Here is a 49,199-nt window from a genome sequence, read left to right as displayed (position 1 = left end):
CATATTATTACATCAAGACTAATAATATGATCTAATTTAGTTAATTATTTCTTACTATATACAAACAGAAAAAAGCGTTACACATACAAAAACCAGATAAACTCTATAGTTATGCAGATTTTCAAGACGACTTAAGAAATGCAGTCGATAACTGTACCCTTGTAAAAATAAATACAGACGGCTACATGGTTGATCCAAAAACACATAAAAACATTATGCGTTTTATGGCAAGACCCGGCGGAGCCGAAATAAACGGCAATAGAATGCACGGTGGCGACTTAACCGGCCAATATGTTGTCGACGGACCAGCAGCCGATACAATTTCGTATTCGTATAACTTCCATAAGTTTACGCCAAAACAGATGCACGAAATGGATCCATATAATTCAATCGGCCTTACGCAAGGCATTACTACATATGTTTAACGGTTTAGCGCAGCAATAATAAAAACTACTTCTTTCTTATAATTTTTAGCAAACGATATTAATTATCCGAAACAAAAAAGAGCAACGTAAGTTGCTCTTTCTCCTATCTAATCTTCCATTTCCTTGTTTAAACTAGGATGGGCGGTATTGTTCATTACTATGAGCCTGTGTATCCCTCATAGCGGCTTCTAGTATCTTCATTCTTAACTACTTTACATTTTAATTCAGTAGTATTTTAAGTACGTAAGTAATAACACCAAAAACCAGTTTTATATCCATCTTTATCGAAGAAATTACTAGTTATTCCCTTGGTATAAATCGTATAACTCATATTTTCACCTATTTAGTCTACATTGTTTCTAATAATTCAATTATACTCCGTGTTCACGCTGTGCACACAAAAAAACGGGCTTAAAGCCCGTCATATCAACCTTTATTCTACGCTCTGAGTTCATTCACTCTAAAACGTGTGTAGATTATGTGCATTGTTTTTCTTTATACAAAAAAATTAACCTTAACTTATCTTCGTAAAACGTTGATAAATCAAGGTTAATCAATAAAAATGAATCTTTATAATGCTGACTAAAGGATTCGAACCTTCGACCTCATCATTACTAGTGACGTGCTCTGCCAACTGAGCTAAGTCAGCGTTTCTCACAACGTTAACTAGTATAGCAGATGATGTTGGAAAAAGCAAAACTTTTTTACAATAAAATTAATTACTTAATTAAAGATATATTTATTATTTTTTTACTAATATCATGATATTCTAATATGAAATCATTTAGGAGTTAAAACCATGAAATATTTACACCGCACTAATTTAAATACTTCTTCTTCCTCATCTTCCACTTCCAGTGGAACATGAGTGATTTTGTGTGGCCAAATATTTCCAAAAAAGCCTAGATTCGCTTAATCACTTTTATAGCAGAGTGATTTTTGTGAATCTGGGCTTTTTTTCTTTTAGAAAGGATTATCAAGATGAAACAACAAAACCATCTTAAGCGTTCATTAGGCTTCTTTTCAGCTATTTCAATTGTTATTGGGACAATCATTGGATCAGGTATCTTTTTCAAACAAGCCTCAGTTCTTCAAAGTGCTCATAATTCAACCTTAGCTATTAGTGCTTGGATCTTTGGTGGTGTTATTACACTAGCAGCTGGTTTAACAATTGCTGAAATTGGAGCTCAAATGCCATATACTGGCGGATTATATGTTTACATCGAGAAGTTATATGGTCGAATTCTTGGTTTTCTAGCCGGATGGATGCAAGTTATCGTCTATGGCCCTGCAATTATTGCAGCCGTAGGTGGTTTTACCGGTATTCTTATCGCCAATTTCTTTAATCGAGATGATTCCTGGCGCATTCCTCTATCAATCGGGTGTATGCTTTTTATCACTATTATTAATTTTTTAGACAATAAGGTAGGAGCAGCATTTTCTGTTATTACTACAATTGGAAAAATGATTCCGATTGCTGCAATTATTATTTTTGGTATCTTTTGGGGTCAAAATAACGCCCTCGGTCAGACTATCGCTGACGTTAAACAAAGTAATGGCGGATTTGGAGTTGCTGTGTTAGCTACCTTGTTCGCTTACGACGGCTGGATTTTAATTGCGAACTTAGGTGGTGAAATGAAAAATCCTCAAAAAGTCCTATTTAACTCCAAAAGGAAAATTTCCTATTGTTGCTACTATTTTTATCACCGTATTAGCAACTTTAATGCTAGTATCGTTCGATCCTGATCGCTTATCAGACTTATGTGTCTTTACGATATATTGCTTTTATATTTTGGCCTTTTTCGGCATTTTTAAATTAAGACGAGAAAATTCTAATCGTCCTTTTAGTACTCCACTCTATCCTTTAGTACCAATCGTTGCAATTTTAGGTGGATTATTTATCGTTGTCAGTGAACTATTTAATGATCCTGCTGGTGTAGTTCTATTTTTAGGAATAGTAGCTGTTGGCCTACCTATTTTTTACTATCTTAAGCGTAAGGAAAAATAAACAGAAATAAGGCGATAGAAATAAATGAAAATCATGATTAGCATAAAAAAAGACGCTAGATAAACTAGCGACTTTTTTGTTCTTATAGTGCTGACTAGAAGCGCACGGGTTCTAATCATTGATTCCTTTAATATCAACGCTCATAATATTCACTTATTTAATTCATGTTCCATTTGTTGGAACACAAAACTAATTTAACCAAAGTTGAGTCATTTGCTTATTAATACTAGGATCTACTCCAACATAGGTATTCATAAACATTTGTAAAGAGTGACCCATTTTTTCAGCTGCCCAAGTAAATGACATACCTGGTACATTAGCCAAATGAGTACAAATTGAATGCCTAAATGAGTACAAACTCATTCTTTTATCTTCTGCCTTAATGTTTAAGCGGTCACAAATGCTTTTTAGCATATCATTAATACTTCTTTGATTAATTGGCTTATCATTAAACGCGCTTTTATAATCATGAAGATTAATAAAAATTAACCCTGAAGAATTATCCAAATTGTATTCCTTCAAAAAGTTAGATTGTTTTTCTTGATACCGTTTAAGCAAAATAATAACTTCTTGAGGTAACGGTAATACGGTTCTCGAATATCCCTTAGGCCGTGCTTTCAAGCTCCCTGTAAAATCATTCATGTAATCTGACCAACTATTGTTAATTTTTAAAGTCCAAACATCATCTTTATAGATAATATTGTCATACTTTAATGCTTGTAACTCGCCAACTCGCATACCAGTATAACTTTCAATTAGAATTGCTAGCTTACTTCCCCAATTAATAACCGAACTATGCTTCAAATCACTAATAATTAAATTTCTGATTCTTTTTAATTCATCATTAGTAAAGATCCGCCAATCTTTTGAAATTGTAAAATCACTTTGACGAAAGAATACTTTTAATGGACTCTCAGGAACAGGATTTTCTTTAATACTCTTTCCCTCAATTGTATTAAAGAAATTTCTCATATGAATTAGCCTTTTAGCAATAGTAGAAGACCTGCTAACAGTTACGTTATGTTTATTTACATAATCATGAGCGTACTTAGACACTAATTGCGTAGTAATTCCATTAATTTTGGCGTTTCCAAAGTAACTCTTAAAGGAATTAGCTGAATCTTGCCAAGCTTTTAAAGTTACCGGACTAATTGAATTAGCACGTTGATCAACATACTTTTGAAACTCATCAGCAAAGATTGCCTTACCGTTTCCTAAGTTTAATCCCGCTTTATACTCATTCCACATTTGTGATTCAAGCTTTGCTGCATCTGCTTTGTTTTTTGCATATTTAATTGGAAAATTAATTCTTTTTCCAGTTATTTGATCACGTGGTTGAATTCTTACAAGATAAACTTTTTTTGAATCTTTATTTACTTTCTTTATCACTTTTCTACCTCTAAATTTATAAAAAAAGAGGCAAAACAAAGTTCGCCTTCATTTTACCTCTAAGCTTCTATTTTGACCAAATTTTTTCTTGATGATAGCCTGCTTTTGTCAACCAATCTGTGACTTCATCTAAAATATAATATTTCCGTCCACCAGAAATTTGATGATATGGCATACCATTTTTTAAAAACTTGTAAAATAGCGTTGTACTAATATTCAATGCTTCACGTAGTTTCTTACCGTTTAAAATCAATTGATTCATTTCGTATTATCACCTATAATTCAGTTGGAAAAATATTTACAAAAGTCTAAGCATTATCTTGATCGTCTTGCTTAGATTTTTTTGTTTTTAAGCGTTTTTTGATGAAGTGCTTAGTAATATGAAGCGGTTGAATACGTCTTAAAAGTTGCTCGACCGTATCCACTCTCCGATCATCAACGAAAATATACTTGTAGAAATCATCTGGTGAATAAGGTGTTGTAATGATAATTTCCTCAGCATTTAACTTCTTATCATGATAGCGACTTGGCGCAGCCTTGTCGTGTTGATAAGGATCAAGAATTCTAAGTAAGTCTGAATAATTAAAGTCGCGTGGTCTCAAGTCATTTAAAATGATGTAATGTTCACCATTATAGTCTTGAAAATAGTCACGGCTACTACCGAGAATTGCATACTTCTTATTTCTCAAAAGATATTCTGCAAAACGAGTCTTACCTACACCTGCCACACCGTACAGCCATAAGACTTTCATGCTCTTACCTTTGAAATCTTTAAGCCATTTTTCATGCTCTTTTTCTGCCCGTAGTTCAGTAATCTGATCAATTAACTTTTTACGCCTTGCAAGTTGAGAAACTCCAATTAGTTGTTCCAACTCGTCATAAGTTAATTTACCTTCTGCATACTGATCGACCAAAGAAGAAATGTACTTAGGGCTTTTAGTAATCTTAGCTCTGATACTCTTCATTCTCGCTGGAAAATCGAAAGAAGCTACAGCCTCACTTGCCTTGTAAACGTGTTTCCCTTGCTCTCGTGCTTCTTCAGTTTCGTGAAGTAAGTAAGAGTAAGCATTGGCAATTCTGCCTTTCCACACATCTACATATTGAGATTGGTCTTTAAAGAGATTCGCCACAGTACTAACTTTTTGCGGGTTTTCATACTTTAATACCGCATGAATATGAGGCCTGATGATCTTACCATCTTCATCTTTTTTTGGATCTTTATCATGATTAATATAGACCCATTCCAGCGCCCCTGATTTGTTCAAAATATCGCTTAAATCATCTTCTTTTACTTTGAGATGATCTAAGTCTTGCACGTACATGAATTGGCGCGCGCGTGGTTCTTTCTTCATGAAAAATACCTTCTAACTAACAAATAAAATTATATTTATCTAAAAGCTCTTTTAATAAATCTTCTAAATCGTTGTACGATAAATCAACTTTATGTAAAGGTTTAGAAACTGTCTTGTACTTCTCGTAATAATACAAAGGAACACCTAATCGCTTAGCCGCGTAGAAACTATCCTGTTCTTCCACAATTTTTAAGTATCCTGCCTCAGGTTTTACTACAATTAGAGGTAATGGTTTATGCTTATTTTGGTAAGCATAAATTAAATAGTTAATGTGTTCTTGATCGTACAAAGAATCATCAACTGCACTAAATTGGTTGTAATCCGCTGTTTCATAAATCTTTGAAACAACTCTAGTTTTATTTAAATTTTGTTTTTCCATAAGGTTTTCCTCGTTTCTATTACCTTTTTAGGGCTTGTCTTTCTTTCAACTCTTTGTGCACAGTTTGCACAGTTTATGACAACTAGAAAATAACAAGCCCACTAGTTGTCATATATAGTTTTTCATGCAACGCACACATAAATAGCTTGTTTTTTTATGCGGCGCTGTCCCTCTCGCCCTTGGCGGGCGGCGGGCGCGCCGCGTTAAATGAATAGTTAATCATTTTTATTCATCCTTTCCTTCATTTTTGCTGCTACTTTTGCCTTTGAATAATTCGCAGTAGGTCTCGTACAATCCTGTAATATCTCGATCACGATAAACCCTTTCAAGATTTCCCTCGTACCATTTTTTAGCTTCTTCAGTTGAAAGAGGCACAAGATCGGCACCCGCTGCATAAGGTCCGTTACCTTCGACACGTTCAGCATATTTACTTGCTGCATTGCCTTCACCATATAAGAAGAACTTACCTTCAGATGTTCGATAAAGTCCTTCTTTGAAGTAATTAAAGTCATTAACTGGATAATCACTTTCATAATCATCAATTAATTCAGCATTATCTGAGTCGTATAAAATACCGTTATAAAATCTCTTCATAATAAATTTGTCCTTTCGTGAGATAATTTCTTTTCCTGTTTACATATTCATCATACCTTGAGCGATTGAGAACAATCGGGGGCCTTTTGTAGAAATTTTAGGAATTAGTATTTATTGATACATCAAGCTTTTAAGGATTTAAAACATTAGCTTGAAGAAAAAAATACAATTAATGCAGAAAAAAGCACCAGCCTAGAAAAACTGGTGCTTCAAATCTAAACGCGTGTTCCTTCTACAACGTAGTAATTAGGGTCACTATTTTTATAATTAGATAAAGTAAAAACTCCATTATTCATACGATAAATTTTCTTGACAACTTTATCCCAAATTGCATCAAGTTGTGCTTGACCTTCAGGAAATTCAGGAATTCGAACTTTTACTTCAATCTTATTCCAATTCAATTTAACTTTAGATAGCCTGATATAAGAATTAAACCTATAGGCTTCCATATATTCTGCGCTTCCCTTAGCAAGGGTATCAAGCGGTTTTTCCATGAATGCAGTTAATTGCTGCTTCTGCATTAGAGCCTGGATATACCAATGAAATTCGTGAGGTGTTATAGTCATAGAATCTTCTCCTTACTACTTAAATAATAAGTTGGACATAATAAGGGCAGAACTTGATAAGGATGTTCATCGTCAATGACCTGAATCAAACCAGTTCCCCGACCTAATGGAATCACAATTCCTTCGGGATCTAGGTCTGGGAAAAGAAACTGTGTTGTTTTACGATTAATATTGCCCAACTGAACCAATACGTTCATTTGTTCGCGCACTGATGTTGGAATGCTATTATGATCAAAACGTTGACTTACCAATATTAGGTGTACACGAGTTGCACGCCCTAACAATGCAATTTGTGATAAAAGAGCAAAAAACGTATCTTTAATATTTTTATTAATACCTTCCGAAAGCGCCAAAACTTCGTCAATTACCACTGTTACATGTTTGAAAGTAGTACTTGGGTTGTTAAATAATACCTGTTGCCTCTTGTGGATCAATTTTAAACATTCACTTAATACATCATTAATTTGTGCTACAAAGTCAGATTTTGAACGATCTGTAGCAGGATAAATAACCTTAACGCCATTAGCCTTAGCCCATCTGCTGGGTTCATCCATTTTGGGATCAATTACTGTTAGAGTTTTGAGTCCAATTTCACCATGCACATTTTCATCAATATGCTTTAAGGATTCCAAGAGATAGGTTAGGAAATAAGACTTGCCACTACCAGAGGTTCCAGCCAAAGCAATTGAAGTGACACGGTTATAGTCAATACTCAAATTTTTCATAATTTGAATCTTACCGCCATTCTGGGTTGCAAAATCCTCAAGATTAGTAACTATCAAACGTCTTGGAATTCCCACTTGCCATGGAAAATACAGAGCACGTTGAACATGAATATTACGTGTACTAATCGGTACAAAGTATGTTGTATTTTGTTTCAAAAGTGTATAGTTCGGATAAAGTGCAACATTCAAAATCTTAAAAATGTGTTGATACAAGTTATCATCGATTAAGTATCCCGCGGGCATCCGCGGAATAAACTTAATCCCACCTTTGTCTAACTCAATAGAAAAACTGTTAGTATAACTACTCTCGCCTTGCATGTCAGAACCTAGCGCCATATCAATGCTCTGAGTAATATACTTTTTAAGTTCATCAGTATTCATTTTATTTGACTTCTTTCACGTCATCAGCCTTGAAATAAACATCATATCGCATTTGAAAAGCGGTGATGTTGTCAAAAGTCACGACTGACATGTAACGAGGTAAGTTCACTTTCTTAGGGAACTTCACTTGGAAGTATTCTGCACCTTCCTGAGTAAAGCCAGCTTTGTAACTAATGATTTTATCTGTAGGCTTACCATCTTCCCAGACGTATTGAGGTGTTAGTTCAGTACTCAAAGAGTAAATTGGCTTACTCTTATCTAAGTTTTCCCACACAGCCTCAACATTGTAGCTTGTACCATTGCTTTTTCTTTTCATGATTAATTACTTCTTTCTTTTATAATCTAATAAGAAGGTTTTCTTTTCCTCCTTATGCTTAATATTTTGAACCAGATAAAAAAGAAAAAATTTAAAAATATAAAGAAATTTCTTCCTTGATTTGATAGGCTTTTTAAGAACTATCAAGAAAAAATTTGAAATTATGTAGAAAAAAGGGCACCAAGATTTTTCCTGGTGCTCTATTTTCTGCAGTACCATGTAAGTGGATTTTGCAATTTAATGTCATACTCTGAATACCCTTTACGAATTATGAAAGTATCATCATATTTTACTGTATGAAGCTCTCTCAGACAATAATCTTTAATATAAGCAATTTGATTAAAGCTTGAGTATTTTTGCTTAAAGCTATTTTGAAAAATAATTTCCGTTTTGACCTTGTTTAAATCATAAGTTAGCTTCTCCTCAAAAGCTTGATTGAAATGAATTTTAAAAGCCTCAGCAAAATCGTCGTAGCTATCAGCAGCAAATTTCTCGATTTTCTCAACAACTTTTCGAGTAGAGTCATACGTTGTGTTATATAAATTGTTATCAATAATTTGAATAATACAATTCTTAGCATTTTCCAGGCTCTTACCTTCTAGATAGTCGGAACTTTTCTGAATTTGCAATTCTTTTAAAGTTTTATCCTTTTGACTTCCATCACTGATTTTGGCTAATTGTTTACTATAAAGAACCTCATCATGCCTTGTAAATTGAGGTCTACTAATGATGTACTTCTCTAATAAGTTCATTAAAGCATTAATGCTTCCTCGATTTATTAGATAAACCTTTTTACCTCGATTTTCTTGGATATAATCAATATTATTTTCTTTCTTAATAGTCGAAATTATTTTCTTTTCAAGTGCTAATTTTGCCAGTTTATCAACATCTTTTTTACTGTTATGTAAGTGCAATATGTACTTTTTATCAATTAAATCAACTAACTCTTTGATTGAAACATAATCTTCACGATTTTCTATAGTACTTACTTGCATGTCTTTCGCCTCTTTGAAAACGCAAAAAAGGCAGCTAAGCATTTCGCTTAACTGCCTTTTAATTAACTATTTTTAAATTTGGATAGTTCCTTTAGGAACTATCAAGAAATTTTGCAAGATTGTATAAAAAATAAGATATCAATATTTTTCTTGATATCTTAAAAATTATAACAATACCACTCAAGTGGATTTTGTAATTTACGATCATATTCTGAATATCCTTCATACACTATTTGCTTGCCACGAATTTTAACAGTATGTAGTTCCCTCATAAAATAGTCTTTAATGTATCTATCTCTACGAAAGAGAACCATCTTATTATAAAAAATATTTTTACAAGCTATTTCTACCTTCACGTGTTCGAAATCGCGAGTAAATCTATTTTTAAAATCATCATCAAACTGTTGATATTTCATTAGATCAGGTTGTGCTTTCTCAATATCAGAAATTAAATCATATGAAAAAACACTAAGATCACAATCCCATAGTATATCGTCAACATCATCAAATTGTTGCTTATTTAAACGCTCATCACTATTTTTTACTTGGATTAAAATATTGTCTTGATCAGCTTGATCCTTAGCAATCTCTGCTATTTGCTTGCTTTGAAGTTCATGATCACGATCTTTAAGCGCCTGCAAATTCATAATGCTAGATTTTGAATAAAAATAGTTATGTAATGCAAAATCAAGGTTCATAAGACCACGTGAATCAATTAACAACTCTTCTGTGCCATCTTCATTGGTTTGATCCAAATAACTAAAACCATCTTTATTCACTTTGTCTTTAACAGTAGAGGTGATTTTTTCTGTTAGATCTTTCATCATTTTTTTATCATGTTCACTCACTTTTTCCCCCAAGTATTCTCTTAAGTATTCTGGATCAAAAATTTCTTTACTTTCAAAAAACTTATATTTCATATCGAGTTTATTGATTATTTGATCAACCGTAATATAGTAGTTCTTATTCATTTCATAGCGTTTAATAGCCTTTTTTTCATTAGTTTGTTTTTGAGTCATTTTAAGTTTCTCCTTAATTAAAAACAAAAAAGGCAGCTAAGCATTTCGCTTAACTGCCTTATTACCAAATATAATTTTTCCTAGTTGTTAGCCATATACATTACGGCATTTTCAGCTATAAGATACTCAAAAATTTCATCATCATCCAAAGGATATTTGTCCCATTCAACATCGTCATCTAAAGGAATATCAATATATTTTTCTTCATTAGTTTGCTTTTGAGTCATCGTAAAAATCTCCTTAATTAAAAATAAAAAAAGAGGGGGTAGCCAGCATAATGCTTAGCTACCCCCCGATACTGATAGTTTTGTGTAACCGCTTTACTAGCGGGAGAACAAAAAAAGGGACGCTTCTAAATGTAAACTTCGTCCCTTTTTCCTCTTTTTCGCTTGGATGCTACGTTTTCGCAGCTCCCCGATTCCTATGTGGTCTCGCGTTGCTCGATCATTATAATCTCAAATCTCCTTTCAGTCAATAGTTTTTTTTTTTTTTACAAAGAAATTGGGGACAAGAGAAAAAAAGCAATGGAGAAAGAGAAAAAAGAAGTTTTGCAGTGGATGAATGCACTAGAGATATCCAAGAAGATAAAGAAGAAGTTTTGCAGTGGATGAATGCACTAAAGATATCCAAAAAGATTATGATAAAAAGTCTTGCAACGACCAAAAAAAGGTCGCACTAAAGATATCCTTAATAAATAATTATTTTGTTAACTTATGCTTATCTGCCATGAATGTCATCTGCTAACAAAATAATTATTTTTGAATGTCCCTTTTCTTCTGCAAGTTTTGGATTCTTGCCCAAGTATGGATCAAGCTTAGTATCACGGTAAGTGTTACTCTTTGAGTAGTAGCCGTGATCGGTGTCAACACCAGTAAGCTTACCTGCATTTGAGCCCAAGGCATTTTCATGATAAATGCCATTACCCCAAGGAACTAGATAAGACATATCTAGTTTGTTAGGCAACTTACCATGTACTTTAGGTCCACCGCCTTTTCCTCCAGATTTCTTAGAAGGACCAGGCTTTCTTTCAGAAGTACCAAGCGGTGTAGCTTTACCACCTGAGCCACCTTGTTTAGCTCTCTTTTGCATTTCACTACGTGAAACTGCGAGAACTTCTTCAGCGGGTGCAATTACAGGTCCAATGACTCCGCCTAGTAAACCAGCTGTTCCGATTAACATCGAAGCCTTTTCTAATTTACTATAAAGTGAAGTCTTATGGTGCGTCTTGCCACGTACCCGCGGTTTGGTTAATACTTTATTAACCAAATGTATCACTTCTTTCTATAACGTTATAAAAACAAATTTGTCGATTTGTGAAACAGAGTTTCTTCGTTTCACATCTACTATTTTATAGCAATTTTAAGTTTGTGAATAAAAAAGTTGAAGAAGTCTAAACACTGTTCTAAGTAAGAAGTACATATGCTTTAATATTTCACAAAGTAGCTAAATTTCCATCTTATTAATGCACTTTTATATGAAACATGCACTCTAAATTAATCCACGATTTCTTATTTTTTCTTCCCCGATTTTTTGTTAATTTTTAACGCCTAAAGTGTTTTTCTTAGGCACTTAAGCCTACAACGTCCAAAAGGCCTTAAATTATAAAGTAAATTTTTATCCCGGATTTACAAAATACATATTCAATATAACAATTTTACTTTCATCAAGAAGAGAATCTAATCTTTTACGATGGTTTCTCTTTTTTTGTTTATGTCTCACTATTATTTTTTTACAGTAGACGTTACCCATTAAAAAATTTAATAAAATTAACCTTGGTTTATACTGATAAACCAAGGTTAATTATGCTTAATAATCCGGCTTTATTAATTTAAAAACTTTATGTTAATCTTCTAGTTAGAGTTTTTTAATATTACTTTATTTTTTAATTCATTTATAGTAATAGCTAACGTTAGAATTCCCATACACAAAGGATATAAAAAATTAGAAGTAGTAGATTCCCCAAATATCATTGGTCCTACAATATTCTGTAATTGTCCTCCCAAATTTATAGCACTTAAATCCAAAGTCAAATATTGAGATCTACTAAATTCAACCATATAAACAGCTAGAGCTGCAGAACTAAATAACTCAGCTATTATTTGAACAATAACTAACAATATTAGTAATATTAAATAAAACTTTTTTGTATTATTAATGTTAGAAATAACTATTCCAAAAAATGATATCCCTAAACAGAATCCAGAAATAATCCAAAAAATATCATAAACTTTCTTTTGAACGGCAATTTTATTTACAAAACCTTGAAAAAGAGCAATAACAATAGTATTACATACAAACGCAGTAGGTGCCATCCATGTTAAGTTAGTAAAGTTTTTTACAACTAACAAAGGAATATAAACGTTTAGTAAAGTCCTATGAAATGAAAAAATAAAGTTTTCAATAATCAAATTAAATCTTTTTTTATTTATTAAGGAACTTTTAATTGCTTTAAAAGATGTTAATGGTGAACGCTTAATATTAGCTGACGTTACATCAACATCTTTTAAAGCATAGTTATAAATTAAAACAACTAATATAAAAGAAAAAGCATTAATAATCAAAGCTATAAATAAATTTAATTTAAAAAAACTTATTATTCCACTTATACCAGCACCGATACCATATCCCAGATTAGTTGGTAAAGCCATATTTCCCATTAAAATCGAAGCTTTTTCTTTACTCAACGGTGCAACTATTAAACTTCTAGTTAAAGAGGCTGCGGATCGATCAATTATTCCAAACAAAGTCATAAAAATTAAGAAACTAATATTTCCTTTTATCCCTTGCCATAACAACATTCCAAATGCTCTTAATATATAAGATACCGAAAATATTCTTAATTTTCCTAATCGATCAGCAAGGTATGCAACAGGTACGGAAGCAACCATGCCAGATATTGCTGATAAAGTCAGCCCTATTCCTATCAAAGTTGCACTGACATGACTATTATTCAAAAAGAAAATAGTTGAAATACTAACGAACGAACCTGTTCCTAAAGAATCTACGCCAGAAGCTAGTAAGGCAGCTCGCTCAATTAATCTTTCTTTATTTATAGCGATCATTTTATTTTGCCACAAGTTGGACAATCTGAAAGTTTAGGGATTGGAATTTTATAATAATCATTTGAAAAACTGGATGCGCAAAGCAGATATCCACGAGCTAAATCTCCTTTTTCCAAGATAATCTTCAAAACTTCATTAGCACCCATTACACCAGCAATACCAGTTCCTATACCCCAAACTGCTACTGGTCCTCTACGACTTTCAGCTAAATCTGGAAATGCACATTGTAAACACGGATCTACTTTAGCATCAAGCATAGTCAGTACATAACCATAGCCATACTGTGCAGAAACATGTACCATAGGGATATTATTATCTACACAATATTTATTGACCATTAAACGTTGTTCTGGACCATCTCCACCTTCTAAAACAATATCATAATTAGATAATAAAGTATTGATATTTTGAGGTGTAACTTTTTCTTCTGAGTCAATTATTTGAATTTCTGGATTTAAATGCCTCAATCTATTCGCAGCAACTTTAGCTTTATATTTTCCAATATCATCAGTGGTATACAATATTTGTCTATTCAAATTACTTAATTCAATTTTATCAAAATCAATGATCTTAATTTTTCCCACTCCAGCAGCTGCTAAATAATAAAGCAACGGTGATTTAACTCCACCAGCACCTACGCTAACTACACTAGCATTACTTAAGCGTTTTTGACCCTCTTCACCTATTTCTGGCATTTGAATTTGTCGATTATATCTAGAATTTTCAAATATCATTTTCTATTCCTTTCTTAAGCAAAAGAGCCTGGATATTTCCAGACCCCCAAAAAAAGGCTCTTAAATTAACCGTCACAAGTAACCACACCTACTAATGCAACATTATCAGTCGCATTAATTGTTTGGTTAAACTTGGCTAATTTTCCATTTACTAAAACTCTACATAACTTTCTAGGCTCATTTAACGTGGTATTAAAAATATTATGTTTCAAGTCTTCATCTAAAGATACAACTCTTTGAATCATATCTTTTACTTTTGAACCTAAACGTAAATCATAATCAATATGATTTACTCCCAATCTACCTTCAGCAATACCTCTTAATTGAACAGTAATCATTTGACCTTATCTCTTTTCATTAAAATCAGATTCTAATACTAGACAATGATTATTAATACCGTTTATCCTTACAAATCTGTTTTAAGGATCACAGTATGTGACTTTCTTTATCTTCTTACTAATTTTCAGTTTACTTTAAATAGTGTTTAAAAAGTTTTAACGCTATTTAATAAGCCTCAAATTAACCTAAAAGTACTGGTAATTCCCACCAAATCATTTTTGATGCCCCCTTTATCTTTATTTGTATTAATACGCGTGGTGCTAGTTAAATCGTTCTAGGCAATATGCCATATTATAAGCTAAAATGGCTATTTCTAGCCGCTGCTGAAAACCAGCTAAGCTCCTTGCTCGGTTATTTTCAGCGTTATAGTAACTGAGCAAAGAAAAATCGCTTTCAATTGTTCTTCTAATTGCCATCAGTTGATGATCGTTATGCTTTTTAGCGCCTTCCATGTTTCTTCGATATGGTGTCCAAAGCACATAGCCCATACCTTTTAACTCGGTAGCTAAATCTTTTCCTAAGTAGCCTTCATCGCCCAAAAGATAATGGTTAATTGGATGAGCATTAATCATCAATTCTACTGTTTCTTTGGCATCATGCACTGATGCTCTAGTGACTGCGTAGTCAAGCACATAGCCGTCATCACTTACTAGCGCGTGAACCTTGAAGCCGTAATAATAGATTTTTTTAGTGGCTTTATAGCCGATATCAGCTATGCCACGAAAGATCTTGACGCGATAGTTGCGGATGGGCTGACAAACTGGAACTGGGAAGCTGTCAATGATTAAGAATTCTCCAGCTGTTTTTACTTCTTGATTCCAATCTTGACGGATACAGCGCATTAAAGGCATAAGCATTCGTGCCCGACGATTAAAGCGAGAATGAGACAAACCGACAAAGAATTTACAAAATCTTCTTTGAGATTCGATACCAATTTCAGTTTGCCAAATAAGCATCGCTAAGATAGAGCTGTCAGAAATTTTAACCTGATCAACATTTTTACGGTGCTTCAATTCATCAGGAGCACAAAACTTGTACAAGGAACGACAAATTACATTTAGACGAGCAAAGCTAACTTGTAAATGGTGAGAAAAACGATCAAGCTTGAGGTAGTTCAATTAGATCAGACTCTTTTCTATTTAATTTAAGTTACAACTTGAGTCTAATCCGATTGGACTTTTTTATTAACTAAAACGACTTAACTAGCACCACGCGTGTATTAATAATAAATCAATTAATTAAGATCAAATATTCTTAGTATCATATTTGTTACACATTCTTATTACATACACAATCTATTTAAAATTAATAATCTAAAGAGATACAATTTAAATATTCAAATTACTAAAAATATAAAAAGCTCTAATTAATCATGTTCATTCTTACCCAACATAATCAATTAGAGTTTTACACATTTACCAAATTTTTATTTAACAATATTTCAATTAGGCCAATTAATAGTTAGCTTTCCATATCCATAATCATTCATATCTGCCTTGATTTTAGTAACTTTTTCTTTATCATTCTTAAATAATGATTTCATATAAATAGCATTTATTCTATATATCATCAAGTGAACATTTGATGATGTTGCATTCGTAATATAGTCAATTATTTCTTCTATATGATTACTATTTTTTCTCATTGGTATCTTTCTTTCATAACAGGTAGCTAAATAATTTTCAAATATTCTTAAATACCTTTCTAACATTAATTCAGTAATATTCTCATTTTTGACTGTAGCCAATAATCGTCCTATAAAAAAATTTAATTCATCTTGCGACCATAATGGCATCGTATTAGCAAAAAGCCTTAATGATTCTGGTCTTTTTGTCCATTTCTGTCCTTCATTAAATTCTATTTTTATTTTCTTTTTAATCCCGTTATCTATCTCATTTAGTTCATTTCTAAAATAAGCAATAGCTACCAACGTTCGTAATTTTATAATCCTATCTCCAGGAACATTCATAATTTTTTTACAGTTTAGTATTAAAGAATCAATATCTTTAGTACTAAATGCATAATCCATTCTTTCTTGCAACTTATTTATAACCCTTCTATTTTTAGTAATATAGGTATCTTGTATAAGTTGGCAAAAGTCATCAATTTCAATCTGATGTTTAAATAAGATTTGAAATAAACTTTCTGCATTAATCTTATTTTTCCCACTTTCAACTTTAGCATAAAAAGGTCTGCTAATAATCCCTTCACACATTTGTTGTTGTGTTAATCCGAGTTTTAGACGCTCTACACGTAATGCTTTTCCAATTTTCATAGAATTCCTCAGTAATATACTTAATATAAGATTTCTTCAAAAATATATAATAACTAATAATAATATTCTACTTCAAAAAAGATCTAATTTATAAATATTAATATGTGTAACTTACAAGCGAAATCAACAATTATTTTCATTTTGATCATAAAATTGTACTCTGCACACAAAAAAACGGGCTTAAAGCCCGTCATATCAACCTTTGTTTTGCCTCAAAAAATTTTTCTGTCACACAGTCTATTTTCGTGTGCCAAACTGTGTGTCAAATAATCATTTATACAAAAAAATTAACCTTAACTTATCTTCGTAAAACGTTGATAAATCAAGGTTAATCAATCTAAATGAAACTTTATAATGCTGACTAAAGGATTCGAACCTTCGACCTCATCATTACTAGTGACGTGCTCTGCCAACTGAGCTAAGTCAGCTTATTTATATGACAATTATGTATTTAATCATATATTTTATTAATACACAAGAGTTTTTTTGATTTTTTAGTTAAGTTAGTAATATTTTATTTTGTTATTCTGGAAAACGTTTTCAAATGATGTTACTATGTCAGTGTAACTTAATATAATAAGTTACATTAACAAAAATTACTAATATTAATTGAGTATGAATATTGAGGATATACCATGAGCTACATTTATACATTACGTTACGTTTTTGATCCACGTACCAACACACCTGAAAAAGATGAGAAACTCTTAAATTTTGTACAAAAAGCAAAAATTGATGACGTAGCTTTCATTATTAACGGTGAAGAATTAAACCATAGCCACTTAACAAAAGAAGAGACTCAAGTTTGGTTGGATGCCATTATCCCCCTACAAAAGCAACTGGCTAAACTTGGTGTTACGACTAGTTTAAATCCATGGACAACCATTATGCACTCAGACCGTGGATTTAGTGTTAATCCTAAGATTGGCTTTAATACTTTTGTAGATATTAATGGTAATACGGCTAAAGATATGGCTTGTCCTGCAGATCCTACTTGGCGTAAATATTTAGCTCAGAGATATGCACAATATGCCTCAATTCATCCTCGTCGGTTATGGATGGAGGATGACTTTAGACACTATAACCATACTCCTCTAAAATTGATGTGCTTCTGCGACTATCATATGAAACTATACCAAGAAAAACTAGGTAAGGATGAAAGTCGAGAAGAATTTGTCAAAAATATGTTAAAGCCCGGAGAACCTACCATTGAACGAAAAATTTATCTTGATCAAGCTCGCAAGGAAATGATTGAAAACGAGCATTTGATTGAACAAGCAGTTCATAAGGTAAGTCCAGATACTGATATGGGACAAATGACTTCATTTCCAGACTGGCACGCTATTGAAGGCAGAGACTGGGCTAAACTATTTGATGCTCAAGCTGGTCCTGGACACCCACGTGTAGCTCGGCCTCACCTACCAGCTTATAACGAAGTAGCTCCTTTGATTTATGGGCGCAAATTCGAAGAATATAGCCGTACTACTGCTGCGTTTTTAGGCCCACATGCTGAATTATATCCAGAACTAGAAAATTCAATGTGGACTCCGCAAGTAAAATCTAATACCTTTATTGCTTTTCAAATTATTACGACCGCCCTTCTTGGTGCAAAGGGCATTATGCTTAATATCTTTGATATGATGGGCAACGGAATTAATGAAGATTGGGGCTATGGCAAGATGCTTGCAGATATTAAACCATTTGCTTCTGCCTTATCTAACCACCGTCTCAATATGAAAGAATTAAGAGGTATTAAAGTTCTAGTAGATCAGGATTCTGCTTATACTGCTCATACTACTTTGGGCAAAGAGCCAGAGGAATTGCTTCCCCATGAAAAAAACTGGGCTAGTCTTTTAGCCAGTTTTAGCTTTGCAACAACTATTTTGCCTATTCAAGATAATTTTGAAATCGAAGATCAAACAATTGCAATCGCTGGTCAACTGCTGCGCAATCTTACAGATAGTCAAATCACTAAACTAATCACGCAAAATACAGTTCTACTTGATGGTGAAAGTATTCAAGTTTTGCTTGATCGAGATTTAGGTAACTTACTCCATATTCAATCTGCTAAATGGCATGCAGCTAAAAGTGGATATCAATCATTTGAACAAGCAGATGGTGTTACTGTTCAAGGCGTTAAAAATCCACGTATTACCATGCTTCAACACACTGGTAATTATTTACAGCTTGATTATCAACCAAATAGCAATGTCAAAATTTGGAGTTCGGCTTATAATCCTATCGATCAAAAACTTGGAAATTTCATGGCAGTTATTGATGACCATATAATTGTCCTTCCCATGGATCAAGATCCAAAACACGGTTGGGAATCACAATTTTCTTCATATAAACAAGGGTTGATGCAACAAATTATGGCTAGCGTTGAACCTACTGACTACTTAATCGATATGCCTCACGTTAAATTAAACATTCAAGAAAATGGTAAAGTAGTCTGGCTAGCTAATTTCAACTTAGATAGTTATACAGAGATTAAATGGCACATCAGTGAGCCTTTACCATCTACTACGGCTACCTTAATTAGAAAGCATGGTAGTAGCATTGAAAAGGAAGCAGTTAAAATTGATGTGAGAGATAATATTGCTACAATTAAAGCTTCCCTTTCACCTCTTGAAACTATTCAACTGATATTTTAGTAATCAAGAAGAGCATTAGCTCTTCTTTTTTATAGATAAATGTCTTCTGCTTTTATCTTTAAGCCAAAAAGCATTAAAATAAAAATAATACAATCCTTAATGAGAGGACTTTTATCTTGGGTAAAATACTTGATTATGTTCGCTGGCGAGGGGACCTCACACTTGATCGAGAACCATTCAATAGTTTAGATGCTGGACTTTTTGCCGCATTTGCTTATCTTCCTTTTGATTCTAGTGTTAAAGGGCATACTCTCGAAGCAGCTACAAAACGTTTAATACAAAAAAAGACATTAATTCATTCAGATAAAGTAGAAGCTCAATTAATCAACCTTAGTGATCGATATAAAAATATGCGCTTTTTAGACTGGTCTCATCTTTCCCAGAAAAAACCACCAGTCCAGTTCACAGCCATGACAATTGAATTAGATCCTCAGACTATTCTAGTAGCCTATCGAGGAACTGATGGATCCATGGTCGGACTTAATGAAGATGTAGATATGAGTTATCAGCCAGAAATTTTTGGACAAAATGTAGCAGCAGACTATTTAGATAAAATTGCCCAGACTTATCCTGATAAGCAAATTTATACTACTGGTCATTCAAAAGGTGGAAATTTTGCTGCTTATGCTATCTCTGCTGTTTCACTTAAAATTCAAGATCAAATAATAAAAGCATATAGTTTTGACGGTCCTGGCTTTATGAAAGAAACTTATGATCAACTAGAATTTCAAAGAGCTATTCCCAAGATGATCACCTATGTTCCTGAAGGATCAATTTTTGGAATGATGCTTGATCATCCCGAACGTGTCATCGTAGTTAAAAGTAAGATGAAACATTTAATGCAGCAACATAATCTTCTTCATTGGGAAGTTGCCCGAAATAGCTTTGTTCTGGCTCCTTGTCTCAGTAATACCAGCAGAATTATTAGGAGTACATTTATTTCCTGGAATACAAAAATTCCACGTGAAAAACGTGAAGAGCTCTGGCTTGCTTTCTTTACTGCTCTAGAATCCCAAGAAATTACCGATGCTAGCCAACTAACAACTAATAAAATTCGTGGCGCAATCCAATTTAGTCATGCTTATCTTTCATTAGATCCCAAAACTCGCTTAATTGCTAATGAAATAGTATCTGATATTGCCACGACAGCACGTCAATACATTAATCTTCCATTTCTTAACCATACTGAACATCTAGAGCCCCTTGGCAACGATTCAAGTAAAGGTCCAATTGTTGATGATTCATATGATGGAAGTTAAATTTGTTTCATGTGAAACACAAAAAAGGCAACTTCAAATGAAGTTGCCTTTTTACTATATATTTTTATTGATTTTTCAAAGCTTTCTTAGCTAGTTCAAAGTCACCTAAAGTGGCAGAACCATTATCTTCAACTGCTGGACGTACGATTAATTCGTCAACGTTTGGCGTTGCGACATAATTATTATTAAATTCTCTAAAGAATCCACGAACTTGAACCAAGTCTTGATCATTGAGTACTGATCCACCAACAACCATTACATCTGGGCGCATAGTCATGTAAGCATTGAATAATAATTGAGCTACATAGTATGAAACATAGGTAAATACCTTATGGTCTCTAGGTAGTTTTTCACCTGGAATACCAGTTCTTCCTTCTAGAGAAGGTCCAGCTGCCATTCCTTCAACACATTTATTTCCATGAAATGGACATTTCCCAGTATAGTTGTCGCCAGGGTAAGGAGTGACTAGCATGTGGCCCATTTCTGGGTGATTATTTAAACCAATAAATCTACCTGCTTGTACCGCGCCGGCACCAATTCCTGTCCCAATTGTTACATAGAAATAAGTCTTAGCATCATCTTTTCCACGTGCAATATACTCACCATAACAAGAAGCATTCACGTCCGTAGTCATTACCACAGGAATACCTAATTCTTTTTCAAAAGTGCCTTTAACATTGGTTCCTGACCAACCACGCTTAGGTGTATCTAAGATATAACCAAATGTTCTAGAATTTGGATTGATGTCAATTGGACCAAAAGTACCAATTCCCAAAGCAGCTACTGGATGCTCTTTAAAGAATTCAATACTTTTTGCTAAAGTTTCTTTTGCATCTGTTGTTGGAATTCTCTTCTTAGCTACAATTTTGCCAGTTTCTGTATCTTGAACTGCCAAGATAAATTTAGTTCCACCAGCTTCAATACTACCAACATATTTATTTTCTACCATTCAACTTACACCTTCTCATTCACTTATCTTTACTAAAAAGATATACTTTTAACTATTATAGTATAGCTAATTAACGAAACGCTTACAAATCTTTTTTTTAAGCCTCGCTATGTGTATAGTCAAGATTTGAAAAACGGTTATATGGCTTAGAGAACATTAATTTAACTGTTCCACGTGTACCAGAACGGTTTTTCTCAATAATTACTTCTACTTCGCCGTTATCTTCTTCTGCTTCTACTTCGCCCTCATCATCTTCGTCGCGCTCATCACGATAATAATCATCACGATAAAGGAAGGCAACAATATCGGCATCTTGTTCAATAGACCCAGATTCACGAATATCAGATAAAACTGGACGCTTATCTTGACGTTGTTCAACTGAACGAGAAAGTTGTGAGAGGGCAATAACAGGAATATGTAATTCTTTAGCTAATTTCTTTAATTGACGTGAAATTGCGGAAACTTCTTGTTGACGAGATTCACTGCGTGGTCCTTCAATTAGCTGCAAGTAGTCAATTACAATTAAGCCTAAATTTCCTTTTTCTTTAGCTAATCTACGGGCTTTAGCTCGAATCTCACTCATTTTAATTCCTGGCGTATCATCAATGTAGATACTGGTATTATCTAGTGAACCAGCTGCTACAACTAGCTTACGCCACTCTTCATCAGTCAGCTGACCGGTTCTAAGATGCTGTGAATCAATTAGTCCCTCAGAAGCTAGCATTCTTTGAACTAATTGCTCAGCTCCCATTTCAAGAGAGAACATAGCAACGGTTTTGTCAGTTTTTAGTCCAACAAATTGTGCCACATTAAGAGCAAAAGCAGTTTTACCAACCCCAGGACGAGCGGCCAAGATAATTAATTCATCATCGTGAAAACCAGTTGTCATCTTATCTAATTCAGAAAATCCAGATGGTAAACCAGTCACCATATTTCCATCATCAGGAATCGAGTTAATTTCTTCCATAGCCGTGTTTAATACATCATGAATAGATTTGAACCCACCACTTGCATTATCCTGGGAGACCCCCATTATTTGGCTTTCTGCATCATCTAAGATATCAGTTACATCATCAGAGCCTTCAATTGCATTTTGAATAATCCTTTGACTAGTAGAAATTAGATTTCTAAGAATAGCTTTTCGCTTTACAATTTTTGCGTAGTAAGTAACATGGGCTGCTGTCGGAGTTGCCATTGATAGTTCTGTAACGTAGGCAATACCTCCAATATCATCCACTTGATTATTTTTCTTTAACTCATCTTGTAAAGTAACTGGGTCAATTACTTCCTCACGATCTGAGATATTAAGCATTGCCTGAAAAACAATTCTATTTGCATGTTCATAAAAATCATCAGGCTGTAATACATCCGAAGCATCAATAATTGCTTCGGGATCTAAAAAGACGGCCCCTAGGACCGCCTTTTCTGCTTCACTATCATGGGGAATTTGTTGAGAAACAACATTATCCATTATTAGTCTTGCTCCGTAATGTGAACGCGAATTACTGCTTCTACGCCTTTAAATAATTTAACAGGTACATTTGTATACCCTAATGATTTAATTGGTTCTGGAAGCTCTAATTTACGCTTATCAACCTTGATTCCGTATTGCTTTTCAAGTCCTTCAACAATCTTCTTACTTGAAATAGAACCAAATAAGCGAGAATCAGTACCAGCCTTAGACTTAAAGTTAACAATAGTTTTGTCGTCTTCAAGTTTTTTCTTAATATCTTCAGCAGCAGCCTTTTCTGCTTCATAAGCATCTTTTTCAGCTTTTTGAACACGTTTTAAGGTATTTAAGTTAGAACTAGTAGCTTCTTTAGCGTATCCATTTTTAATCAAGAAGTTTTGAGCATAGCCATCAGGTACGTTCTTAACTTCTCCGCGTTTACCTTTACCCTTCATGTCTTTAATAAAAATAACTTTCATAAGTTTCACTCCTATTCATTTTCTTTGAGGTAGTCATTAACTGCTCCCAAGAGCTTAACTTTAGCTTCTTCGATTGTTATCCCCTTGAGCTGAGTTGCGGCATTAGATAAGTGACCGCCTCCGCCTAGTTTCTCCATAATTACTTGAACGTTAACATTACCCATTGAACGAGCTGAGATACCAACTGCATCTTTACTCCGTCTAGTTAATGCAAAACTGGCATCTACATGTTCAAGAGATAAAGCTGTATCGGCTGCTTGAGCAGTAATAATGGGATCATAAAGCTTATTTTCTTCACCCACTAAGAGAGCCATATCTGGTTCAATCATGTCAATCGTAGAAACTAAGTGACTTCTTTGCAAGTAATTATCGATATTTTCTTTCAAAAGTTCAGATACAACTTGCGTATCTGCTCCAATTGACCGTAAATAACTTGCTGCATCAAAAGTTCTAGTTCCAGTTCTCAAGGAGAATTCCTTTGAGTCGACTGTAATACCAGCTAGCATAGCTGATGCTTCTAAATCGGTCAAGACACCTTCTCCACCTTGAGGTTGGTACTCAATCATTTCAGTTACAAGCTCACAAGTCGAAGATGCATACGGCTCAATGTATACCAGCATTGGATTTTCAGGGAATTCTTCCCCGCGGCGGTGGTGATCAATAATAATTAATCGATTCTTCAACCGGTCGTAAAGTTCTGGATCATAAGTAATACTGTACTTAGAGTGATCTGTTAAAACTAGTAAAGACTCATCTGTTGCTTCTTCTAAAGCATCTTTAGGCGAAATAAATACATCTTTATCGATACCGGCAGCTTGTATTTTAGCAATCAAACGTCCCACGTCATAATTAACGTGATCAACATCTAAAACAACACTAGCTTTTACACCATGAATTCGAGCAATTTTTACAATTCCAATTGCAGAGCCAATCGCATCTAAGTCAGGATTTCGATGCCCTTGAACAAAAACATGGTCAACGCCCTTAAATAATTCTACCAAGGCCTGAGAAACCATTCTAGCTCTTACCCGAGTTCGTTTCTCCATTGGATTAGATTTTCCACCATAAAAATGAGCTTCATGACCCGATTGTTTTACAACAACTTGGTCTCCACCACGTCCTAAAGCTAAATCTAAGTTAGATTGAGCTTGATCAGCAATTTCATTTAAGCTTTCTGAGCCAAATGCAATCCCAATAGACAAGGTCAATGGCATATTCTTTCGACTTGATTCAGTTCTAACTTTATCCAAAATAGAGAACTTATCCTCTTCCATCTTGGCCAAATCATGCATATGCGTCAACAAAATAAAGTGATCTTCATCAATACGCTTAAGATATGAATTAAATTGTCCAGCGTAATTGCTGAGGGCATTTTGGACATATGAACTCATATTTGTTAAGTTCTGATCACTCATAGATTGGCTTAATTCATCATAATTATCAATAAATATTAAGCCAATTGCTAATCTCTCCTGTTTATACTTTTCCTCAATATTGGCATAGCGCGTAATATCAAGTAAATATACAACACCCAAGTCATCTTGGACAACCATTTCAAACTTTCGGTCGCCCCATTTAATAATTTTATTTTGATTGCTATTTGACTTAATAGCATCATCAACATATTTAGCTAACTCTTTATCTACTGACGAGATAGAAGAGCCAATAATATCTTTACCATGCAAATACATTTGCAGATAAGGATTAATCCATTGAATTTGTCGATCTTTATCATAAAGCATAATTCCGAGAGGCATTTTAATCATAGCCTCTTGTTCCCCACGCTTTATGCGGTATGAAAGATTAGCAGCATAATTATTAGTATTCCCAGCTAGAACATAAATTCCATATATTACAAAAATAATTGTTAAGATGAACAGCAGCACCATAGCAAGTCCAAAAAGTGGACTAATTAATGTCCCAATAATCGCTCCTAATAAGGATAAAACAAGGACAATAATCAATGATGCTGTTAAACGTGTATCTTTAACAAATTCAGGCAATTCTAATTTGCGTAAAAAGCCTTTCATTGAAATTCCTTCCTGTTTATAGCATTAATATCATCAAAAATAATATACTGCATCATTTTATATTATACATCAAAAAATGCTTGCTTATCATCTAAGCTAAGCAAGCATCAGAGCATGTTATGTCGACGTAAATACCAAAGCAAAATTGCCATTACAATAATCGAACCTATAGTAATTATTACCCAGTCAAATGGATTATGAAAAATAGGCAAATCAACATTCATCCCAAAGAATCCTGTTACAATAGTTGGAATTGTTAAAAGAAGTGACCACACAGTCAAAAACTGCATGGTATTGTTTAAGTTATTATTCAGAATGTTGTTGGACGTCTTAGAGATTTCTTCAGTCACTTCACTATAAATTTTGATCATTTGTGAAGATTGCTGAACTTCAATGATAATATCGTCACACATTTCCTCTTCAGAAGCTTTCATATGAAGTCCTGATTTTTTATTTTTTAGACTTTCAAGCATCATTAGATTAGTTCTAATTGAACTAGATAAATAAACCAAACTTTTTTCAACTTGTGATAATTCTTGTAAGTCTTTATTATGAATTCGCTCACTTAAGTTATTATCTAAAACTAATCGTTGACTGTTTAGCTGGCTAAGTGCCCTTTGAAAGTATTTCGTAACGGCAAAAAGAATAGCAAAAATCAATTCTTTTTCACTATGAATATGCTCATCGGGGCGTTGCCTAAATTCTTCAATCATATAAGTTGTATCAGGAGAATGAACAGTAAAAAGCGTATGATCGACCATTAAAAACTTAATTGGTAAAGTCGTAAAATGATCTGCATCAGCTGTTGGCCAAACTGGAACATCGTAAACCAACAAATCACTGTTAGTAATATAATCATGATCAAAGTGAGGACGTTCGTGAAGGTCGGTAATATAAGAGATAATCTCTGACGTCAAATCAAAATCATCTTTTAATAATCTAATATCATGATCGTCACAGTTATAAATATCGTACCATTTGTAGTCAAAATCAATGTTTCCGGCTAGTTTTTGCTTAATAATCATGACAATCCCTCCATTTACTTCTTTTATAATACCGCAAAAAACAAAATAAAAAGAGTAGCATAAGCTACTCTTTTTATTAATTGTGATCTGTTATTAGTCTTCTGCGACGAATGGCAATAAGCCCATAACACGAGCTCTCTTAATAGCAACAGTCAACTTACGTTGATTCTTTGCGCTAGTGCCAGTGACACGACGTGGTAAGATCTTACCTCTTTCAGAGATAAAACGTTTCAACAAATCAACATCTTTGTAGTCGATGTAGTCAATGTGGTTAGCTGCAATAAAGTCAACCTTACGACGACGACGGCCACCTCTTCTTTGTTGAGCCATATCAAAGATCCTTTCTAATTAAAATTAAAATGGGAGATCATCATCTGAGATGTCAATTGTGCTACCGGAATCTGCAAATGGATCTTGCGGTTTATTGCTTTCTCCACTAGCAGGAGCATTGTTCATGCTTGGTGCACTTGATCCACCAAAATTATTGGTACTTGGAGCATTTCCTCCTTGGGGAGCAAAATTGCCACCATTAGCCTGACGATTCTCACGATCACGACGTGATTCTAGTAAAGAGAAATTATCAACAATGACTTCAGTCACGTATACTCTCTTACCGTCTTTATCATCGTACGTTCTAGTTTGAATCCGACCTTGAATACCAACTAATGAACCCTTTGAAGTAAAGTTAGCAAAATTTTCTGCTGCTTTACGCCAAATTACACAGTTGATGAAATCAGCACCACGTTCACCTTGACTATTGGTATATTGACGGTCAACAGCTAGAGTAAACGTAGCAACTGAGATTCCACTCCCGGTTGTACGTAAATCAGGATCACGTGTTAAACGGCCAACAAGTACAACATTATTAATCATACTTTTGTCCCCTTCCTAATTCACGAAAACAAATTACTTGTCTAATTTTACAGTCATTGAACGTAAAATTTGGTTATCAATACGAGAAAGACGACCAAATTCATCAACTGGTTCAGAGTTTTCTGCAACGAAAGTCATAATGTGATAAGTACCTTCACGGTATTTTTCAATTTCGTATGCGAAACGTCTCTTACCCCAATCTTTAGATTCAAGTTCTTCAGCACCGTTGTCAGTAACAACTTTATCGAAACGATCGATCAATGCTTTCTTTGAATCTTCGTCAATATCAGGCTTGATGATGTAAGTAACTTCGTACTTAGTTTTTGCCATAATAATTGCACCTCCTCTTGGACTAAATGGTTCTTGTTAAAATCAAGAACAAGGAGTAATGAATAATATTACTCACAATACTTGATTCTATCACATAAACAAAAAATTACCAAATATTTTTTCACGTGATCCTGAGTTTCATTACTCAATTATTATTACGCAAAAAATTTGGTAATTTTTTATTTATTAATTTGCTTTTACTGGTTCTTCTTCAGCAGTGCTTTCTTCGTCTTCATTACTAGCTTTAGGAACGGCAGTAATACTTGCTACTTGTGCACCATCGTCAACCTTGATTAAACGTACACCCAATGTAGCTCTTCCAGTTTGAGAAACATCGTCCACATCAAATCGAATCATGACTCCCGCACTGGTAATTAGCATAATATCTTCATCGCCATTAACTACTGTTACACCGGCTAAAGGACCGTTCTTTTCAGTAATGTTTGCAGTCTTAATTCCTTTACCGCCGCGTCCCTTAACTGGGTATTCAGAAGCTGCAGTACGTTTTCCATATCCTTTTTCAGAAATTACTAATACTTCTGAATCAGGTTCTAGAATATCAGATCCAACGACATAATCGTTATCTCTTAAATTGATTCCACGGACACCAGCTGCTGTTCTTCCCATCGAACGAACATCTTTTTCATTAAAGGTAACTGCATAACCTAAATGGGTACCGATAAGAATATTTTGTTTTCCATCGGTAGTTAAAACATTATTCAGTTCATCCCCGTCTCGCAAAGTTAAGGCAATTAACCCACTTCGACGAATATTCTGGAATTCACTGACTTTTGTTCTTTTAACTGTTCCCATCTTAGTAACAAAGAAGAGATAATTATCGTCCGCTCCTTCGGGTACATTGATTACAGCTTGAATTTTTTCACCTTTATCAAGTTCCAGCAGGTTAACTATTGGCAAGCCTTTAGCATTTCTTCCAAATTCTGGAATTTCATAAGCTTTCTTTGAGTAAACCTTCCCTAAGTTAGTGAAGAATAGTAAAAAGTCATGGGTACTTGAGAAGATTAAATGATTGATGAAATCATCATCTTGCACTCCCATTCCCTTTATTCCACGCCCACCACGGTTTTGAACCTTGAATTCATCCGCTGGCATACGCTTAATGTAGCCATTATGAGTTAGAGTTAAAAGAACATCTTTTTGTTCAATTAAATCTTCATCTTCAATTGAAACTGCTTCACCTTCGGCAATCTTAGTACGACGATCATCACCAAAACGCTTTTGAATATCAAGTAACTCGTTATAAATAATCTCATCAATTCGTTCTGGTTTAGCTAAGATATCTTTGTAATCTGCTATTTTTGCTTGCAACTCTTGATATTCAGCTTCAATTTTGTCGCGCTCTAAGCCTGTTAAACGCACCAATCTCATATCTAAAATAGCTTGAGATTGACGATCGTCTAAGCCAAAGTTTTGAATTAATTGTGCCTTAGCAATATCACTATTTTGTGAACCGCGAATAATCTTAATGATCTCATCAATATGATCAAGGGCAATTCTTAATCCAGCTAAAATATGTGCTCTCGCTTCAGCCTTCTTTAATTCAAACTTAGTTCTACGGGTAATAACATCTTCTTGGTGGTGAAGGTAGTACTCAAGCATTTGCTTCAAGGTTAAGAAATGAGGGGCACCATTAACGATGGCCACCATATTCATTCCGAAGTTTGCTTGCATTTGGGTTTCTTTAAATAAATTATTCAAAACCACACTAGCACTTGCATCGCGGCGAATGTCAATGGTAATTCTCATACCAGTCTGATCTGATTCATCCCGTACACCAGTAATACCATCAATTGTCTTTTCACGGGCTAAATCAGCTATCTTTTTAACTAATTCAGCCTTATTTACTAAATAAGGAAGTTCCGTAACTACAATTCGCTCGCGACCATTTTTTTCAGTTTCAATCTCGGTCTTTGCCCGAACAACGATATTTCCTTTTCCGGTTTCATAGGCACGGTAAATACCTCCGCGTCCCATCACAATTCCACCAGTTGGAAAATCTGGACCAGGAATAACTTTTATTAAATCCTTGGTAGTAACATCGGGGTTATCCATCAACATGTGAATGCCGCGAATTACTTCTGCCAAATTATGTGGCGGAATATTTGTTGTCATACCAACAGCAATACCACTAGCACCATTAACAAGTAAATTAGGAATTCGTGCTGGCAATACTACTGGTTCATTTTCTGTATCATCGTAGTTACGTTGCCAATCAATAGTTTCTTTATTGATATCACGAAGCATTTCAACCGCAATTTTGCTCATCTTTGCCTCGGTATAACGCATTGCGGCTGGTTCATCCCCATCGACAGAACCAAAATTTCCGTGTCCATCAACTAACATGTAACGATATGAAAAGTCTTGGGCCATATGGGCCATAGCTAAATAGATTGAAGAGTCACCATGCGGGTGGAATTTACCCATAACTTCCCCAACAATTCTGGCACTCTTCTTATATTGCTTATCGGGTGTAACTCCTAATTCATGCATTCCGTAAAGAATACGACGTTGTACAGGCTTTAGACCATCTCGAACATCAGGTAGGGCACGAGCCACAATAACCGACATAGCATAATCTAAGAATGATGTACGCATGGTATGGGTTAAATCAACATTACGTATTCTGTGATCTTGAGGTTGATTTTCGTTAGCCATCTAAAGCCTCCTAAGCATCTAAATTCTCAACGTATTTTGCGTTCTTTTCAATAAATTCTCGTCTTGGACCTACTTCATTACCCATCAAGAGGTCAAATATCTTGTCAGCATCTTCAGCATATTCAGGACTTACTCGATCTAAACGACGATTTTCTGGGTTCATGGTAGTTTCCCATAATTGCTCTGGATCCATTTCACCTAGTCCCTTATAGCGTTGAACAACTGGCTTAGGACTTGGTTGCAAGGTACCTAAATAATCGTGTAATTCTTCATCAGTATCGAGATATTTCTCTACCTTACCTTGACGAACTTGATATAGAGGCGGACGAGCAATGTAAACATATCCCTTTTCGATCATTGGACGCATATAGTTGTAAAAGAGTGTCAAAAGCAGAGTTCGAATGTGAGCACCATCGACATCGGCATCTGTCATGATGATCAATTTATGGTATCTTGCCTTTGAAACGTCAAAATCAGCACCAAATCCTGTACCTAAAGCGGTAAAGAGGGATCTAATTTCTTGGTTAGCAAGAATTCTATCCATTGAAGCTTTTTCAACGTTCAAGATCTTACCTCTAATTGGCAAAATTGCCTGGGTTAAACGAGAACGTCCTTGCTTTGCAGATCCACCGGCAGAGTTACCCTCAACGATAAATAACTCTGAAATACTTGGGTCATTACTGGTATTGTCAGCTAATTTTCCTGGCAAGTTAGCAATTTCAAGTCCTGACTTCTTCCGTGTAACTTCACGTGCACGCTTAGCAGCAGTTCTAGCTCTTTCAGCAAGTTGTCCTTTTTCAACAATCTTACGGCCAACAGAAGGATTTTCCATTAAGAAACGACTAAACGTTTCTGAAAATGCTCGATCGACTGCAGTTCTAGCATCTGAGTTTCCAAGCTTAGTCTTAGTCTGACCTTCAAACTGAGGATTAGGGTGCTTAACAGATACAACAGCTGTAATTCCTTCACGAATATCTTCACCAGATAAGTTATCATCTTTATCCTTCAAGATTTTAGCCTTATGAGCATAATCGTTAACTACACGAGTTAAAGCAGTCTTAAAGCCGGCTTCGTGCATCCCACCTTCATAGGTGTGAATATTGTTCGCAAAGGTCATTAAAGTGGTTTTATAGCCATTGGTGTATTGCAATGCAACTTCAACATCAATACCTTCATAATTACCTTCAACATAGATTGGTTCATCAAATAACACTTCTTGACCTTTGTTTAAAAAGGCAACGTATTCTTTGATTCCACCTTCAAAGTGGTAAACATCCGTTTCAGCACTTTCTTTACGCTTATCGGTAAAGGTTAATTTTAAGCCCTTGTTTAAGAAAGCAAGTTCACGAATTCTGTTCTTTAAAATTTTATCGTCGAAAGTTGTAGTTTCGGTAAAAATATCTGGGTCAGGATAGAAATGAACGATTGTTCCATGTTCTTCAAGAGGAACGGTACCCACTTGCTTCATTTCTCCTACTACACGGCCATGATCAAAAGAAATGGCATATTTCTTTCCATCTCTCATAACTGTAACATCAAGTTTAGTTGAGAGGGCGTTTACTACAGAAGCCCCAACACCGTGAAGACCACCAGATACTTTATATCCGCCACCGCCGAATTTACCACCAGCGTGCAAAACAGTAAATACAGTTTCTAGGGCTGGACGACCTGTTTTAGCTTGAATATCAACCGGAATACCACGTCCATCATCTTGGACTGTAACACTGCCATCTTCATTAACAGTAATTTCAATCTTGGTCGCAAATCCTGCTAATCGTTCGTCAATACTATTATCAATAATTTCCCAAACAAGGTGGTGTAAGCCTTGGCTACTAGTTGAGCCAATATACATACCTGGGCGCTTTCTAACTGCTTCAAGTCCGCCTAGAACTTGAATTTGACTTGCGTTATAAGTATCAGCACGCTTTTCAAAATCTCTAGCTTTATTTAATGCTGCCTTGCTCTTATCTTCTGCCATTTAACTCTCCTTTGTACTGATCGTTCCAGCAGAAATGTGATAGATCTTAGGTTCTTTCACGATTTCCCAAGAAATACCTTCTAAATCTGTTGTTGTGATAAAAGTTTGCGTTTTTCCATGAATATAATTTAGTAAACTACTTTGTCTTCGATGATCTAATTCGCTCATTACATCATCTAAAAGTAAAATTGGATACTCTTGTGTCAGTTCATGTACTAATTGAATTTCAGCCAACTTTACACTTAAAGAAATCGTCCGTTGCTGTCCCTGAGATGCAAAATCATGGGCATTTTTATCGTTAATCAAAAAATCCAAGTCATCTCGATGAGGTCCACTCAAAGTAGTCCCCTTTCGAATTTCATTAGGACGATTTTTTTTATAACTAGTAATAACTTTTTGATAAATGGTCTCTACATCATCATCTGGGGTAATTTCCTTAACTGATGGACGATAAAAAATCTGTAATTTTTCAGCTTGACCACTAATCTCACTATGAGCACTTTGAGCATATGAATTAAGTTTTTTAATGTATTTAATTCTTCTAGAAATTATCTCCGCTGCAATTCCTGCAAGCTGATCTGACAAGACATCTAAAAAAACTAAATCATTTGCTTTTTTTATGCTCAATTGCTTCAAGTAATTGTTTCTTTGTTGCAGTACCTGACGATACTGACTTAAAAAATATAGATATTCTGAATTAATTTGCCCAAACTCTAAATCCATAAATCGCCGTCTAGTCGATGGAGCGCCTTTTACCAAGGCTAGATCTTCTGGAGAAAACAAAATTGCATTCATTTGTCCTACATAAGCGGAAAGTTTCTTTTGTTCCAATCTGTTTACCCAAGCTTTTTTTCCGTTTGGTGTTAAACGTAATTTAAGCTCTACTTCTAATTGACTTTTATGGATCTTCCCTTGTAAGCCAGCAAATTTACTTCCAAAACGAATTAATTCTTTATCACTGTTTGTTCTATGAGACCGAGTTAGGGCCAAAAAATAAATCGCCTCAAGTAAATTAGTTTTTCCTTGGGCGTTTGGACCAATAAAAATATTTACATGAGGGTCAAAATTTATCTTTAGTTCTTCAAAATTTCTAAAATCTTTTAATTCAAAGTTTGCAAGATACATCGGCTACTCTGAAATAAATTCATACTCTTCTCCAGCTAAGTTTAGTTCATCTCCAGGATGTATCTTCTTTCCACGGCGATCTTCAATTTCACCGTTCAACTTAACAGGATTTTCTTTTAGATACCATTTAGCTTGACCACCAGAAGATATTACGCTCTCTTCTTTTAGAAACTGAGCAAGCGTAATATATTCTCCCTTAATTGTGAATTTTTTGATAATATCACCCCATTTACCTTGTCATACCTAGTTATTATACCGTTTTTTTATGTGAAATTCAATTTTATGACGTACTGTAGCCTTTTTTAAGCCACTTTATTCCAATTTAATATGACTATACTTAACTAGATAAAAATTCGCTTAATCAGCCTAAATTTGGCTTTTAAGTACAATGCAAAAAAAAGAGCTACTTCTGTAGCTCTTTTTATAAATTAAAATGTTCTAACTGGCGTGATTAATTGAGTGAAATTAACATCTTGTTTTGCCGGTATCACTGTAAATGGTCTTAGCGGCTGAGTAAAGTTCATAATAATGGAATCAGTAATAGAGGCACGTAAAGCTTCTCTTAGATAATCAGGATTGAAGGAAATAGTTAAGCCATCTCCTTCAAGATTCTTAAATCCAATTTCTTCTTCCACATTTCCTATCTCCGGTGAATCACCTTGGAGTTTAACTAATTGATTTTGAACATCAAGAGTCATCTTAACCACATTGTTACGGCTTTCGTGAGTAAGAAGACTGGCACGTTCGAGAGAACGAGCTAAAACTGGTAATTCAAATTCAACTGATGTTGTAGATTCAGTTGGAATTAAACGATCAGTGTCTGGATATTGTCCATCAAGTAAACGTGAATAGAACGCAATGTTTCCAACTTCAAATAAAACTTGGTTTTCACCAGGATTTACTGTGATTTCGGGATCACTTTCTCCGATAATTCGGGATAATTCTACTAAGCTCTTTCCAGGAATAATTAAGTCAGTACTTGTTTGAGGCCCATTTTCTAGAGAAATTTGACGTTGAGATAGTCGGTGACTGTCGGTAGCAACTGCTTTAATTGCTGAATTATTGAAGATGAAGTTAACACCAGTTAAAGTTGGTCGACTTTCTTGAGTAGCGACTGCAAAAACAGTTTCGTTAATAATTTCTCTAAATGTTTTACCAGAAATTTTAAATGATGCATCAGTAGAAATTTCTGGTAAGTGTGGATAATTGTTTGCATCTAAACCGTTAATCATGAATTCGGTATTTTCAGAGACAATTTTTGTTTGAAAACTTTCTTTTACTTCAAATGAAAAATCTTTCCCTGGTAATTTTTTTACAATTTCACTGAAAAATCGTGCTGGTAAAACGATCGATCCCGTAGATTGGACAATTAAATCATCGTTTACTGGGATTTGAATTTCAATAGAAATGTCAGTATCACTACCGGTTAAAGTAAGCATTTCATCTGTAAGGGTAAGTTTTATACCACTTAATATTGGAATAGTAGCACGTGAAGAAATTGCACGCATAGCATTATTTAGGTTTTCGAGGAATAAATTACGATTAATTGTAAACTGCATCGTTTACCTCCTGTGAAATTATATGTACGTTGTTTTATTTAATTATATATTTAAATACTTAGAAGTAGTAGTAGGGCCAGTGGAATCTGTGGGAAAGTAGCCAAACGCCTGAATAAAACACACTTTTGCATGTTTAATAAATGTGGACAAAGTTAAAAGTTATCCACATGTTATTAACTTTTAGTGTTCAAGCATAGCCTTTAAATCATACACAGCTGCTTTAATTTCAGCATCAGTTTTTAAGGCACGCGAAATTTTATCGCAAGCATGCATTACAGTTGTGTGATCCTTACCACCAAATTCTTGTCCAATTTTAGGCAAACTAGAATCTGTTAACTCACGAGACAAATACATTGCAATTTGTCGAGGAACGACAATTTGTTTTACACGCTTCTTACCCTTTAGTTCAGTAGTTGAAGTTTGGAAATAATTAGCCACAACTTCTTGAATCTTAGAAATTTGAAGCCCCCTATTTTTTTGTACCAACTTTAAGTCAGCTAGAGCCTCTTTGGCTAAGTCAACGTTAATATCTTCGCGCTCAATTGTTGCATGGGCTTGAACTTTAACTAAAGCTCCTTCGAGTTCACGAATATTGGTATCAACTTGGGAAGCAATGTAGTCAAGGGTACTGTCGTCAATTGCTAGGCCATCGGTTTCAGCCTTTTTTCGCAAAATCGCAATTCTAGTCTCTAAATCTGGAGGCGTAATTTCAACTTGTAGTCCCCAAGCAAAGCGTGAAACTAAACGTTCTGATAATTCAGGAATTTCGGTTGGGAGACGATCACTAGTCATAACAATCTGTTTTTGATCATTATAAAGGGTTTCAAAAGTATGGAAGAATTCCTCCTGGATTCCCTCTTTTTTAGAAAAGAATTGAATATCGTCTACTAATAGGAGATCACAGTTCCGATACTTATTACGAAATTCAGCCTGAGTTTTGTTTTTTATTGAGTTAATAAAATCATTTACGAAAGTTTCACTCTGAATATAAACCACTTTTGCATGTGGTTTTTCGGCCAACATTTGGTGTCCAATGGCTTGCATTAAGTGGGTTTTACCTAAACCGACCCCACCAAAAATAAACAAAGGATTGTAAAAACTTCCCGGATTATCAGCGACTGCTAAGGCGGCACCTGCTGCCAGCTTGTTTCCCTCACCTTGAACAAAGGTATCGAAAGTATACTTACTATTTAATTGAAGGTCTTGAGCAAATTCATCTCTACGATTTTCTAATATTTCTTGATTAGTTTTAATTCGTGGTTGTGGTGTAACTAATCGTTCAGGACCTTCTTTACCTGCAACTTCAAATTTAGGTTGAATTTCCATGTCGGCATAAGCATATGCTTCTTGAATGAGTTGAGAAGCTAAGTTCTTTTCCCAGTATCCCTTTGCAACGGGTGATTCAACAGCGATTATCATTTCTTTTGTCTTTTTATTAAAGGAAATTGGTTTAGTATTTTTAAACCAAGCATTATAGGCAACCATGCTGTAGCTTTTTTTCATCTCAGCATTAAAAAATTGCCAAAATTTATCTAGATCAAACAAAAAAATTCCTCCAAATACTGTATTATCCACAGAATAAATCAAAATAAGTTTAGCATGAATTAAATAAGTTTTCCACAAGTGATAAAAAGAATTAACAAATTCACAGGTATGTGGATAATATAAAAATAGAAATCCACCGAAGTGTGAAATAAAATTTCAAGTTTAAGTTTTCCACAGCAATATGTGAATTTATTATACGCCATAAATCAACGCTTTATGCTAAATAAATTATATTTTCCACAGGGTGTTTATTTTGTTCTAAACAAGGTGTGAATTGTGCATAACTCTGAGAATGATCTTGTTGATAAAAAATAAATAAAAAATTTAAAAAAAGATATCCACAAAAAATAATTTGAAAAATGCTTTAAAAATAACTTTTCTTTTTAGGAAAATTTTGATAAGGCCTTGGTTTTTTCGCGTAAATATGCTATTCTATCTTAGAAATTGTGCTTATTAAGCATTGAAAAACGGAGGTGCAACATTAAATGTCAACTAAGAGAACTTACCAACCTAAGAAGCGTCACCGTTCACGCGTTCATGGTTTTATGAAACGTATGGCTACAGCAAACGGCCGCAAGGTTTTAGCAAGACGCCGTAAAAAGGGTAGAAAAGTCTTATCTGCTTAAGCCACTGAAGCTCAGTGGTTTTTTTAATTTAAGTAAGGATGAACCAGATTGAGAAAAAGCTACCGTGTAAAAACTGAGAGAGACTTTCAAAAAGTTTTTAAAGAAGGACAGTCAATGGCTAATCGCGGCTTTGTTGTCTATACCTTACCCAAAGAAAATCAAAAGCATTTTCGCGTTGGAATTTCTGTTGGGAAAAAAGTAGGTCATACGGCGGTAGCACGTAATCGCCTCAAACGGTTCATTCGTGCTACACTGACAGAACTTAAGCCAGAGATAAGGCCTGATTTAGACTTTTTAGTAATAGCTCGACCTTATGCACGAGATTTTGATATGGGACGAACCAAAAAGAATCTTATTCATGTTTTAAGGTTAGCTAAGGTCTTATCGAGCGAAGAGACGGAAATTGAGGAAAAGTAGAGTGAGAAATCATTTGTCTAAGAAAAATTGGAAACTGATTCTATTAGCTTTAGGAATGCTTGCCTTAACGTTAGTAGTTACAGGTTGTGCATCAACTAATGGAACAAGTGTTGCTCCTATTTCTCATACTAGTGGCAATTGGTGGGATCGGTATATTGTTTACTATATTTCCCAATTTATTCTTTGGATTGCAAGTTTAGTTCATGATTCCTATGGTTGGGCAATCATTATCTTTACTATTATAGTAAGAATAATTTTATTACCATTGAATGCCATTTCTATTAGAAGCATGTCTAAGCAACAAAAAGTGCAACCACAGATGGATGCATTGCGTAAAAAGTATCCAGGTAAGGATGTTGAGTCACGTCAAAAGTTACAAGAAGAAACTAGCAAGTTGTATAAAGAAGCTGGTATTAATCCATATACTGGATGTTTACCAATGTTAATTCAACTACCAGTTATGTATGCTTTGTATCAAGCAATTTGGCGGACTCCACAGTTGCAAAATGGTCGGTTTTTGTGGATGGATTTGGGACGTCCCGATCCATATTACATCATGCCTATCTTGGCGGCTGTATTCACTTTTATGAGTACGTACATCAGTCAGATGTCAACGCCCCAATCCTCACAAAATGGAATGACTAAGGGAATGACATACTTGATGCCTCTTATTATTGGGGTTTCAGCAATTGGTATCCAATCTGCGATTTCACTTTACTGGGTGATTTCCAACTTATTCCAAGTAGTTCAAACCTTTATTTTGCAAAATCCATTCAAGTATCAACGTGAACTTGAGGAACAAAAGAAGGAAGAACGTGAACGTCAGCGCAAAGTTCGTCGCGCATACAAACGTTTAGGACGTAAAAAACAAAAATAAATTATCTTTAATTTGAAGATAAAGTAGTCAAAGTGCTTTATCCATCATTATTTTTTGTAGTGGTGGAGTGGGCACTTTTTTTATTGAGATTATTTTATGTAGGTGAAAAAATGGCACAAGTATTAACACAATTTGATACAATCGCTGCAATTTCTACTCCTATTGGCGAAGGAGGTATATCAATTGTTCGTCTATCTGGTGAAGATGCAGTAGCGATTGCTAATAAACTATTTAAAGGAGCAGATTTAACTAAGGTTCCCTCACATACAATTCATTATGGACATATCGTTGATCCTAAAACTAAGGATGTTGTAGACGAGACAATGGTTAGTGTGTTACGCGCACCAAAAACTTTCACTCGAGAAGATATGGTTGAAATCAATTGTCATGGTGGAATGATTGTAACTAATGATATTTTGCAGCTACTTTTGGCAAACGGTGCTCGAATGGCTGATCCGGGTGAATTTACTAAGCGCGCCTTTATGAATGGTCGTATTGACTTGACGCAAGCTGAATCTGTAATGGATATTGTCCGGGCTAAGACGGATAAGTCTCGTCAAGTTGCTATGACACAATTAGCTGGTGGATTGTTAGATAAAATTAGAACAATGCGCCAGGAACTGTTAGATACAATGGCTCATGAGGAAGTTAATATTGATTATCCAGAATATGACATGGACGATTTAACTTCTCAAGAAATGAAAAAGAAGGCCGAAGAAGTTTCAAAGCAAATTGATCAATTGCTAAAAACAGCTCAGGAAGGGAAAATTATCCGTAATGGTCTAGCAACGGCTATCGTGGGAAGACCAAATGTTGGTAAATCCTCTCTTTTAAATTATTTAACGCAGGACGATAAAGCAATTGTTACTGATATTGCGGGAACAACAAGAGATACACTTGAAGAATATGTTTCTGTTAAGGGCGTACCGCTGAAGCTGATTGATACTGCTGGGATTCACCATACAGAAGACAAGGTCGAAAAAATTGGAGTTGAACGTTCAAAGAAAGCTATCGCTGAAGCTGATTTGGTGCTTTTACTTCTGGATGCAAGTCAAGATTTAACAGACGAAGATAAAAATTTATTAAATTTAACTGCTAATAAAAAACGAATTATCATTTTAAACAAACAAGATCTAGGCACAAAAATTTCCCAGGAAATGATAAGAAAAATTACTGATAATCCAATTATTGTAACTTCAATCTTAAAGCAAAAAAATATGGATGCGCTTGAGAATGCAATTGAGCAATTATTCTTTAGTGGAATAGAAAATTCACAAAATCAAATCTTGGTAACAAATCAAAGACAAGCTGGTTTATTAGCCAAAGCAAAGCAATCTTTAGAAGACGTTGTCAATGGAATTGATGATGCAATGCCTTTAGATTTGGTTCAAATTGATCTCAAAAATGCTTGGGATACTTTGGGTGAAATTACTGGTGAAAGTGCACCTGATGAATTAATTACCCAATTATTTAGTCAATTCTGTCTTGGAAAGTAGGATGAAAATGAAGACTTACGAATCAAATGAATATGATGTAATTGTTGTTGGAGCAGGCCATGCGGGAGTAGAAGCAGCCTTAGCAGCAGCACGAATGGGAGAAAAGACACTTCTTTTAACGATCAATTTAGACATGGTGGCTTTCATGCCATGTAATCCATCAGTTGGTGGACCAGCAAAGGGTACTGTTGTGCGTGAAATCGATGCTCTTGGCGGAGAAATGGGTAAAAACATTGATGCCACTTATATTCAAATGAGAATGCTCAATACAGGTAAGGGTCCCGCTGTTAGAGCATTGAGGGCACAAGCCGATAAATGGCAATATCATGAGCGTATGAAGGATACAATTGAAAATGAGCCTAATTTAACTTTACGTCAAGCTGTTGCAGATGAGTTGATCGTTGAAGATGGAGTATGTAAAGGTTTGATTACTAATACTGGTGCAAAGTACTATGCTAAAAGCGTTGTGTTGACCACAGGAACAGCTGCTAGAGGAAAAATTATTATTGGAGAATTGGCTTATTCTTCAGGTCCTAATAACTCACTTCCATCTATTAAATTACCTGAAAATCTTGAAAAGTTAGGCTTTAAATTACGTCGTTTTAAGACTGGTACTCCTCCTCGAGTAGATGGAAATACTATTGATTATTCAAAAACTCAAGAAGAGCCTGGAGACAAAGAACCAAGACATTTTTCTTACACTAGCAAAGATAGTGATTACCTAGAAGATCAAATGTCTTGTTACATGACTTACACTAATACCGTAACGCATGACATTATTCGTGCAAATCTTGATCGTGCTCCAATGTTTTCTGGGGTTATCAAGGGTGTAGGCCCACGTTACTGTCCTTCAATTGAAGATAAGGTAGTTCGTTTTGCAGATAAAGATCGTCACCAAATTTTCTTGGAACCAGAAGGACGCCATACTAAGGAAATATACGTAGGTGATTTTTCTACTTCAATGCCTGAAGAAGTACAATTGAAGATGCTTCATAGTGTTGCTGGTCTAGAAAAAGCAGAATTGATGCGCCCAGGATATGCAATTGAATATGACGTAATTGAACCTTGGCAATTAAAGCATACATTAGAGACAAAAAATATTAAGCACCTCTTCACTGCTGGTCAAATGAACGGAACATCTGGTTATGAAGAAGCAGCCGGTCAAGGATTAATTGCTGGGATTAATGCAGCCTTAAGTGCTCAAAATAAGCCTGGATTTACTTTACAACGCGATGAAGCATATATTGGTGTCTTAATTGATGACCTAGTAACTAAAGGAACAAATGAACCATATCGTTTGCTAACTAGCCGGGCAGAATATCGTCTTCTTCTTCGTCACGATAATGCAGATTTGCGTTTGACTGAAAAAGGTCATGAATTAGGCTTGATTTCAGAAGATCGTTATAAGGAATTCCAAGATAAAAAGCAAGCTATTTCCGAGGCAATGGAAGCTATTAAGAAAGTTACCATTCACCCTACTGATGAGGTTCAAGAATATTTAGCTAGTGTTAAGCAAGATCGTTTAAATGCAGGAGTTAGCGGGGCAGACTTTTTGAAGCGACCACGTGTAACTTTTGACGCAGTTGAAAAATTAAGTGGTGAAACTTTAGCTACTGATCGCTATGTGAAAGAACAAGTTGAAATTGCATTGAAATATGAAGGTTATATCAAGAAGGAAAAGACCTTGGTTGATCGTTTGCATCGACTTGAATCAAAGAAAATTCCAGTAGATATTGACTACAATGCAATTCCAAGTTTGGCAACTGAGGCGCGTCAAAAATTTGAAAAGATTCGTCCTGAGTCAATTGCTCAAGCTGAAAGAATTTCTGGTGTAAATCCAGCTGATTTGGCAATATTAACGGCATATATTCAACAAGGCCGAATTGCAAAGGTGAAAAATAAATAATTAGTTTTAAAGCAAAAAAATAAAAAATTTTTTTGCTTTTTTTTGTTGAGTATGATCACTTAATCACAGTTTAAAGTTGCTACCTAATGATAAGTTGTGAAAGAAGAGTAAATAGTTTGTGAATTAATTATTTTTGATAATGAGTAAATACAGGACTAGCAGTCATAGAAACCGCTTTCAATTATGCTGAAAATGTGCTTTAATCAAGGTGTAAGAAAAAATATTAAGGAGATGCTTATAGACTATGACAAAGATTAGTGGCTCAGATGCAATGTTTCAAGTCTTATATGACTGGGGTATTGACCATATATACGGTTTTCCAGGCGGCTCATTTGACTCAACAATGAATGCAATTCATAACTGGCGGGATAAGATAAAGTTTATTGAAGTAAGACATGAAGAAGCTGGTGCCTTAGCAGCTTCTGCTGAATACAAAATTAGTGGAAAAGTAGGAGTGTGTTTTGGTTCTGCAGGCCCTGGTGCCGTTCACTTAATGAATGGACTTTATGATGCAAAATATGACAAGACACCAATGGTTGCAATTGTTGCTAATGTTCCAACAAGTCGTCAAGATATTGATTTCTTCCAAGCTTTTGATGAAAAGCCATGGTTTGATCCAGTCGCTGTTTGGAATCACCAAGCAAAGACAGCGGAAGCTATTCCGGTTTTAATGGATGAGGCAATTCGTCAAGCTTATCAAAAGAAGGGTCCAGCTGTTTTAATCTTACCGAAAGACTTTGGTTGGGATAAGATTGAAGATAACTTCCGCAATAATGCTGCAGCACACAAGATTGTTCCTAATTTCCCAGCACCACGCAAGGAACAAATTGATAAAGCACTTGAATTAATTAAAGAAGCTAAAAATCCAATTGTTTACTTTGGTCATGGTGCCCAAGATGCTAGTGCAGAGTTAAAGGAATTTTCTGATAAATTTAAGATGCCATTAGTCTCATCAGTTTTAGGAAAAGGAATTGTTGAGGATGAGTTCCCAGCATATATGGGTTCAATTGGTCGTGTGGGTGCTAAGCCAAGTAATGACATTCAAACTCATGCTGATTTAGTAGTTTGGGTTGGTAACAATTCCCCATTCTCTATCTTCTTCTTCAATCCTAAGGCAAAAGTAATTCAAATTGATGTTAATTCAGAAAGATTGGGTAAGCGTCATGCTGTAACTGTTCCAATTTTAGCTGACTCCAAGAAAACTTTACGTGCCTTAATTGAGGCTGGTGAAGGGCGTGCAGAATCTCCATTATACAAGGCTGCTCTTGCTGATCGTGAAAACTGGGAAGCTTGGCTTGAGAGCTTTAATGATTCAGACGAAATCCCAATGAGAGTAGAACCAATTTTTGATGTAATCAATAAAAAGGCTGCCAATGATGCCGTATTTGCAGTAGATGTAGGTAATGTAAATATTAACTTTGATCGCTTGATGCACCTACATGATGATCAGAAATGGACTACCTCCGGTTTATATGCAACTATGGGCTATGGCGCTCCAGCTGCTTTAGCCGCTGCTACTATTTATCCAAAGCGTGAGGTTTGGAACTTAGCTGGTGATGGTGGCTTTGCCATGATGAACCAAGAGCTTTTAACCCAAGCACGCTACAATATGCATATTATTAACGTGGTCTTCACAAATGAAACTTTGGGTTTTATTGAAGCGGAGCAAGTCGATGAGTCTCATCAACCATTATCTGGTGTAAAACTTCCTGATAATGATTGGGCGATGTCTGCTGAAGGTATGAATGTAAAAGGCTTTACTGTTCGTACTAAGAGAGAATTTGAAGACGCAGTCGCTGCGGCTCAACAAATGGAAGGTCCAGTTTTGATCGACTGTAAGATTACTCATGATATGCCATATTCAACTGAATTAAATACTTTAGACGATCCAGCTTTCGTTGCTAAATATGATGCTCAAGCTTTGAAGCCATTTAGTTACTTTGCTGGTAAGTATGGAGTTGAGGCAGATGCTGCATCTGATGCATCTGAACATACTGAAGCAGAGCCAGTTGAAGCTAAAGAAGATGCTTCATCAGGCGCATCACGCCATTAATTTCCTAGGAAATAATTAAATAAAGAGTTCACATAGCTGAACTCTTTATTTTTTTAATAAAAAGTAAGCAAAATTGTGCGAAACTCATAATAAAAAAGTATACTAGTAGATGAACGAATTTTATTAAATATGTGGAGGCAAAAATATGCAACAATTTGGGGTTATTGGCTTGTCCGTTATGGGAAAAAACCTTGCCTTAAACGTTAAAAATCATGGCTACTCTGTCTCTGGATTTTCAATTGATAAGCCAGAGGTTGATGCTTTAGCAAAATATGAAGATAAGAATTTGAAGCCAACTTATACTTGGGAAGAATTTGTTAATTCACTAGAAAAGCCACGAAAAATCTTGATTCAAATCATGGCTGGTAAACCAGTTGATGAAACTTTACAAAAACTATTGCCTCTTTTAGATAAGGGCGATATTTTAATTGACGGTGGTAATTCTAATTTCCATGATACTAATCGTCGCTATAAAGAAATGGAAAAGCATGGTATTCACTTCATTGGTATGGGTGTTTCTGGCGGTGAAGAAGGAGCTTTGAACGGTCCTGCCTTAATGCCAGGTGGTGATGAAAAAGCTTATGAAGAAGTAGCGCCAATCCTTGAAGCTATGGCTGCCAAGACTCCAACTGGTCAACCATGTGTCGGATACATTGGACCAGCAGGTAGTGGTCACTATGTGAAGATGGTTCACAACGGTATTGAATATGGTATTATGCAGATTATTTCTGAAGTATACGATGTTCTCCGCACCGTTGGTAATTATTCAAACGATGAAATGAGTGAAATCTTTAAGAATTGGGATAAGGGTGGTTTACAAGCTTATTTAATTGAAATCACTTCTAAGGTCTTAAAACAAAAGGATAACTTAACTGATGATCATATTATTGATCATATCTTAAATGAAGCTTCTTATAAGGGAACTGGTAACTGGATGCTTGAAGATGCAATTCGTTTAGGTGCTCCAATTACTGTAATTGCAGAAGCCGTTCTTGCTCGTTTTATGTCAAAAGCAACTTTGAGAAATGATCCTGAACCAAAGATTGACCCAGAGAAAGCTCCAAAGGACTTAGTTGATCAACTTGCAAAAGCCTTATACTTAGCTATGGCTGTTTCATATGGTCAAGGATTTGAACAATTAACGATGGCTGCAAAAGCTTATAACTGGCGCTTGCACTATTCAACTATTGCCCAAAACTGGGAAGCTGGATGTATCATCCGCTCACAAATGCTTCATGATATTAAGTTTGCGTATAATGCTGATAAAGACTTGCCTAACTTATTCAAGGCTCCATTTTTTGATAAGGTAAAGAAAGAAAATATTGGTGCTCTTAGAGATGTGGTAAAGATTGCTGCTGATGCTGGTGTACCAACCCCAACTCTTAGTGCAGCTTTGAACTACTTAGAATCAATCTTTAACCCACGCTTACCTCAAAATATTATTCAAGGTCAACGTGATTACTTTGGTGCTCACACTTACCAAAGAAATGATCGTCCAGGTACTTTCCATACTGAATGGTATGAAGAAAAATAATAATGTTTCACATGAAACTGAAAAGTCACTACATTAGTAGTGGCTTTTTGCGTTAAAATAGAACAGTATTTAAAAGTAGGGATGTGGGTAAGGATGAGAAAAGAAGAAAAAAGCAATCTTAAGTTAATGCTTCAAGCTTTGATTGTTGGATTGATTGCAGGAACAGTAGTTGGATTGTTTAGGTTTGGAATTGAAAAGACTTCTGCTTTTTGGTTATATCTCTTTAAGCAAGCTCATAAAAATTCGGCTTGGTTTATTGCAATCATAATTGGTTTAGCAGCAGTTGGAATTATTGCAGGTTACTTTGTAAAACAGTATCCTCATGTTGGTGGATCAGGTATTCCAGAAGTTAAACTGCAACTTCAAGGTAAATTACAACTTAAGTGGTGGCAAATTCTTTGGAGAAAACTTATTGGTGGTATTTTGGTAATCGGGACTGGTTTATTCCTAGGTCCGGAGGGACCATCACTTCAACTAGGATCTTCTATCGGTCAAGGACTTGGAGAAAAACTAAAGCAGAATAAATACAATCAACGTGTTCTACTTGCTACTGGGGCCGCTAGTGGTTTATCGGCTGCTTTTGGTGCACCACTTAGTGGGGCTTTGTTTGTTTTAGAAGAAATCTTTCATAATTTCTCTCCTCGTGTTTGGATGAATGCTTTAGTTGGTGCTATTGCTGCTAATTTTATGGTGTCAAACTTTTTTGGAATTCATCCAGCTCTTGCCTTACCGTATAAACATGCCTTTCCTTTAGGTTTATATTGGCATTTGATTATTTTAGGTGTCATTTTAGGATTACTGGGGCATTTTTATAAAAAAGGATTATTTGGATTAAAAAAAGTTTATTTGAAAATCACATGGTTACCAAGATGGCTTCATGGATTAATTCCGTTAGCTATTTTAGTTCCTATTATGTATTATTGGCCATTAATTACGGGACCAGGTAATCGATTAATTTTATCTATGCCTACTATGCTTACAAAAACAGGCTGGGCATTGGTAGGGATACTTGCTTTTTACTATGTAATGCGAATTGCTTTTTCAATTGTTTCTTATGATTCAGGCTTACCTAGTGGTATTTTTCTGCCTATTTTGACAATGGGAGCTTTGGTTGGAGCGGCCTATGGTATGTTAATGGTTCAATTAGGACTAATGCCAGCTCATTTAGTAATTAATTTGGTTATTTTCTCAATGGCTGGCTACTTTGCTGCAATTATTCGAGCACCGTTTACGGCAATTATTTTAATTACTGAAATGGTTGGATCGCTACTTCATTTAATGCCATTAGCAGTTGTGGCATTTATTGCTCTACTGGTTGATCAAGTATTAGGTGGCAAGCCAATTTATGATAGTTTGGCAAATGCCATGATGCCAGCTACTAAAACTGAGACAGTTGCTGGGGAAGAGGATGAACTTGATATTCCAGTTTATGAAAATAGCAAATTGGTAGATCAAGAGATTAAAAGTATTGCTTGGCCCGATAATGTTTTAGTGAGAACGATTAGAAGAGGAAGCCAAGAAATTATCCCACATGGTGATACAGTGATTGCGGCGGGAGATTTATTGGTTTTAGGTGTGGACCATAATCAACGTGCAGCAGCGTATGATGCTATCCGTAAACTACAGGATGTTGAATTAGATGGATAAGAAAAAGACTACAATTTAGATTTATTACAATCTTTATTGTAGTCTTTTATTTATTTGTTTTTCAATTTTTTCCAGGCTTTTTTAGAGCCACGATTTAAATCTCTGTTTAATTTATATTCTTGCCAATCTTGAACAAATAATAAATCGAGATTATAACCTGTAGGATAAAGTTCCTCAGCTTTTCGAACTAATTTTGCTCCTTTTAAGGGTACAGTTTCAAAAGCCTTATTAACGAAAATCACAATCTGATTAGCTATATCAGAGTTCTCGTAGAAGAGGACTTCTTGGTGATATTTTGGCACTTTGATTCGATCACCTTTTTTAAAAGAAGGTAGAGACTTAATTTTTTTCTGTTTATTTTTAAATTTAATACTAGCTTGTCTTAGAGGAAAGATACCAGTATTTAAGAAATCTTTAGCTTCCGACAATACGTCTTCTGGCATCCCACTTTTCTCTGCAATCCAGAGAGCCCGACTAGCACCTACTTGATTTAAAAGTAGTTTATATGTGGGATGTAGTGTTTGTAAGTCAAAATCCATTGCTGCTGTAATAAAAGCAGGATTTTTAGTCGAATAATCTTTTATAGCGCTATAGTGAGTAGTTGCTAAGATTAGGCAACCTTTCAGTTGTAGTGTTTGTAAAAGAGCAATAGCAAGTGCTGCACCTTCATTGGGATCCGTTCCACTACCTAGTTCATCTAACAAAATCAGACTACTTGGAGTGGCTTTTTGAACAATCTCTGCCATTTTTTTCATTTCAGCAGAAAATGTTGAAAGGGAGTTATCTAAATCTTGATGATCACCAATTGAAGTATAGATTTCAGTCATAATTGGAATGGAACACGGTGCTGTACTAGGTAAGAAGAGACCAAATTCAGTCATTGCGGTGGCTAAGCCAACAGTTTTGAGTGTGACAGTCTTTCCGCCTGCATTCGGTCCAGTAATAATTAAGCTATGTTTAGTTGGATCTAACTTAAGAGATAAAGGAACGGGATTACTTAATAAGGGATGCTTCATTCCGTTCAATTGAAGCTCATTTTGTTCATTTAAAATTGGTCGTTTGCCACCAATAGCATGCGAATATTTTGCGCGTGCTAAGATACAATCTAGATCAACAATAACGTTAAGATTGGCTTCAAAATTAGGTAGTTCATTATAGACTTTAGCTGTTAAATTCCCCAAAATTTGAGATTCAATTAAGTAAATCTGATTTTCAACTGTAGTTTTTTCTTGGGTAAGGTGAAGGATCTTAGTTGGCTCAATGAAAACAGTTGTCCCATTATTAGATTGATCAATAATATTTCCACCAAAAGTATGCTTAAAGCTTGCCCTAACAGGAAGAGTATAGTGATTATCTTTTTGAATAATCTGAAAATCTTGCAACATTGATTGGTACTTTTTTGTCTGTAAGTATTTCTGTAGGGTTTCTTTGATAGTTGTATTTAATTTGCCACTTCTTTGGCGTAGTTTAGTCAGCTCGTTATCTGCTCGGTCTGAAACCTGTCCGCGCTCAATATCTTGATAAATTAATTCTTCTAATCTATCTAGAATAGTTAACGTATCACAATAGCTGGCCATAATTGGAGCATTAATTCTTTGTTTATCAAAAAAGCGTACTAATAAGCGGGTAACTCTAATAAAATCAGCAACTTGTTCTAGTTCGCGAGGATTTAAGATATATCCCTTTTTCACCTTATTGATAATTGGGGTAAAGGCATCTGAATTAATAAAAGGGATGTGTAGGCCGTGATCTAAAATCCAGACCATTTCTTCCGTTTCATCTAATAACGCATTTGCTTTGACTAACTTATTTGCAAGTGGTTGAGCTAAAATTTTCTCCTTAGCCTCTGGTGAAACGGCATAGTGGGCTACAAGTTTACGTACACGTGAAAATTCGATTTCGTCAGTATTATTCAATTTTTTATTTTTCTCCTTAAGAAAATAGATTTTAAATTTGGTTTTCTCAAGGGAAAGTAGATTAGTCCCTTGAGACTAAAATACAATTAGCATCATATAGCAATATGTCCTTTTCTAAATTATTGATTTCAATGATATAACATTTTTAGAAAAAAATCATTATAAATTAGGGTAAATAAAAGTGTCTGGGAAAAAACTAATTCCTAAGACATGAAAAAAGAACGATGATTTCCTTT

At 34.9% G+C, this 49,199-nt stretch carries 43 protein-coding genes, 2 tRNA genes and 1 pseudogene; 12 read left to right on the top strand and 34 right to left on the bottom strand.

The window, feature by feature from the left end:
• Positions 1–185: 185 nt before the first annotated feature.
• Positions 186–425, top strand: coding sequence for a hypothetical protein (locus tag CP370_RS05850; protein WP_087712512.1), 240 nt, complete (start codon positions 186–188; stop codon positions 423–425).
• Between the two features lie 576 nt (positions 426–1,001).
• Here the strand turns inward: CP370_RS05850 and CP370_RS05845 are convergent.
• Positions 1,002–1,074: transfer RNA gene (locus tag CP370_RS05845), tRNA-Thr, on the bottom strand.
• Between the two features lie 332 nt (positions 1,075–1,406).
• On the opposite strand from CP370_RS05845, the pseudogene CP370_RS05840 reads away from it, so the two are divergent.
• Positions 1,407–2,474: pseudogene (locus CP370_RS05840) on the top strand (APC family permease).
• A gap of 148 nt (positions 2,475–2,622) precedes the next feature.
• Here CP370_RS05840 and CP370_RS05835 read toward each other — a convergent pair.
• The 18 genes from CP370_RS05835 to CP370_RS05755 form a co-directional block, all read right to left on the bottom strand.
• Positions 2,623–3,822 (bottom strand): site-specific integrase, encoded by a 1,200-nt coding sequence (locus tag CP370_RS05835; protein WP_087301052.1) that lies wholly within the window; start codon positions 3,820–3,822, stop codon positions 2,623–2,625.
• Between the two features lie 67 nt (positions 3,823–3,889).
• Entirely contained in the window at positions 3,890–4,084 is a 195-nt protein-coding gene (locus CP370_RS05830) for a hypothetical protein (RefSeq protein WP_087176855.1), read from the bottom strand.
• A gap of 46 nt (positions 4,085–4,130) precedes the next feature.
• Positions 4,131–5,174, bottom strand: a complete 1,044-nt coding sequence (locus CP370_RS05825) for a Rep family protein (protein WP_087712513.1) — start codon at positions 5,172–5,174, stop codon at positions 4,131–4,133.
• Between the two features lie 16 nt (positions 5,175–5,190).
• A complete protein-coding gene (locus tag CP370_RS05820; RefSeq protein WP_087712514.1) occupies positions 5,191–5,553 on the bottom strand; it encodes a hypothetical protein in 363 nt (120 codons plus the stop codon).
• Between the two features lie 225 nt (positions 5,554–5,778).
• Positions 5,779–6,147, bottom strand: coding sequence for a hypothetical protein (locus CP370_RS05815; protein ID WP_087712515.1), 369 nt, complete (start codon positions 6,145–6,147; stop codon positions 5,779–5,781).
• Between the two features lie 215 nt (positions 6,148–6,362).
• Complete coding sequence (locus tag CP370_RS05810) at positions 6,363–6,713, bottom strand: hypothetical protein (RefSeq protein WP_087712516.1); 351 nt, start codon at positions 6,711–6,713, stop codon at positions 6,363–6,365.
• Positions 6,710–7,819: a cell division protein FtsK gene (locus tag CP370_RS05805; RefSeq protein ID WP_087712517.1), complete on the bottom strand. Its 1,110-nt coding sequence runs from the start codon at positions 7,817–7,819 to the stop codon at positions 6,710–6,712. Before CP370_RS05805 ends, CP370_RS05810 begins: the two co-directional genes overlap by 4 nt.
• Before the next feature lies 1 nt (position 7,820).
• Positions 7,821–8,135 (bottom strand): hypothetical protein, encoded by a 315-nt coding sequence (locus CP370_RS05800; protein WP_087712518.1) that lies wholly within the window; start codon positions 8,133–8,135, stop codon positions 7,821–7,823.
• Positions 8,136–8,335: 200 nt separating this feature from the next.
• On the bottom strand, positions 8,336–9,130 hold the full coding sequence (locus CP370_RS05795) for a hypothetical protein (protein WP_087712519.1): 795 nt from the start codon (positions 9,128–9,130) through the stop codon (positions 8,336–8,338).
• A 158-nt stretch (positions 9,131–9,288) separates the two neighbouring features.
• On the bottom strand, positions 9,289–10,149 hold the full coding sequence (locus CP370_RS05790; protein WP_087712520.1) for a hypothetical protein: 861 nt from the start codon (positions 10,147–10,149) through the stop codon (positions 9,289–9,291).
• Positions 10,150–10,229: 80 nt separating this feature from the next.
• The gene (locus CP370_RS09745; protein WP_157662325.1) at positions 10,230–10,376 is read right to left on the bottom strand and encodes a hypothetical protein; all 147 of its coding nucleotides are present in this window, start codon (positions 10,374–10,376) and stop codon (positions 10,230–10,232) included.
• 490 nt (positions 10,377–10,866) lie between these two features.
• Entirely contained in the window at positions 10,867–11,415 is a 549-nt protein-coding gene (locus tag CP370_RS05785; RefSeq protein ID WP_087712521.1) for a hypothetical protein, read from the bottom strand.
• Between the two features lie 584 nt (positions 11,416–11,999).
• Positions 12,000–13,211, bottom strand: coding sequence for an MFS transporter (locus tag CP370_RS05780; protein WP_087712522.1), 1,212 nt, complete (start codon positions 13,209–13,211; stop codon positions 12,000–12,002).
• On the bottom strand, positions 13,208–13,945 hold the full coding sequence (locus tag CP370_RS05775) for a HesA/MoeB/ThiF family protein (protein ID WP_007125836.1): 738 nt from the start codon (positions 13,943–13,945) through the stop codon (positions 13,208–13,210). Before CP370_RS05775 ends, CP370_RS05780 begins: the two co-directional genes overlap by 4 nt.
• A gap of 65 nt (positions 13,946–14,010) precedes the next feature.
• On the bottom strand, positions 14,011–14,283 hold the full coding sequence (locus CP370_RS05770; RefSeq protein WP_007125837.1) for a MoaD/ThiS family protein: 273 nt from the start codon (positions 14,281–14,283) through the stop codon (positions 14,011–14,013).
• Positions 14,284–14,544: 261 nt separating this feature from the next.
• Positions 14,545–15,402, bottom strand: a complete 858-nt coding sequence (locus CP370_RS05765; RefSeq protein ID WP_087712523.1) for an IS982 family transposase — start codon at positions 15,400–15,402, stop codon at positions 14,545–14,547.
• A gap of 323 nt (positions 15,403–15,725) precedes the next feature.
• Positions 15,726–16,559 carry a helix-turn-helix domain-containing protein gene (locus tag CP370_RS05760; RefSeq protein ID WP_007127152.1) on the bottom strand — a complete coding sequence of 278 codons (834 nt, stop codon included), beginning with the start codon at positions 16,557–16,559 and terminating at the stop codon, positions 15,726–15,728.
• A gap of 355 nt (positions 16,560–16,914) precedes the next feature.
• A tRNA-Thr gene (locus CP370_RS05755) sits at positions 16,915–16,987 on the bottom strand.
• 207 nt (positions 16,988–17,194) lie between these two features.
• Between CP370_RS05755 and CP370_RS05750 the strand changes: the two genes are divergently transcribed.
• Positions 17,195–19,213, top strand: a complete 2,019-nt coding sequence (locus tag CP370_RS05750) for a hypothetical protein (protein ID WP_087712524.1) — start codon at positions 17,195–17,197, stop codon at positions 19,211–19,213.
• Between the two features lie 116 nt (positions 19,214–19,329).
• Positions 19,330–20,472, top strand: a complete 1,143-nt coding sequence (locus tag CP370_RS05745; protein WP_087712525.1) for an Mbeg1-like protein — start codon at positions 19,330–19,332, stop codon at positions 20,470–20,472.
• Positions 20,473–20,536: 64 nt separating this feature from the next.
• Here the strand turns inward: CP370_RS05745 and CP370_RS05740 are convergent, their stop codons facing one another.
• From CP370_RS05740 to dnaA, 14 genes are all read right to left on the bottom strand, one after another.
• Entirely contained in the window at positions 20,537–21,421 is an 885-nt protein-coding gene (locus CP370_RS05740) for an ROK family protein (protein WP_087712526.1), read from the bottom strand.
• A gap of 97 nt (positions 21,422–21,518) precedes the next feature.
• Positions 21,519–22,892, bottom strand: coding sequence for a replicative DNA helicase (gene dnaB, locus CP370_RS05735; protein WP_004896324.1), 1,374 nt, complete (start codon positions 22,890–22,892; stop codon positions 21,519–21,521).
• A 2-nt stretch (positions 22,893–22,894) separates the two neighbouring features.
• Positions 22,895–23,350 carry a 50S ribosomal protein L9 gene (gene rplI, locus CP370_RS05730; RefSeq protein ID WP_003651632.1) on the bottom strand — a complete coding sequence of 152 codons (456 nt, stop codon included), beginning with the start codon at positions 23,348–23,350 and terminating at the stop codon, positions 22,895–22,897.
• A gap of 11 nt (positions 23,351–23,361) precedes the next feature.
• Positions 23,362–25,380 carry a DHH family phosphoesterase gene (locus tag CP370_RS05725; protein ID WP_087712527.1) on the bottom strand — a complete coding sequence of 673 codons (2,019 nt, stop codon included), beginning with the start codon at positions 25,378–25,380 and terminating at the stop codon, positions 23,362–23,364.
• Between the two features lie 107 nt (positions 25,381–25,487).
• Positions 25,488–26,405, bottom strand: a complete 918-nt coding sequence (locus CP370_RS05720; RefSeq protein WP_012845406.1) for a magnesium transporter CorA family protein — start codon at positions 26,403–26,405, stop codon at positions 25,488–25,490.
• 93 nt (positions 26,406–26,498) lie between these two features.
• Positions 26,499–26,735, bottom strand: coding sequence for a 30S ribosomal protein S18 (gene rpsR / locus CP370_RS05715; RefSeq protein ID WP_003649728.1), 237 nt, complete (start codon positions 26,733–26,735; stop codon positions 26,499–26,501).
• Positions 26,736–26,759: 24 nt separating this feature from the next.
• The gene (ssb, locus tag CP370_RS05710; protein ID WP_012845405.1) at positions 26,760–27,278 is read right to left on the bottom strand and encodes a single-stranded DNA-binding protein; all 519 of its coding nucleotides are present in this window, start codon (positions 27,276–27,278) and stop codon (positions 26,760–26,762) included.
• Positions 27,279–27,311: 33 nt separating this feature from the next.
• Positions 27,312–27,608 carry a 30S ribosomal protein S6 gene (rpsF, locus tag CP370_RS05705; protein WP_004896331.1) on the bottom strand — a complete coding sequence of 99 codons (297 nt, stop codon included), beginning with the start codon at positions 27,606–27,608 and terminating at the stop codon, positions 27,312–27,314.
• 186 nt (positions 27,609–27,794) lie between these two features.
• Positions 27,795–30,284: a DNA gyrase subunit A gene (gyrA, locus tag CP370_RS05700; protein ID WP_087712528.1), complete on the bottom strand. Its 2,490-nt coding sequence runs from the start codon at positions 30,282–30,284 to the stop codon at positions 27,795–27,797.
• Between the two features lie 10 nt (positions 30,285–30,294).
• Positions 30,295–32,262 (bottom strand): DNA topoisomerase (ATP-hydrolyzing) subunit B, encoded by a 1,968-nt coding sequence (gyrB, locus tag CP370_RS05695; RefSeq protein WP_087712529.1) that lies wholly within the window; start codon positions 32,260–32,262, stop codon positions 30,295–30,297.
• Positions 32,263–33,387 carry a DNA replication/repair protein RecF gene (gene recF / locus CP370_RS05690; RefSeq protein ID WP_087284637.1) on the bottom strand — a complete coding sequence of 375 codons (1,125 nt, stop codon included), beginning with the start codon at positions 33,385–33,387 and terminating at the stop codon, positions 32,263–32,265.
• Between the two features lie 3 nt (positions 33,388–33,390).
• Positions 33,391–33,606 carry a S4 domain-containing protein YaaA gene (gene yaaA / locus CP370_RS05685; protein ID WP_034525310.1) on the bottom strand — a complete coding sequence of 72 codons (216 nt, stop codon included), beginning with the start codon at positions 33,604–33,606 and terminating at the stop codon, positions 33,391–33,393.
• A gap of 209 nt (positions 33,607–33,815) precedes the next feature.
• Positions 33,816–34,946 (bottom strand): DNA polymerase III subunit beta, encoded by a 1,131-nt coding sequence (dnaN, locus tag CP370_RS05680; RefSeq protein WP_087712530.1) that lies wholly within the window; start codon positions 34,944–34,946, stop codon positions 33,816–33,818.
• Between the two features lie 180 nt (positions 34,947–35,126).
• Positions 35,127–36,491, bottom strand: coding sequence for a chromosomal replication initiator protein DnaA (gene dnaA, locus CP370_RS05675; RefSeq protein ID WP_087712531.1), 1,365 nt, complete (start codon positions 36,489–36,491; stop codon positions 35,127–35,129).
• A 485-nt stretch (positions 36,492–36,976) separates the two neighbouring features.
• Here dnaA and rpmH point away from each other — a divergent pair, with 485 nt between their 5' ends.
• From rpmH to CP370_RS05635, 8 genes are all read left to right on the top strand, one after another.
• A complete protein-coding gene (gene rpmH / locus CP370_RS05670; RefSeq protein ID WP_003648141.1) occupies positions 36,977–37,117 on the top strand; it encodes a 50S ribosomal protein L34 in 141 nt (46 codons plus the stop codon).
• Positions 37,118–37,165: 48 nt separating this feature from the next.
• Positions 37,166–37,534 carry a ribonuclease P protein component gene (gene rnpA / locus CP370_RS05665; protein WP_004898271.1) on the top strand — a complete coding sequence of 123 codons (369 nt, stop codon included), beginning with the start codon at positions 37,166–37,168 and terminating at the stop codon, positions 37,532–37,534.
• Between the two features lies 1 nt (position 37,535).
• Complete coding sequence (locus CP370_RS05660) at positions 37,536–38,411, top strand: membrane protein insertase YidC (RefSeq protein WP_087712532.1); 876 nt, start codon at positions 37,536–37,538, stop codon at positions 38,409–38,411.
• A gap of 110 nt (positions 38,412–38,521) precedes the next feature.
• Positions 38,522–39,907 carry a tRNA uridine-5-carboxymethylaminomethyl(34) synthesis GTPase MnmE gene (gene mnmE, locus CP370_RS05655; RefSeq protein WP_012846836.1) on the top strand — a complete coding sequence of 462 codons (1,386 nt, stop codon included), beginning with the start codon at positions 38,522–38,524 and terminating at the stop codon, positions 39,905–39,907.
• Between the two features lie 7 nt (positions 39,908–39,914).
• Positions 39,915–41,813, top strand: coding sequence for a tRNA uridine-5-carboxymethylaminomethyl(34) synthesis enzyme MnmG (mnmG, locus tag CP370_RS05650; protein ID WP_087712533.1), 1,899 nt, complete (start codon positions 39,915–39,917; stop codon positions 41,811–41,813).
• Positions 41,814–42,057: 244 nt separating this feature from the next.
• Positions 42,058–43,866, top strand: coding sequence for a pyruvate oxidase (gene spxB, locus CP370_RS05645; RefSeq protein WP_087712534.1), 1,809 nt, complete (start codon positions 42,058–42,060; stop codon positions 43,864–43,866).
• A gap of 145 nt (positions 43,867–44,011) precedes the next feature.
• The gene (gene gndA, locus CP370_RS05640) at positions 44,012–45,400 is read left to right on the top strand and encodes an NADP-dependent phosphogluconate dehydrogenase (RefSeq protein ID WP_087712535.1); all 1,389 of its coding nucleotides are present in this window, start codon (positions 44,012–44,014) and stop codon (positions 45,398–45,400) included.
• Positions 45,401–45,493: 93 nt separating this feature from the next.
• Positions 45,494–47,047: a ClC family H(+)/Cl(-) exchange transporter gene (locus CP370_RS05635; RefSeq protein WP_087712536.1), complete on the top strand. Its 1,554-nt coding sequence runs from the start codon at positions 45,494–45,496 to the stop codon at positions 47,045–47,047.
• 50 nt (positions 47,048–47,097) lie between these two features.
• Here the strand turns inward: CP370_RS05635 and CP370_RS05630 are convergent, their stop codons facing one another.
• Entirely contained in the window at positions 47,098–48,963 is a 1,866-nt protein-coding gene (locus tag CP370_RS05630; RefSeq protein ID WP_087712537.1) for a DNA mismatch repair protein MutS, read from the bottom strand.
• Between the last annotated feature and the right edge of the window lie 236 nt (positions 48,964–49,199).

Origin of the sequence: Lactobacillus sp. UMNPBX19 (genome assembly GCF_002553805.1) — a bacterium.
Classification (GTDB): Bacteria; Bacillota; Bacilli; order Lactobacillales; family Lactobacillaceae; genus Lactobacillus.
The sequence above is the reverse complement of the archived record's forward strand: the minus strand, read 5'-3'. Positions and strand labels throughout refer to the sequence as shown.

Excerpts from the sequence above, each read along its gene's own strand:
- CP370_RS05850 (WP_087712512.1), top strand. The coding sequence starts at position 186 with ATGGTTGATCCAAAAACACATAAAAACATTATGCGTTTTATGGCAAGA.
- CP370_RS05830 (WP_087176855.1), bottom strand. The coding sequence starts at position 4,084 with ATGAATCAATTGATTTTAAACGGTAAGAAACTACGTGAAGCATTGAAT.
- CP370_RS05825 (WP_087712513.1), bottom strand. The coding sequence starts at position 5,174 with ATGAAGAAAGAACCACGCGCGCGCCAATTCATGTACGTGCAAGACTTA.
- CP370_RS05820 (WP_087712514.1), bottom strand. The coding sequence starts at position 5,553 with ATGGAAAAACAAAATTTAAATAAAACTAGAGTTGTTTCAAAGATTTAT.
- CP370_RS05815 (WP_087712515.1), bottom strand. The coding sequence starts at position 6,147 with ATGAAGAGATTTTATAACGGTATTTTATACGACTCAGATAATGCTGAA.
- CP370_RS05810 (WP_087712516.1), bottom strand. The coding sequence starts at position 6,713 with ATGACTATAACACCTCACGAATTTCATTGGTATATCCAGGCTCTAATG.
- CP370_RS05805 (WP_087712517.1), bottom strand. The coding sequence starts at position 7,819 with ATGAATACTGATGAACTTAAAAAGTATATTACTCAGAGCATTGATATG.
- CP370_RS05800 (WP_087712518.1), bottom strand. The coding sequence starts at position 8,135 with ATGAAAAGAAAAAGCAATGGTACAAGCTACAATGTTGAGGCTGTGTGG.
- CP370_RS05795 (WP_087712519.1), bottom strand. The coding sequence starts at position 9,130 with ATGCAAGTAAGTACTATAGAAAATCGTGAAGATTATGTTTCAATCAAA.
- CP370_RS05790 (WP_087712520.1), bottom strand. The coding sequence starts at position 10,149 with ATGACTCAAAAACAAACTAATGAAAAAAAGGCTATTAAACGCTATGAA.
- CP370_RS09745 (WP_157662325.1), bottom strand. The coding sequence starts at position 10,376 with ATGACTCAAAAGCAAACTAATGAAGAAAAATATATTGATATTCCTTTA.
- CP370_RS05780 (WP_087712522.1), bottom strand. The coding sequence starts at position 13,211 with ATGATCGCTATAAATAAAGAAAGATTAATTGAGCGAGCTGCCTTACTA.
- CP370_RS05775 (WP_007125836.1), bottom strand. The coding sequence starts at position 13,945 with ATGATATTTGAAAATTCTAGATATAATCGACAAATTCAAATGCCAGAA.
- CP370_RS05770 (WP_007125837.1), bottom strand. The coding sequence starts at position 14,283 with ATGATTACTGTTCAATTAAGAGGTATTGCTGAAGGTAGATTGGGAGTA.
- CP370_RS05760 (WP_007127152.1), bottom strand. The coding sequence starts at position 16,559 with ATGAAAATTGGAAAAGCATTACGTGTAGAGCGTCTAAAACTCGGATTA.
- CP370_RS05750 (WP_087712524.1), top strand. The coding sequence starts at position 17,195 with ATGAGCTACATTTATACATTACGTTACGTTTTTGATCCACGTACCAAC.
- CP370_RS05740 (WP_087712526.1), bottom strand. The coding sequence starts at position 21,421 with ATGGTAGAAAATAAATATGTTGGTAGTATTGAAGCTGGTGGAACTAAA.
- dnaB (WP_004896324.1), bottom strand. The coding sequence starts at position 22,892 with ATGGATAATGTTGTTTCTCAACAAATTCCCCATGATAGTGAAGCAGAA.
- rplI (WP_003651632.1), bottom strand. The coding sequence starts at position 23,350 with ATGAAAGTTATTTTTATTAAAGACATGAAGGGTAAAGGTAAACGCGGA.
- CP370_RS05725 (WP_087712527.1), bottom strand. The coding sequence starts at position 25,380 with ATGAAAGGCTTTTTACGCAAATTAGAATTGCCTGAATTTGTTAAAGAT.
- CP370_RS05720 (WP_012845406.1), bottom strand. The coding sequence starts at position 26,405 with ATGATTATTAAGCAAAAACTAGCCGGAAACATTGATTTTGACTACAAA.
- rpsR (WP_003649728.1), bottom strand. The coding sequence starts at position 26,735 with ATGGCTCAACAAAGAAGAGGTGGCCGTCGTCGTCGTAAGGTTGACTTT.
- ssb (WP_012845405.1), bottom strand. The coding sequence starts at position 27,278 with ATGATTAATAATGTTGTACTTGTTGGCCGTTTAACACGTGATCCTGAT.
- rpsF (WP_004896331.1), bottom strand. The coding sequence starts at position 27,608 with ATGGCAAAAACTAAGTACGAAGTTACTTACATCATCAAGCCTGATATT.
- gyrA (WP_087712528.1), bottom strand. The coding sequence starts at position 30,284 with ATGGCTAACGAAAATCAACCTCAAGATCACAGAATACGTAATGTTGAT.
- gyrB (WP_087712529.1), bottom strand. The coding sequence starts at position 32,262 with ATGGCAGAAGATAAGAGCAAGGCAGCATTAAATAAAGCTAGAGATTTT.
- recF (WP_087284637.1), bottom strand. The coding sequence starts at position 33,387 with ATGTATCTTGCAAACTTTGAATTAAAAGATTTTAGAAATTTTGAAGAA.
- dnaN (WP_087712530.1), bottom strand. The coding sequence starts at position 34,946 with ATGCAGTTTACAATTAATCGTAATTTATTCCTCGAAAACCTAAATAAT.
- rpmH (WP_003648141.1), top strand. The coding sequence starts at position 36,977 with ATGTCAACTAAGAGAACTTACCAACCTAAGAAGCGTCACCGTTCACGC.
- mnmE (WP_012846836.1), top strand. The coding sequence starts at position 38,522 with ATGGCACAAGTATTAACACAATTTGATACAATCGCTGCAATTTCTACT.
- mnmG (WP_087712533.1), top strand. The coding sequence starts at position 39,915 with ATGAAGACTTACGAATCAAATGAATATGATGTAATTGTTGTTGGAGCA.
- spxB (WP_087712534.1), top strand. The coding sequence starts at position 42,058 with ATGACAAAGATTAGTGGCTCAGATGCAATGTTTCAAGTCTTATATGAC.
- gndA (WP_087712535.1), top strand. The coding sequence starts at position 44,012 with ATGCAACAATTTGGGGTTATTGGCTTGTCCGTTATGGGAAAAAACCTT.
- CP370_RS05635 (WP_087712536.1), top strand. The coding sequence starts at position 45,494 with ATGAGAAAAGAAGAAAAAAGCAATCTTAAGTTAATGCTTCAAGCTTTG.